At 60.3% G+C, this 44,489-nt stretch carries 32 protein-coding genes; 7 read left to right on the top strand and 25 right to left on the bottom strand.

The window, feature by feature from the left end; all coding sequences use genetic code 11:
* Nucleotides 1-390: 390 nt before the first annotated feature.
* The 4 genes from I2F59_RS06735 to I2F59_RS06720 form a co-directional block, all read right to left on the bottom strand.
* Nucleotides 391-1,212 carry an HAD family hydrolase gene (locus tag I2F59_RS06735; RefSeq protein ID WP_195503645.1) on the bottom strand — a complete coding sequence of 274 codons (822 nt, stop codon included), beginning with the start codon at nt 1,210-1,212 and terminating at the stop codon, nt 391-393.
* A gap of 459 nt (nt 1,213-1,671) precedes the next feature.
* Entirely contained in the window at nt 1,672-2,973 is a 1,302-nt protein-coding gene (gene mobB / locus I2F59_RS10070; protein WP_271755787.1) for a molybdopterin-guanine dinucleotide biosynthesis protein B, read from the bottom strand.
* A 4-nt stretch (nt 2,974-2,977) separates the two neighbouring features.
* Nucleotides 2,978-4,033 (bottom strand): GTP 3',8-cyclase MoaA, encoded by a 1,056-nt coding sequence (gene moaA, locus I2F59_RS06725; RefSeq protein ID WP_271755788.1) that lies wholly within the window; start codon nt 4,031-4,033, stop codon nt 2,978-2,980.
* A gap of 235 nt (nt 4,034-4,268) precedes the next feature.
* Nucleotides 4,269-5,306, bottom strand: a complete 1,038-nt coding sequence (locus I2F59_RS06720) for a hypothetical protein (protein ID WP_195503644.1) — start codon at nt 5,304-5,306, stop codon at nt 4,269-4,271.
* A 342-nt stretch (nt 5,307-5,648) separates the two neighbouring features.
* Between I2F59_RS06720 and I2F59_RS06715 the strand changes: the two genes are divergently transcribed.
* Both I2F59_RS06715 and I2F59_RS06710 read left to right on the top strand, forming a co-directional pair.
* A complete protein-coding gene (locus tag I2F59_RS06715; RefSeq protein WP_195503643.1) occupies nt 5,649-6,995 on the top strand; it encodes an MATE family efflux transporter in 1,347 nt (448 codons plus the stop codon).
* 53 nt (nt 6,996-7,048) lie between these two features.
* Entirely contained in the window at nt 7,049-7,897 is an 849-nt protein-coding gene (locus I2F59_RS06710) for a MerR family transcriptional regulator (RefSeq protein ID WP_195503642.1), read from the top strand.
* 64 nt (nt 7,898-7,961) lie between these two features.
* Here the strand turns inward: I2F59_RS06710 and ligA are convergent, their stop codons facing one another.
* The 16 genes from ligA to I2F59_RS06630 form a co-directional block, all read right to left on the bottom strand.
* Nucleotides 7,962-10,190 carry an NAD-dependent DNA ligase LigA gene (ligA, locus tag I2F59_RS06705; protein WP_195503641.1) on the bottom strand — a complete coding sequence of 743 codons (2,229 nt, stop codon included), beginning with the start codon at nt 10,188-10,190 and terminating at the stop codon, nt 7,962-7,964.
* Nucleotides 10,191-10,438: 248 nt separating this feature from the next.
* On the bottom strand, nt 10,439-11,899 hold the full coding sequence (locus tag I2F59_RS06700; protein WP_195503640.1) for a S1C family serine protease: 1,461 nt from the start codon (nt 11,897-11,899) through the stop codon (nt 10,439-10,441).
* Between the two features lie 205 nt (nt 11,900-12,104).
* Complete coding sequence (locus I2F59_RS06695; protein ID WP_195503639.1) at nt 12,105-12,767, bottom strand: response regulator transcription factor; 663 nt, start codon at nt 12,765-12,767, stop codon at nt 12,105-12,107.
* A 50-nt stretch (nt 12,768-12,817) separates the two neighbouring features.
* Nucleotides 12,818-14,155 carry a glutamine synthetase family protein gene (locus I2F59_RS06690; RefSeq protein WP_055286015.1) on the bottom strand — a complete coding sequence of 446 codons (1,338 nt, stop codon included), beginning with the start codon at nt 14,153-14,155 and terminating at the stop codon, nt 12,818-12,820.
* 134 nt (nt 14,156-14,289) lie between these two features.
* Nucleotides 14,290-15,312 carry a LacI family DNA-binding transcriptional regulator gene (locus I2F59_RS06685; RefSeq protein ID WP_195503638.1) on the bottom strand — a complete coding sequence of 341 codons (1,023 nt, stop codon included), beginning with the start codon at nt 15,310-15,312 and terminating at the stop codon, nt 14,290-14,292.
* A gap of 124 nt (nt 15,313-15,436) precedes the next feature.
* On the bottom strand, nt 15,437-16,168 hold the full coding sequence (locus I2F59_RS06680) for a GntR family transcriptional regulator (protein WP_195503637.1): 732 nt from the start codon (nt 16,166-16,168) through the stop codon (nt 15,437-15,439).
* A gap of 501 nt (nt 16,169-16,669) precedes the next feature.
* Entirely contained in the window at nt 16,670-17,923 is a 1,254-nt protein-coding gene (locus I2F59_RS06675; RefSeq protein ID WP_195503636.1) for an ATP-binding protein, read from the bottom strand.
* A gap of 664 nt (nt 17,924-18,587) precedes the next feature.
* Nucleotides 18,588-20,537, bottom strand: a complete 1,950-nt coding sequence (locus tag I2F59_RS06670; RefSeq protein ID WP_195503635.1) for an NAD(P)/FAD-dependent oxidoreductase — start codon at nt 20,535-20,537, stop codon at nt 18,588-18,590.
* 102 nt (nt 20,538-20,639) lie between these two features.
* Complete coding sequence (locus tag I2F59_RS06665) at nt 20,640-20,840, bottom strand: hypothetical protein (RefSeq protein WP_117634210.1); 201 nt, start codon at nt 20,838-20,840, stop codon at nt 20,640-20,642.
* Between the two features lie 202 nt (nt 20,841-21,042).
* Nucleotides 21,043-23,370: a ferrous iron transporter B gene (gene feoB, locus I2F59_RS06660; protein WP_195503634.1), complete on the bottom strand. Its 2,328-nt coding sequence runs from the start codon at nt 23,368-23,370 to the stop codon at nt 21,043-21,045.
* Nucleotides 23,371-23,493: 123 nt separating this feature from the next.
* Nucleotides 23,494-23,715, bottom strand: coding sequence for a FeoA family protein (locus I2F59_RS06655; protein WP_006234774.1), 222 nt, complete (start codon nt 23,713-23,715; stop codon nt 23,494-23,496).
* Between the two features lie 39 nt (nt 23,716-23,754).
* Nucleotides 23,755-23,997, bottom strand: coding sequence for a FeoA family protein (locus I2F59_RS06650; protein ID WP_040358815.1), 243 nt, complete (start codon nt 23,995-23,997; stop codon nt 23,755-23,757).
* Between the two features lie 188 nt (nt 23,998-24,185).
* Nucleotides 24,186-24,434, bottom strand: coding sequence for an HPr family phosphocarrier protein (locus tag I2F59_RS06645; RefSeq protein ID WP_022094361.1), 249 nt, complete (start codon nt 24,432-24,434; stop codon nt 24,186-24,188).
* Nucleotides 24,435-24,855: 421 nt separating this feature from the next.
* A complete protein-coding gene (locus I2F59_RS06640) occupies nt 24,856-26,319 on the bottom strand; it encodes an amino acid permease (protein ID WP_195503633.1) in 1,464 nt (487 codons plus the stop codon).
* A 153-nt stretch (nt 26,320-26,472) separates the two neighbouring features.
* Nucleotides 26,473-26,928, bottom strand: coding sequence for a hypothetical protein (locus I2F59_RS06635; RefSeq protein ID WP_161145099.1), 456 nt, complete (start codon nt 26,926-26,928; stop codon nt 26,473-26,475).
* A 3-nt stretch (nt 26,929-26,931) separates the two neighbouring features.
* Nucleotides 26,932-29,940 (bottom strand): glycoside hydrolase family 2 TIM barrel-domain containing protein, encoded by a 3,009-nt coding sequence (locus I2F59_RS06630; protein WP_195503632.1) that lies wholly within the window; start codon nt 29,938-29,940, stop codon nt 26,932-26,934.
* A 376-nt stretch (nt 29,941-30,316) separates the two neighbouring features.
* Between I2F59_RS06630 and I2F59_RS06625 the strand changes: the two genes are divergently transcribed.
* The gene (locus I2F59_RS06625) at nt 30,317-31,333 is read left to right on the top strand and encodes a LacI family DNA-binding transcriptional regulator (RefSeq protein WP_195503631.1); all 1,017 of its coding nucleotides are present in this window, start codon (nt 30,317-30,319) and stop codon (nt 31,331-31,333) included.
* Between the two features lie 242 nt (nt 31,334-31,575).
* On the opposite strand, the gene aspS is transcribed toward I2F59_RS06625, so the two are convergent.
* Nucleotides 31,576-33,363, bottom strand: coding sequence for an aspartate--tRNA ligase (aspS, locus tag I2F59_RS06620; protein ID WP_195503630.1), 1,788 nt, complete (start codon nt 33,361-33,363; stop codon nt 31,576-31,578).
* 256 nt (nt 33,364-33,619) lie between these two features.
* Here aspS and serB point away from each other — a divergent pair, with 256 nt between their 5' ends.
* The 4 genes from serB to I2F59_RS06600 all read left to right on the top strand — a co-directional run bounded on the left by serB (nt 33,620) and on the right by I2F59_RS06600 (nt 36,622).
* Nucleotides 33,620-34,255 (top strand): phosphoserine phosphatase SerB, encoded by a 636-nt coding sequence (serB, locus tag I2F59_RS06615; RefSeq protein WP_117563673.1) that lies wholly within the window; start codon nt 33,620-33,622, stop codon nt 34,253-34,255.
* Between the two features lie 114 nt (nt 34,256-34,369).
* On the top strand, nt 34,370-35,152 hold the full coding sequence (gene larB / locus I2F59_RS06610) for a nickel pincer cofactor biosynthesis protein LarB (protein ID WP_195503629.1): 783 nt from the start codon (nt 34,370-34,372) through the stop codon (nt 35,150-35,152).
* Between the two features lie 10 nt (nt 35,153-35,162).
* On the top strand, nt 35,163-36,080 hold the full coding sequence (gene larC / locus I2F59_RS06605; RefSeq protein ID WP_195503628.1) for a nickel pincer cofactor biosynthesis protein LarC: 918 nt from the start codon (nt 35,163-35,165) through the stop codon (nt 36,078-36,080).
* Between the two features lie 2 nt (nt 36,081-36,082).
* Nucleotides 36,083-36,622: a TetR/AcrR family transcriptional regulator gene (locus I2F59_RS06600; RefSeq protein WP_195503627.1), complete on the top strand. Its 540-nt coding sequence runs from the start codon at nt 36,083-36,085 to the stop codon at nt 36,620-36,622.
* 321 nt (nt 36,623-36,943) lie between these two features.
* On the opposite strand, the gene larD is transcribed toward I2F59_RS06600, so the two are convergent.
* The 4 genes from larD to hisS all read right to left on the bottom strand — a co-directional run bounded on the left by larD (nt 36,944) and on the right by hisS (nt 44,379).
* Nucleotides 36,944-37,675, bottom strand: a complete 732-nt coding sequence (larD, locus tag I2F59_RS06595; protein WP_117790214.1) for a D/L-lactic acid transporter LarD — start codon at nt 37,673-37,675, stop codon at nt 36,944-36,946.
* A gap of 49 nt (nt 37,676-37,724) precedes the next feature.
* Entirely contained in the window at nt 37,725-39,002 is a 1,278-nt protein-coding gene (larA, locus tag I2F59_RS06590) for a nickel-dependent lactate racemase (protein ID WP_195503626.1), read from the bottom strand.
* Nucleotides 39,003-39,993: 991 nt separating this feature from the next.
* Complete coding sequence (locus I2F59_RS06585) at nt 39,994-42,807, bottom strand: phosphoenolpyruvate carboxylase (protein WP_411161346.1); 2,814 nt, start codon at nt 42,805-42,807, stop codon at nt 39,994-39,996.
* Nucleotides 42,808-43,065: 258 nt separating this feature from the next.
* Nucleotides 43,066-44,379, bottom strand: a complete 1,314-nt coding sequence (gene hisS / locus I2F59_RS06580; protein ID WP_195503624.1) for a histidine--tRNA ligase — start codon at nt 44,377-44,379, stop codon at nt 43,066-43,068.
* Nucleotides 44,380-44,489 lie beyond the last annotated feature (110 nt).

Raw genomic sequence — 44,489 nt, 5'->3', positions numbered from 1 at the left:
AAGTCATAGATGCGGGCGTGTTGGCTAAAATGGGTCGGCCGGGATTGGTCAATCTCGGCCGACTATATTTGGCTAAAATAATCCGACGCTAACATTCTTGACATTTATTCAAATTATGCAGTGTTATTCGATTTTTCAGTTTTGGAAAACTGCAGTTAGAATCGTTGGCAAAGATAGGTAAATGACACTTTGCTGTTATTTGTACAACATTTTGTTTTAACCCACTCAATCTGTGAACGGTCGATATTTGACTGTGAGTGGTCGTTTGTTCCCCGCGTCGATTCGCCTCGGAACAAATAAGCGTCCCGGCAATCGGTTGCCGGGACGCCTGATCGAACCACCACAAAGGTGCCTGTCCCCTTCGTGGTGGTTTTTGTCCAGCGCGCAGTACTACAGCAGGTGCTCCTGGATAAAGATCGCGACACCGTCTTCGTCGTTGCTCGCGGTTACAAAGTCGGCCGCGGCACGGGTGGCGTCGCTGCCGTTTGCCATGGCCACGCCCACGCCGGCGTCAGCCACCATGCAGGTGTCGTTGTCCGCATCGCCAAACACGCAGATGTCCTGGAGCTCCATGTCGTTGAGCTCCGCCACGCGCACAAGGCCGCGCGTCTTGGACACGCGCGGATCCATGAACTCGTAGAGCCGCTGCGTGGTTTGCAGAGCCGCCGCCTTAACAGTGTCATCGGAAAACGTCGACGCCCGCTCGATGACCTGCGGCATCACCTCGGGCGCCATGGTAAACATCACCTTGGTCTGCGGCTCGCGCAAAAACTCGGCAAAGTCGACCACCTTGTAGGGCACGCCGTCGACGCGCGACAGGTGCTCGACGCACGCATTGCTCTCGGGCACATAGAGCACGCCATCCCGAGGGCAAACGGGCGTTGCCGGCAGGTCTGCCATGTGCTCGCAGATGCGCGCGATGGTCTTGCCCGGCAGCGGATAGCTCAGCTCGTTGATGTCGTGCGCACGGTCGATGACCTCGGCGCCACCGCAGCCCACGAGCACGTCCACCAGGCCTTCGATGCCCCAGAGCTCGTACATGGCCTCGGTCGCATGGGCGTCACGCCCGGTGCACAGGCCAAAGAGCACGCCGCGCTCGCGCAGGGCGCGGATCGCCGCCACGGTGCGCGGGGACACCGTGTGCCGGCTCGTGAGCAACGTGCCGTCGATATCGCAGAACACGACTTTGATGTGGCTGAAGGTAGTGTCCATGGGGGCCTTTCTGGGTTGTGCGGCGGTGTGGGGTGTGGTCGTGAACGGCGTACATGGTATACCAAGGCACGGGCGCAGCCCGTCAAAGCAAAAACCACCACAAAGGTGCCTGGCCCCTTTGTGGTGGCCAAACCCGCGGGGTGGCCTGGCCCGGGGCGCAAACCATCACAACATTCGACGTTATTCGGCAAAATCGCGATTTTCGCTGAATGTTGTGATGGGTTTACTGCAAAGCAAAAACCACCACAAAGGTGCCTGGCCCCTTTGTGGTGGAAGTGACGTTTGCCCAGATAAAACCTGCCAATACAAACCTGTCCCTTTTTAGCAGGTTATGGCAGCGCAGCGAGCCGGTTCCAAGTGCCCCAGGTCGCCCCGAAAGAGGAGCGACGCGTACTTTGGTACGCGAGCGACGGCTTGAGGGGCGAGATGGGGTGCTTGGGGCCGGCGCAGCGTCGAGCCTTAAAGATGGTCTTGGATGAGATCGCAGATGGCTCGGGCGTCGTTGATGTTGATGGCTCGGGTCGCAAAGCCGGCGTCGAAGGCCTGACGCGCCAGGGCCTCGTTGCAGGCAAGGGCCAGCGTGTGGCCATCGACCAGGTCGAGCGAGCTCTTGCCGCGCAGACGGTCGACACCCGATCGCGCGACGACGATGTTGTCGAAACCCTCGGTCTTGTAGCCCTCGATGATCACCACGTCGACATCGTTGTAGCGCGACAGCAGCTCGCGCGCGGGCATCTCGTCCTCCTCGCGCGTGTCGGCGTACTCCGCCCAGCGCGTGGCGCAGATGAGGCCCACGTGCTTGGATCCGGCCTGGTGATGGCGCCAGGTATCCTTAGCGGGTACATCGATATCAAAGCCGTGATGCCCATGATGCTTGAGCGAACCCACGCGCAGGCCGCGGCGGGTGAGCTCGGCGATAACCTTCTCGACAAGTGTGGTCTTGCCCGAGTTTTGGTAGCCGATAAACGCGATCGCGGGGACGGCCGGGGCCGGAGCTGCGGGTGCAACGGCGACGGGTGCGCTTGCGTGTGCGTCGCCGTCAGCGGCCACGGCCTCAACAGCAGCGGCCTGACGCTCTGCACGATCCCACACGCCCGAGCGGCCGCCCTCCTTGTGCAGCAGGCGCACGTCAACGATCTCCATGCCGCGATCGACCGCCTTGCACATGTCGTAGATCGTTAGGCACGCGGCGCTCGCGCCGGTCAGGGCCTCCATCTCGATACCCGTCTTGCCCGTCACGCCCGCCGTAACCAGCACGTGAAAGCCAACCTGCCCGTCCGCGCGCGCCGGCGCCCAGCCCTCGGGCACGTCCTCGGCCGGCGTCCCCGCCGGAGCGATGGGCGCAATGTCGCACTTGCTCTTGGTAATGAGCAGCGGATGGCACATAGGGATGATGTCGCTCGTGCGTTTGATGGCCATAATGCCCGCCACGCGCGCACAGGCAAGCACGTCGCCCTTTTTGGCGCGGTCCTGCAGCACCATGGTCTGCGTCTCGGGGTGCATGAGGATGGTGCCCTCGGCGATGGCAATGCGATGGGTCTCGGCCTTGTCGGACACGTCGACCATGCGTACCTCGCCCTTGGCGTCCACGTGCGTCAGCTCGTCACGACGGGCGTCGCGGGCGGGCTCGGTGGCAGCGCTGGCAGTCGGCTGCGCGGACGCGTCGGCGTTACCAGCATTCGCCGCAGCCGTGACTTTGTGGGCAGACATCGCGGCCCTGCGAGCGGCCTTGGTGGCATCGGCGTACCTGCTCTTGGCCATATGATCATCCTCCGATTTGGGACATAAATCGTTGCGTGCCCTCAATTATCGCGTGTTCCTGCGGTTTGTGGGCCACGGCATCGCGCCAAATCGAAAGTACCTGCATATCATCACCACGGCGCAGCGCCTCACGCACCGAATACTCGGCATCGCTGAACAGGCACGGGCGCACGTTGCCATCGGCCGTCAGGCGCAGACGGTTGCAATTCGCGCAAAAATGATTGGACATGGCGCTGATGAAGCCGACCGTTCCCGCCGCACCCGGAAAGTGCCAATAGCGCGCAGGGCCCGCGCCGGCAGGAGCGTCGTTGATGTCGAGCGGCTCGAGCTCACCCAGTCCCGCCGCGGTGGCCCCGGCATTGATGCGCGCCCGCAGCTCGTCGCTCGGAACGGTGTCACTCGCGTCCCACAGCTCGGGATTGAGCGCGGGCGCATGCGGGTCCACAGCGCAATGCGAGCTCGTGCGCTCGTCGCCGATGGGCATGTATTCGATAAAGCGCAGGTGAATGGGACGGTCGAGCGTGAGCTGCGCAAGGGCCTCCACATCCTGGTTGAGCCGGCGCACCACAACGCAGTTGACCTTAACGGGCTCAAAGCCCCAAACCAGTGCCGCGTCGATGCCAGCCATGGTCTGCTCGAGTCGACCCAGGCGCGTGATCTTTCCAAAGAGCGTAGGGTCGAGCGTGTCGAGCGAAATATTGACGCGGTTAAGCCCGGCATCCTTGAGCTGCGGCGCCAGCTTGGGCAGCAGGGCGCCGTTGGTGGTGAGCGAGATGTCCTCGATCTGCGGGATCGCGCGGATGTCACGAATAAGCGGGATGATACGGCGGCTGACCAGCGGCTCGCCACCCGTCAGGCGCACGCGGCGAATGCCCTCCCCCGCCACCAAGCGCACGAAGCGGGCGATTTCCTCGGCGCTGAGTAGCTCGTCGTGTACACGGGGCGCCACGCCATCGGCCGGCATGCAATAGATGCAGCGGAAATTGCACTTGTCGGTAACGGCAATGCGCAGGTAGTTGATATCGCGGCCAAAGCCGTCATGTTGCACGCGCCCGTCCACGCAGCCCTCCCCTCACGCGGCGTTTTATTCTTCAGAAAACATAATACCCCACGGGAGAATCATGCCGACACCCGTACGACAGGACAGGTCGCTTCGAGCAAGACCGGCTTCCCAAGCCCATCCTCAGCATACAAACCATCACAACATTCGATGCTTTTCCCGTTTTTGGCAAAAAACGTCGAATGTTGTGATGGTCTGCCTGCCCACGGCACCCCGTAGAAGGACCAAAGCGTCCCTAAAGGCTGCCGTCCCAGTGTCGAATCACGAATTCTCGCAGGTCATTCTGACGTTTCTGGAACACCTCGCTTCGGTCGCACTTGAGACCCATAGCGAGCGCGATGGCGTTCATCGCCCGGTGCAATTGCAGCTGATGGGCAAACTGAGTCCCGGTGAGGACGATCATCTTAAAGCCCAGTGCGCTCAGCACGGTCATGCGCTCCGCATCCGACGCGCTGCGCTGTTTATCAAGATGGTCCGAGCCGTTGTATTCAATCCCCGTACCGCTCGCAGGCGCATATACGTCGATCTCGAAATACCCGGCCTTTGCGAGATACTTGAACTCGTTGGGAACATCGACCCGATGGTTGAGCTCGATCTTGGCGTATCCCAGCCCTCCCTGGGAACGTTTTGCTACGACCATGATTGCGGCGGCCGTCTCCATTGGCGACCGCGCGCCATCGTGCACGCGCCTGAGCACGGCAGCCGCGCGTATGGCCCCCTGACGAGATCGGTTCTCATTGCAATAAGCAATCAAGCCGGCAACGGTATACCTCTGCCCCATCTCGATATAATCGCCTGTCGACAGATGATTCAAATGGTATCGGGCGCAGATTTCGTAGCCATATTCCAGCTGCTCGGGCTCACTCATCCACGAACCCGCTTGGACAAAGCACATGGCCTCATCAACCACTAGAAGGCCCTCTGCCACCTCGATAAGATGGCCTGGAGGTACCGGCGCCCCAAACACGTGGCACCTAAATCCAGCCGGCGTCGAGCGCTCAAAATCGAAGTTGACGAGCGTGTCGATATGATCGAGCTCTTCTCGTGGAATACCAAGCGAAACCAGATAGTCGGTAACGATCCCAACTGCCGTTGAAGCCCTCAGCCCCTTGGCATCGAGTCCCAATTTGGGCAGGCCCGCAGCCGGCTCCGCCTCGTTAGCAAGCGAATCCTCATCGTATAGGCTGCTTGCTCGCGAGAGCGGCTCGGACGGGCGCGCCACGTTGTGGTACAGCCAGGCAGTCTTATGGGACAGGACAATCGGCAGGTCCATGAGCCCTCCAATGGAGTCGGATAACCAACCTTATTCCCCTGCCCACGGGTCCGCACACCTTCGTGTGCAAGAAAGCGATTCCACCCGGTCGAGTGGCAGAAAAACCATCACAACATTCGATGCTTTTCCCGATTTTGGCAAAAAACGTCGAATGTTGTGATGGTTTGAGGCGAGGTGAGAGGCGCTAAGCCTACACGGCGCATGCCCGTATTCAAATGGAAATGACCGCGCTCGGAGCGTGACTTTTTTCGCCCCACTGCCGACACAAACCTTGACTCTACAATCGTTGTAGGGTTTTCACTACACTGGTAGCTAAACGAACCCAGCCAGAAAGCCCCGCCCATGGAACACGACCTCACACGCGGCAATGTCCTTAAGACCATCGCGGTCTTTGCCCTGCCTTATATGCTCTCGTACTTTTTGCAGATGCTCTACGGTATGGCCGACCTGTACATGATGGGGCAGTTCAGCGGTGCCGCCGGCATCACCGCCGTGGGTAATGGCGCGCAGACGCTCTACATCATTACCGTGACGCTCGTGGGCTTGGCCATGGGAACGACGGTTATCGTCGGCCATGCCGTGGGCTCACGCCGCTTCGACCGCGCCGAGACCGCCATCGGCAACACCATCACGCTCTTTATGGGTGTCTCGGTGGTGCTGGCCGCCATCTTGCTTGCGCTGTGCCCGCAGATCGTGGCGCTCATTGGCACGCCAGCCGAGGCAGTCGAAGGCACCGCCGCCTACCTGCGTATCTGCTTTATCGGCATTCCCTTTATCGCCGCGTACAACATTCTTTCGGCCATCTTTCGCGGGCTGGGCGATTCGCGCTCGCCCATGTACGTGATTGGCGTGGCGTGCATTATTAACATTGCGCTCGACTTCCTGTTCATTGGCCACATGGGGCTCGGCCCCGTGGGTGCGGCGCTCGGCACGGTAACCGCCCAGACGGCCAGCGTTGTCCTCGCGCTCGTGTGGCTCAAGAGCCACCGCACGAACATCCACGTTAAGCGCAGCGACCTGCGCCCCCAGCCCGAGGTGCTCGGCAGCATTCTTAAGATCGGCGTGCCCGTGGCCGTACAGGACGGCTGCATCCAGGTGGCGTTTATGTTTATCACCGTCATCGCCAACCACCGAGGGCTCGTCGACGCCGCCGCCGTGGGCCTGGTCGAAAAGATGATCAGCTTTTTGTTCATTGTGCCGAGTTCCATGGGCGCCACCGTCAGCGCACTCACGGCGCAAAACGCCGGCGCAGGCAAGGGCGATCGTGCGCGTCAGGTACTCAAGGACGCCATGACCATCTCGGTGGCGTACGGTTGCCTGGTCACGGTGCTGATGTGGCTGGTGGCGCCGGCGTTTATTGGCTTTTTTGCCAAGGACGCCGCAGTCGTCGCGGCCGGTACCGGCTATATGCGCAGCTACATTTTCGACGCGATTTTTGCCGGCATCCACATTTGCTTTAGCGGCTTTTTCGCTGCATATGGCAAGAGCTATATCGGCTTTGCACACAACGTGCTGGCCGTGGCGTTCATTCGCGTGCCGGGCGCGTGGCTGCTGTCGAACGCCTATTCCGATACGTTGTTTCCCATGGGCATCGCCTCGCCGTGTGGGTCGATTTTGTCGGCAGTCATCTGTGTTGTTGCGTTTACCGTGCTCAACCGGCGCGGGGCTTTTGACAAGCTGGTAGCGTAGCGGGGCGACGCGAGCCTGGCGCCCTCCCCGACCCTATTGAAAGGAGCTGTCCTGTGACCGACTCGCCAACTGAACATACCGAGGGCCTGCTCCGAATTGGCGAGGTGGCGCGCCTGTTTAACCTGAGCGTGGGGACGCTACGTCATTACGAGCAGATGGGCTTGCTGGACCCGGCGCACATCGATCCGGCGAGTGGGTACCGCTACTACGGATCGCGGCAGCTCTCCACCCTCAATACCATCAGCCACCTGCGTGTTCTCGACTTGTCGTTGGCGCAAATCCGCGAGTTTGTGACCACGCGCGATGTGGACCTCATGCAGCGGCAGCTGGCTCAGCAGCAGGAGCTCATCGAGCGCAAGCGCCGCGAGCTCGAACGCGTGTCGCGCAAGATCGATAACCGGCTTGCCCTGCTGCACGATGCCCTGAACACCGAGCTCGACACCATTTGCACAATCGATGCGCCCGAGCTCCGCTGCGCCGTGTTGCGCGAACGCGTCAACCCTACCGACGCCTATGCGCTGGAGTGGCAGATTCGTCAGCTGCAGAAGGGGCAACACGAGACCTTTGTCTTTCTGGGCAACTTGGGCGTCGGGATCAGCGCCAAGCGTCTCGCAGCCGGCGACTTTGATGGCTACGACGAGGTCTTTCTGCTGCTCGATGACACCGATGATTACGTGGGCGATGTCGAGGTGCGGCCCGCCGCGCGGTGCCTGACCATTAGCTTCCGCGGCACACACGGGCAAGCGGGCCCGCGCTATAAGCAGCTGCTCGGCTATATGCGCGAACACAGGCTGTCCCCCGCTGGCCCCTCACGCGAGATCGCCCTCATTGACGACATCATCAGCGACGACCCCGCGACCCATGTGACGCAGATCACGGTGCCGGCTGCCCCGTCCAAATAAGATCCGCCCGGAAGGCAGTTCAATCATGCTTTCCGGGCGGATCTTCAATTTGGTTATCGATGCACTAAGCCTGGGGCACCTGACCAGTAGCCAAGATCTGCTCGAGTGCGTCCTCATCCAGCACGGGCACACCCAGCTGCTCGGCTTTGGTGAGCTTGGAGCCCGCTTTGGGGCCGGCGACTAGATAGCTCGTCTTCTTCGAAACACTGCCCGAGACCTTGGCACCAAGCACCTTGAGCGCCGCGCCTGCCTCGTCGCGGGTGCGGTTGACGAGCGTGCCGGTGAGCACGAAGGTCAGACCCGCGAGTGGCTGTGCGTCGGCGAGCTCGCCCGCCACGCCAGCGTCGGCTGCGGCTTGCGCGTGCGCGGCGCCCAAGTCGACCTCGAGCGAAAGGCCCGCCTGGCGCAGGCGCTCCAGCACGGCAAGGTTCTCGGGCACGGCCAGGAACTGCTTGACGCTCGCCGCAATCTTGGGACCGATGCCCTCGCACTCGGCGATGTCCTCTTCGCTCGCCAAGATGAGCTTGTCAATCGACAGGAATCGCTCGGCGATGACCTCGCCCACGCTCTTGCCCACGTGGCGGATGCCCAGGGCAAACAGCACGCGACCGAGCGGCTGGCTCTTGGACTTGTTGAGCTCGGCGATGATTTTCTCGGCCGTCTTGAGGCCTACCGGAATGGGGTCGCCCTTCTTGACGCCCTTTTTGCTGTTGGAGCTGGCATAGGTGCGCCCCGTGTCCAGGCCTGCGATGTCGTCGACCGTGAGCTGGTAGAAGTCCGCGACATCGTGGATCAGGCCGGCGGCAATCATCTTGTCGACGATCTCGTCGCCCAGGCCGTCGACGTCCATGCAGCCGCGACTCACCCAATGGAGCAGGCGCTCCTTGAGCTGCGCGGGGCAGTCGATGGACACGCAGCGGTAGGCAACCTCGCCATCCTCATGGACCACGGGGCTGCCGCACACGGGGCAGACCTCGGGCATGTGCCAGTCGACCGAATCGGCCGGGCGCTTGTCGAGCACCGGCCCCACGACCTCGGGGATCACGTCACCCGCCTTGTGCACGATGATGGTGTCGCCCTCGCGCACGTTTTTGCGGCGAATCTCGTCGATGTTGTGCAGCGTGGCGCGCGCGATGGTGGAGCCGGCAACCATCACCGGGTCGAACTCGGCGACCGGCGTGAGCACGCCGGTGCGGCCCACCTGGATGCGAATTTCGCGCAGGACGGTCTGCTTTTCCTCGGGCGGGAACTTAAAGGCGATGGCCCAGCGCGGTGCGCGGGCAGTAAAGCCCAGGTCAAGCTGCTGCTGAAAGCTGTCGACCTTTACGACCACGCCGTCGATGTCGTAGTCCAGGTCACCGCGGTGCTCGAGCGCCTGGGCGCAGAACTCGTGGACCTCGGCCGGCGTGGCGCAGCGTGCCACGTTGGGGTTGACGCTAAAGCCGGCGCTACGCAGCCAATCGAGGAACTCGCGCTGGCTGTGGACGTGCAGCGGGTCGGTATCGGCGATGGCATAGATAAAGGTGGCCAGGTCGCGGCGTGCCGTGATCTTGGGGTCCTTTTGGCGCAGGCTGCCGGCGGCAGCGTTGCGCGGGTTGGCGAAGGGGTCGCGACCCTCGGCATCGGCCTCGTCGTTCAGACGAACAAAGCTGCCCTTAGGCATGTAGACCTCGCCGCGCACCTCAATGGTGCGCTCGCGGTCGGCGCCCATGTGAGCGAGCGCCGGCTCGGACAGGTGCATGGGCACATCCTTGATGGTGCGGACGTTGAGCGACACGTCCTCCCCCGTGGTGCCGTCGCCGCGCGTGGCGGCGCGCACAAAGGTGCCGTTTTGATAGGTAAGCGCGACGCCCAGGCCGTCAATCTTTAGCTCGCAGGTATAGGTGACGCTGCCGGCACCAAGCGCGTCCTCGGTGCGCTGGAGCCATGCGTCGAGTTCGTCCAGATCCATAGCATCGTCCATGGAATACATGCGCGCCATGTGCGTGACCGGCGTAAACTGCTCGCTCACGTACCCGCCCACGCGCTGAGTGTAGCTGTCGGGCGTTACCAAATCGGGGTAGGTCGCCTCGATTTCCTGCAGCTCAACGAGCATTTTGTCAAAGGCGGCGTCCGTGATCTCGGGCGCATCGAGCATGTAGTAGCGATAGGCGTGGTAATCGAGCTCGTGGCGCAGCTCGGCCGCACGCGCTGCCGCCTGGGCACGGGCATCGGCCGATGCAGCGGTATCCGTGCTCGTGGGCGTTTCGGTATCGATGTCCACGCCGTCACCAAACAGGCTCGATTGCTCCATAGCGGCACTCCTTCGCTCGATTTCAAACGGATACAAGAGTACCACCGGTCGCAACGGGGCCGAATAGCGGTCTCAAACCGCACCGAATCGGCAGCCGCTAGACCGGGGTGGATCGCGCGATCCAACCATGCTCTTATCAACTCTAAATGATCCGTTTTCCTCCGTCCCCAACGGATCAATAAGAAAAGAGGAGCTGTCCCGCGTTGATGGGACAGCCCCTCTGGCTTCGGCATGTGCGAAATGGCTCGTTAGTAACCCTGGCCGTAGCCCTGACCCTGGCCCTGCTGGCCCAGCAGCTCCTCCAGGTACTGGCGCAGCTGCTCGTCGGTAATACCGCCGTTGCCGGTGTCGGTCGAACTGTCGTCCTGCTGCTGGTTCTGCAGCTCCTCATCGGAGCCCAGCTCGACGGTGACCTTCTTCTCTTCCTTGCCGCGCATGAGCGTGATCTCGACCTTCTCGCCCACCTCGTGGCTGCGCAGCGCGATGATCAGGCCATCGGCGCTCGTGATCTCGTCGTCGCCCAACTTGGTGATGACGTCGCCCTCCTGAATGCCGGCCTTGGCGGCAGGACCGTCCTCAACGACGCTCGCCACATACGCGCCGCTATCGGTGCTCAGCTTGTTGGTGCGGGCGTTGAGCGCGTTGACGCTCGAAAGCGTAGCGCCCATGTACGGATGCACCGGCGTCTTGCCGTCGATGATCTGGTCGGCAATGTTCTTGGCGTAGTTAACGGGAATAGCAAAGCCCACGCCCGAGCTGGAGCCCGAGTAGCTCTCGATGAGCGAGTTGATGCCCACCAGCTCACCGTTGTCGTTGACGAGCGCGCCGCCGGAGTTGCCCGGGTTGATGGCGGCATCGGTCTGGATCATGTTGGCATAGATGGTGTTACCGCTGGTAGAGCTCATGGCCGTGGAGCGATACAGCGCCGACACAATGCCCGTGGAGACAGACTGCTCGTTGCCGAACGGCGAGCCGATCGCCATAACCCACTCGCCCACGTTGAGCTTGGAGGAATCACCAATCTCGATCGGCGTGAGCTTGGAGGCGTCGGCGTCCTTGAGCTTGATGACGGCCAGGTCGCTCGAGGCGTCGTTGCCCACGAACTCGGCCTCATAGGTGGTGCCGTCGTCCATGGTCACCACGTACTGGTCGTAGCCGTCGACCACGTGGTTGTTGGTGAGGATGTGGCCCTCGGTATCGAGCACCACGCCCGAACCGACGCTGCCCGAGTTGTCCGACTCGTCGGCAGACTGCGAAAGCGAGCCATTCTGGCTGCCGCTCGAAGTGGCGGTGATGGAAACCACGGAGGGCAATGCCTTGGCAGAAACGGCCTCGGCCAACGTGGTGTCCTCGGAATCAATCGTAATCTTTTGCGTCGATGAGCCCGAAGCGCCCGCCGTCACGGCGTTCTTGCCGCCGCCAATGTTGAGCGTGCCGCTCATGATAAGCGCGATGACCAGCAGGGCGCCGCAGGCACAGCCGGCGAGTGCCGTAATAAAGATCGGCAGCTTTTTGGTCTTGGTCTTGACCACCGTGTGCTTGTTCACGACCTGCGCACCGCCCAGCGGCTTTCCGGTCTGCGTGTCGTAGGCCTGCACGTAGGGAATGTTGCTACCGGCAGGCGTCGACTCCACCTGCACGCGCGGCTGCTGCTGGGTCTCGCCGGCGTTGCCCGCATCCTGGGGATGCTGGGAATCGTTCTCGCTCATAGCTGCGATCCTTTCGTCAAATAACCAAAGGCCCGCCAAACATGTGGCGGGCCATCATTGTTCACGTTGAGTTGTACCCCAATATGCGGGCGAACGTGTATGAGAACGCAATCTTTTAGGAAGGCTTAAGTTTTGTTGCAGGCCCGAAAGGACCCGGCCCACGGCGAAACCACCACAAAGGCGTCTGCCCCTTTGTGGTGGAAATCTAGTCCTTAAACAGATAGCCCACGCCGCGGACGGTGGTGATATGTGCCGCGATCTGCGGGCCCACCTTGGAGCGGATGCGTCGGATGTGCACGTCGACGGTGCGCGTGCCGCCGCAGTACTCAAAGCCCCACACGCGGTGCAGCAGCACTTCGCGGCTGTAGGCACGGTTGGGGTGCGTCGCCAAAAAGCTCAGCAGCGAGTACTCCATCAGCGTCAGGTCGATGGGCTCATTATCGAGCGTCACCTGGTAGGTTGCGAGGTTGATCTCGAGGTTGTCGATGTTGAGCACATCGTCAGCAGTAATGGTCTCCTCCTCGCCCATCAGGCGCTGCGCGCGAGCCTTGAGCTCGTTGGGCGTCGCCGTGGGGCACACAAAATCGGCATGTGCGTGATTCGGCAGGCGCAGGGTACCGAGCGCCTCGTCGTCAACGATCACCAACATGGGGACGCCGCCGCGATCGTCAAGCCACTTGGCAATCTGATCGATGCGGTCGCTGCGGATGCCATCGGAATCGAGAATCAGCAGGTCAAAGTCGTGCGCCGCAGTCGGCGAATCGGGGGTGGCCAGGCTCACCTCGACACCCAGGGTGGTCGTCAAGCTGCGAGCAAACTCGTGGAAGCGCGTCGTGCGCGCCATGAACAGGGCACTCTTTTCGGACATATCGGCCTCCAAAGAAATGAGCTCAATCGTACTGGAACAAGCCAGTGCGATTAGGAGTTCGCCAGGTAGTGCTTGATCTCCCACTCGGTGATCGTAGACTCAAACTTATGCCACTCGTCGCGCTTCTTTTTGAGGAAGAAGCTGTGGATGTGCTCGCCGAGGGCATCCTTCATAAACTGCGAGTCCTCAAACACGTCGAGCGCCTCTTTAAGCGAGCGCGGCAGCGGCGTGTAGCCGGCCTCGACCATCTGACGGTCGGTAAGCTTGAGTGTCTCGGCTGTGGCCTCGGGCGGGAGCTCCAGCTTGCGCTCGATGCCGTCCAGACCAGCCGCCAGCGTGACGGCGTTGACCAGGTACGGATTGGCCATGGGATCGGGACTGCGCAGCTCGATGCGCGTGGACAGCTGCTTGCCGGGCTTGTAGACCGGGATGCGGACCATGCTCGCGCGGTTGCGCAGGCCCCACGTGGCGTACTGCGGCACGGAGTCGCCACCCGTGGTGATGCGCTTGTACGAGTTGACCGTGGGGTTGGTGATGGCGCTGATCTCGCGCGCGTGCGCCAGGATGCCGGCCATGTAGTGCTTGGCGATATCGGAGAGGTGGTACTTCTCGTCGTCCTCGCCCCAAAAGACGTTGTTGCCGTCGTGGTCGAATAGCGACTGGCACAGGAACATAGCGCTGCCGTCCTCGCCCGCCAACGGCTTGGGCATAAAGGAGGCGTGGCAACCGCTCTCGTAAGCCTGCTGCTTAATGATGAGCTTGGCCGTGGTGATGGCGTCGGACATGCTCAGGGCCTCGGCGTGGCGCAGGCTCATGCCATGCTGCGAGCGGCCGGCGGCGTGGAAGGTGTACTCCACGGGCACGGACATCTTCTCGAGCGTGAGGACCGTGTTGCGGCGCAGGTCGCGAGCGGCATCGCTCACCGAAAGATCGAAGTAGCCCACGTTGTCGAGCGGCTCGGGCGTGTGCTCGTCGGGAAAATAGTAATACTCCAGCTCGGCACCCACGTTGAGCAGGTAGCCAGCCTTCTCGGCCTTGCGGAACATGCGGCGCAGGGCGTCGCGCGGGTCGCCGGCGAAGGGCTTGCGGTCGGGGGTGCACACATCGCAGAACACGCGGGCGACGCCGTTGTGGCTCGGGCGCCACGGCAAAATCTGGAAGGTCGAAGCATCGGGAAACGCCAGCATGTCAGCTTCCTCGGGCGTGGCAAAGCCCTCGATGGCGGAGCCGTCAAAGCCAATACCCTCCTCAAAAGCGACCTCGAGGTCCTCGGGGCTAATGGCAAAGTTCTTGAGGCGGCCGAGAATGTCGACAAACCACAGACGCACAAAGCGGATGTCACGCTGCTCTACGGAGCGGAGTACGTAATCGATGTTCTGCTGGTTCATGTCGCTCCCCTTTCTTTCGGGCGGGTTTCGACTGGTCTATATCGCAGATACTATCGCAGAAAAATGTTTCCGCAGGGTTAAAGCGTATCAAGCGCTCAAAAAACGTGCGCGAACAGGCAGTTGCAAACGAGTAGCTAGCGCGAGGTCGAAGCGCGGTGTTCGATGTGACCGGGAACCTCGATGCGTTTGGGGGCGAGCTTTGCGGCATCGCCCACCGTGGTGGTGACGACGTCAATGCGCTCGGACAGGCGCTCGACTACGCGCTCGGCGATGGTGAGGGTGTCCTGCGCGGCCGTGGTCACACCGCCAAAGAGCACATGGTTCCAAGGGTAGTCGTCAAACGTCGCGATCTTGAGCCCCGCCGGCAGCGAGGGACCAAGCTGCGCCAGCGCCTCGGTCAGACGCAGGAAGACCAGACCGTTGACGGCAATGAGGCCGAGCTTTTTGCCGGCATAGTCACGCATGGTCTCGTCCAAGCGACCAACGCCCGTGGCACCGCCATCGGCCAGGGTGACAACCTCGCCGGCAAGGCCGCGTCGCGACAGCTCGTCGGTAAAGGCCTCGGCGCGCTCGCGACGCACGGGGCTATCGTCGCTTGCCTCGGTGAGCAGGCACAGGCGCTCGCTGCCCGCAGCGGCCAAGGCGTCCACCAACCCGGCGACCAGCTCACGGTTGTTAGATGTCACCAGATCGACACCGCCGTCGGCAACATCGCGGTCGAGCAGCACAACGGGCAGACGTCCCGCTGCCGCGGCGATCGCCTCGTCATTACCTCCGCAGGTGTTGACGACCAGGCCGTCCACGCCGGCATCGATAAGTCTGGTGAGCGACTCCGCTTCCTTGGCGGGGTCGTTGCCACTAATGGCCGTCATGAGCGAGCAGCCGCGCGCGGCGGCGCTGGCGGAAAGCCCTTCGAGCATGGCGCTCGAGAACGGGTTGGCGATGTCGGCCAGAATCACGCCGATGAGGTTCGTACGCGAGGAGCGCAGATTGCGTGCGGCGGCACGCGGGCGATAGCCGGTACGCTCGATGACCTCGGCAATGCGGGCACGGGTCTCCTCGGTCATTTGCCCGGGGCGGTTGTTGAGATAGCGCGAGACCGTGGCCGGGCTCACGCCCGCCTCGGCGGCAATGTCCTTGATTCTCATCTGCGCCATAGCGCACCCCGTTTCCCAATTGTCGGCGGTCTGAGCCATTTTAGGCATTTTTTTAAAATCTCGATTGCAAAACGCTGTAGGTGAGCGGCATCGTTTTTGCGTCTCGAGCAGATGCAGTGATGGGCTAGATAGACGAGTCTTTGGACAGCTCAAAATAGTCGGGATGCAATGCGATAACCGGGCCCTGCTCCTCGGGCATCAGGTGCAAGTGCGTCTCGGCCAGATAGCTCGCCGCGTCGGTATCGCCCCTCTTAATGGCCTCGAGAATCCGACGATGTTGTCGACGAATCGGCTCCCAATCTAGGTCCTGCGACACCATACGCAACCAGTTATATCGCTCAAAATGCGTGTTGACGCTCTTCATCCAACCCCACAGCATGTGGCGGCCGGCAATCTCAAAACACGTCTCATGGAACAGGTTGTCCAGATCAAAAAAGCGACGCGTCTCGCTATGGTCGAGCGACTCGGACTCGGCAAGAATCTGCTCGAGCCGATGTTTTTGCTCGGGCGTGACGGCCGAACAGCATTTAATAAGCACGCTTCTTTCGAGTTTCTCGCGCAAGAAACAGGCGTTCTCGGCGCGCTCCATGCTGATCTTAGAGACGTAGGTGCCGCTTTTTGGACGCGTTTCCACCAGCTCCTGCTCACGCAGGCGCACAAAGGACTCGCGAATGGGCGTGCGCCCGATTCCCGTCTCCTTTTCCAGACCAATCGCTGAAAGGCGCGTACCGGGCTTGAGCTCGGCATAGATAATCTTGGAGCGCAGTGCGTTGTATGCCTGATCTTGCAAGCTCTGATAATGCTGGTGTTGTTCCATAAAGCCCTCGGATGAAGCCCACGGTTTGTCGAATTTCACCACGTAATACTATCGCATCGACACGCCCCAGCTCCCAATCAGTCTTTTTGGGACGGGGCTCTTTTAGCTACCCTGGCCCGCAAATCGGCCCCCTTGCCACAAAAGTGGCCCATCTACTACGTTAACACGGATAGCCTCGGCCATACCGAAAACCGTGAAAACAAAACCGCAGGTAGACAGCTTGTCGATTTTCGAAAAAGCCGACTATGGTTGACCCCTGCGGCTTAAACGTAGTAGATAGGCCTTTTTCGTGGCGCAGCACTACTGCACCCCAAATTGGCACCCCGAGCCTGTTATAAGTTGCTGTGAAATACGGACGGTTGATAATCAAGGGTTGATAATCAAGGCGCGCTATACGGCTTGCTATATCTCACTATACTTTGCTGTACGTCGCTATACTTTGCTATAACTTGACAATAATCGGCCCGTTACCATCCGGGATATAACGGGCCCCAAGCCAACGCTGGCTTGGGGCCCGTCTTGTACCATGGCTCTTTTGGACTATGAGCACTCGTATTTCGTGGCCCGCCCGGTTCCCTGCCTTACGATTATATTCCGTTCAAGCAGAGATTCGAGTGCCGCCAACGTCCGCATGCGGCTCAGCCCCGTCTGTTTTTCAATTTCGCTTCGCGACATAATTCGCCCACCCGACAAGGCCTTGAGAACCTGGACCTCTTCCTCGGACCCTTCAAAGGCATCGGTAACGGGCAATGTGACGGCCACCATGCCGCCGCGAACATCAAAAATTGGTTGATTGATCGAATCGCGATAGGCACGTCTAATGCGCGCAATTCCCGTACCAAATTTCTCGATGTAATCCAGCTTTAAGAAGGCCTCTGCAATGATGGGGTTTCTGAGCACGGATATCTGCCCATACAGATATTGTTCCGTCGTCAAACCGGCAGGCAGCGATCCGGGCGAAGTCACAACGACGCGATCGTCGTACAGGGCAATTTGAACATTCGCTCGAACGTCCCACGTCCGATGCACCAAAGCGTTTGCGACAGCCTCGCGAAACGCCTCGAGAGGAATTCGATCGGTTTGGACGCGCTCCATCCCTTCGATACGCTCAAAACGGTAGTAGCGTGCAAACATAGCCACCGCCCTGTCCACCTGCTCAATTGCGGATACATTTGTCGCCGTCTCACGGTCCAAGATCACATCCTCGGTATCGCCAAAACGGACGCAGTCGATGCCCGTAAAATCATTCCTATCCGCCAAAATCGCCGCAGCGTTGGTATAGCCATCTTTGCCGAGCAAGCGAAGTGTGCGCATAATATCCGGCGTTAGCTCGGAAATGCCGAGATGTTCAACACACTTATGCTCGAGCGTGTGAAAACTCAAGTCCTGGCGAGCCGATGTGAGCGCGTCGAACGTTACGTTGCTGCCTTCGAGCGTCAGCCTGCCATACTCAAACCGGTCGACCTCCACCGTTGCCGAATCGTTTCGCCTGTAGGCCTTTCCCTTGCTTCGATAGGGTTTGTCCTGGCCCTCATAAACCGTAAGGATTACGGTCCCGTGTTTCTCATCGGGCTCGAGCGTGTAACGGGGAGCGGGGTCCAAGCTGTCATTAATCATGTTCTCGATGCGGAGACACTCTGCGACCGGATCTGCAAGGCCGACAGCCACGCCCTCGTCATCAACGCCAAACTCAATCTTGCCCGTCCCGTAATTTGCATAGGCGCTCACCGTTTTAAGAAACGTCGGCGTAACGCTTTCCTTGTATTCGACTGTAGGGCTTTCTCTAACAACCATATGAACAACCCCCTCGTTTCGTACCATTCATAACCGTATTATAAGACGAAAACTGTTTGCGTACTGATTTATCCAAGACGCAAATGGTTTTCGTCTTTATTTGCGTACGGAATTAAGACGCATAATTTCGCTTTCGTATGGCTCAATACCGGACACAGACTGTTTTCGTCTGTCAATACGTCTGCAATCCAAACGAAAAGAGCCCCGAGCTCGTATGAACTCGGGGCTCTTTGTGCCGCACATCTATGAAAGGAGAAATTCGATGCGTACGGGCGCTATTCCATGAAGCCACCCTGGGATGGCGGCAACCTCGTCGTTACCTGTCCGATGGGCGTGCTCAAGGCATCCGTTCCCCTCTTTATCGACGTAACGGGCAAATAAGCTCGTCGAGGAGACCATCCGCACGCACCACGGTGTGGCCGACGCCATCGAGGCGCGCAACCCCACCGCAGCGCACGACGCGATGTATCTGCACCTGGTCTACAACCGCAACATGATTGCGGAAGACGCACAGACAAAAGGCCTTTAAGGCTCGACCATGATCTTTCTTTGATAAAACGCAAAAGCGGCGGCCGCTTGCGCTTTATCAAATGGTGCAATGGGGCCAGGTTTACATGCACCAAGTTGGTACAAAGCAACCTGTCCCCCACGCACAAAGGGTTGACTAGAGCTCGCAGGCAACCTTGTAGCCATCGCCGATGGCGTCGCGGATGTTGCCGCACTTGTTGGCGTCGCCCAGCACGTGGGTGGTAACGCCGGCTGCAGCCAGGTCGTCGGCCAGCTTGGTGTTGGGACGGTAGCCCATCGCCAGCACCAGCGTATCGGCATCGGCGATGGTGTGGACCTCGCCATCCTTCTCGTAGCTGATGGTGTCCTCGGTAATCTCGGTCACCTTGGCCTCGGTCAGCACGTGAACGCCCTTGGAGAGCATGCGCGTGATGAGCACCGCGCGTCCGGCGCCGCCCTCGTTGGCGGCGAGCGTCTTGGTCATCTCGATAACAGTGACATCGCGGTTGGCCGGCGACAGGTCGTTGACCAACGGGGCCAGGTAATCGGCCGTCTCGCAGCCGACGGTGCCGCCGCCCACGATGACGATCTTCTTGCCCGGGAAGGCCTTGCCGCCCAGCAGGTCGTCAGCCGTCATAACCTGCTTAAAGCCCTGCATAAAGGCCGGAGCGATGGGCTCGGCGCCATAAGCTAGGACGACCTCGTAGCCGGCGTAGTCACGCTGAATGTCCTCGGCCGAAAGCTCGGTACCAAAGACGCACTTCACGCCCGCCTCAGCAAGACGGCGATACTGGTACTTGATCACGCGGGTGAGTTCCTGCTTGGCCGGCGGAACGGCCGCGATACGCATCTCGCCGCCCGGTTCGTCCTGCTTATCCACGAGCACCACGTTGTGGCCGCGCTTGGCGGCAATGAACGCCGCCTCCATGCCCGCAGGACCAGCGCCCACAACCAGTACGTTCTTGGCCTCGGCGGCAGGCTCGTAACCGGCCTCGTCGCGCTCAACATCGGGGTTGACGGTGCAGGAGATGCGCTTGCCGAACATAATGCCGTTCAGGCAGCGCAGGCAGCCAATGCAGGGACGGATGTCGTCGGCGTTGCCGGCAGCGGCCTTATTGCAGAACTCGGCATCGCACAGATTGGCGCGGCCCATCATGCAGATGTCGGCAGCGCCGTCCTCGATCAGCTCCTCGGCAATCCATGCCTCGTTAATGCGGCCAACGGTGGCGACGGGAATGTTCACGTGCTTCTTAATCTCACGCGAGCAAGCGGCGTGCGAGGCCTGCTGCGTGCCGGCGGCGGGAATCGCAGAGCCGCGCTTGATGGTGGTGCCGCCCGACACATGAATCATGTCGACGCCGGCCTTCTCCAGACGACGCGAGACATAAATCATGTCGTTGAGGGTCAGGCCGCCATCGGTGTACTCATCGCCCGAGATGCGGACGTCGATGATAAAGTCCTTGCCGCAGCGCTCGCGAATCTCGGCAATGACCTCGAGCAAGAAGCGCATACGGGCGTCGAGCGAGCCACCATACTCGTCGGTACGCTTGTTGTAGAGCGGAGTCAAAAAGCCGCCGAGCATGCCGTGGGCGTGTGCCGCATGGACTTCAACGCCATCGACGCCAGCCTTCTGCATACGCACGGCAGCGTCGCCAAACTGATGCGTGAGCTCGTGAATCTCGTCGACCGTGATAGGGCGCGGTGCCTCGCGGGCGTAAGACGGGCCCACAAAGGACGGAGCGATCAGGCGAGGCGTGCCCGGAATGTTAAAGGCCATGTAGGCGGGGTGGAAGAGCTGCGGCATGATCTTGCAGCCGTACTCGTGGACGGCCGCGGCGAGCTTTTCCCAGCCGGGGATAAACGTGTCGTCGTAGCAGCACATGTCACCCGGCAGGTAGGTATAGGTGGGCTCGACCGTCACGACCTCGGTGATGATCAGGCCCACGCCGCCCTTGGCGCGGGCACGGTAATGATCGACCAAGTCGTCGGTCACATAGCCATGATCGGCCAGGTTGGTGGACACCGGCGGCATAAAGACGCGGTTCTTGACCTCGGTTGTACCGACCTTGATCGGACTAAAGAGCATCGGGTAGGCAGAGGACTCCATACAGGCTTCCTTTCGTTTGAGCCGCTCGGCGGCAGTTGCTAACGTACCTATCGTATCAGCAACTGCCGTATCCGTAGTCAAACATGCCCAAACGCCGGTCGGCTAATGAATACCGCGGCCCAAGTCTTCGGCGATTTTGTCCACGCCCTTAAGTGCGGCGCACGTCTTTTTGTTGGAACAATGCCCCGTGCAAACGCCACCCTGAGCGCAGTCGGCGCAGGTGCCCTTGCGGTAGATGCGCACGCACACGGCGACAAACGCAATACCGATAACGGCCAGTACAACAATATCGATAGGTGCCATAGCAAGCCTCCTCTAGTTAACCACCACTTACTTTACCCCATTCTCCACCTACCAAAAAGGGACAGGTTTATTTTGGTCGGTTTTATCTGCGGAAACGCCACATCTTAACTTCTGGGGCAAAGTAATCTGTCTCCCATGCACAAAAAGCCCGGGGTCGCTGGGACACCCGGGCTCGTGGAAAGGGGTTAATCCTTATTCGGACTTAGGCGGAAACTGCGGCAGAAGCAGTGTTGGTCTCGTCCTCGTCGGTCCATGCATGTTTGGGCATGGGACGGAAGATCTGGAAGAGCATCGCAACCAGCAGCACGATGGCCACAATCGTCCAGATACCAAACTGTCCCAGCACAAACAGGTTGTAGAACTGGTTGATGAACAGGCCGATAACCCAAGCGAAGGCGCACTCGTAGCCGATGGCAATCGCGGTCCACTTGCCGGAATCCATCTGGTTGCGGATGGTGCCCATGGCGGCAAAGCACGGGGCGCACAGCAGGTTGAACGCTCCAAAGGCAACGCAAGCACCCATGGTCGGGAACATGCCGGCAAACGCGGTCCACAGGCTCGGGTCGGTCTCGCCCGCGTCGGCGACGGACAGCAGCGAGCCGGCGGTGGCGACAACGTTCTCCTTAGCGACAAGGCCAGAGACAGTCAGCGCGGTGGCCTGCCAGGTGCTAAAGCCGAGCGGGGCGAAAATCCAAGCGACCAGGTTGCCGAGCATGGCAAGCACGGAGTAGTCCATGAACTCCTCGGGGATGCCGTCCATCGCAGGCAGGAAGCCAAAGGAGCCGTTGTAGCTGCCAAAGTTGGACAGGAACCAAACCACGACAGTGGAGGCAAAGATGACCGTGCCGGCCTTCTTGATAAAGGCCCAGCAGCGCTCCCACACGTGCAGCGCCCAAGAGCGGATCGCCGGGAAGTGGTAGGCAGGAAGCTCCATAACGAACGGCGTCGGGCGGCCGGCGAAGAGCTTGGTCTTCTTGAGCATGAGGCCCGAGGCGATGACGGCAAAGACGCCCAGGAAGTAGAAGAGCGGGCTGATCCACGCGGCGGTGGTGGAAGAATCGCCGATGATGGAACCCATGAGCAGGGCGATGATCGGCAGCTTGGCGCCGCAGGGAATGAACGTGGTGGTCATGACCGTCATGCGGCGGTCCTTCTCGTTCTCGATGGTCTTGGTAGCCATGACGCCGGGGACGCCGCAGCCCGAGGACACGAGCATGGGAATAAAGGACTTACCGGACAGGCCAAAGCGGCGGAACACGCGGTCCATGATGAAGGCGACACGGGCCATGTAGCCACAGTCCTCCAGGAAGGACAGCATGACGAACAGCAGGAACATCTGAGGCACAAAGCCAAAGATGGCACCCAGACCGCCGACGATACCGTCGCAGACCAGCGAATCGACCAGGCCACCGTCCTCGGTGCCGCCTGCCACAAGGGCGTCGTGCACCACGGTGGTGATGCCGGGGACATAGGGGCCGTACTGCGCCGGGTCGACCGAGTCGGCATTGTCGCCCGCAGCCTCGACAGCTGCGTCGTAGGCGTCGCGACCCTGACCGAGCACGTACCAACCGTCGGTACCGAAGAGCTGGTCGTTGGTGAAGTCGGTCACCGTGCCGCCCAAGGTAGAAACGGCGATGTAGTACACACAGAACATGATGACCACAAAGATCGGCAGGCCCAGGATACGGTTGGTAACCACGCGGTCGATCTTCTCGGAGGTGCTCATCTTGGCCGGAGCCTTAGTGAGGCACTCGTCGATAATGTGCGCGATGACGCCGTAACGCTCGCCGGTGATGATGGACTCGGCATCGTCGTCGCAATCCTGCTCGCACTGGGCGACCAGCTCCCCCACGCGAGCGGCCTTCTCCTTGGTGAGGTTGATGAGTTTGCAGGCGTCTGCATCACGCTCGAACAGCTTGACGGCGTAATAGCGGCGCTTGTTGGCGGGAACGCTCGCCGGAAGGTTGTTCTCGATGTGGTCTAGAACGTCCTCGATAGAAGAATCGAACTTGTGCTCCGGCACCTGGCCCTTGGAAGCAGCGGACTTCTTAACCTGCTCGAACAGCTCCTTGATGCCCTTGTTCTTAAGAGCGGAGATCATCATAACCGGGCAGCCGAGCTTCTTGGAGAGCTTGTCCGTGTCGATCTTGTCACCGTTCTTCTCGACCAAGTCGGCCATGTTGAGGGCAACGACCACGGGCAGGCCGGTCTCGATAACCTGAAGCGCCAGGTACAGGTTGCGCTCGAGGTTGGTGGCGTCGACCACCTGGACGACGACATCGGGCTCTCCGCTCATGAGGTAATCGCGCGAGCATTGCTCCTCGGGGCTGTAGGGGGAAAGCGAGTAGATGCCAGGGAGGTCCGTGATGGTAACGTTCTTGTCGCTTAGGAGCTTGGCCTCCTTTTTCTCAACCGTGACGCCGGGCCAGTTGCCAACGTAGCCGTTGGCGCCGGTGATCAGGTTGAAAAGCGTGGTCTTGCCGCAGTTGGGGTTACCCGCCAACGCGACATGGATCTGAGAATCCGCCATTCAATCCTTCTTCCTTGTGTGCCTGCGCTGCTTTCTCCGCGCAGGCTGGATAATGTACTTCAAAGATGCTGCATTAAGTTAGAAAAACCTAACTTTATCTGCAGAAATATGCGCCCCGAGTCCTTACTGGACCTCGACGACGGCGGCCTCCTCCTTGCGGATGGAAAGCTCGTAGCCGCGCACGTTGATCTCGACCGGATCACCGAGCGGTGCAACCTTCACGACCTTGAACGAAGTGCCCTTGATGAGCCCCAGGTCCATAAGGTGGCGGCGAAGCGCACCCTCACCGTGAAGCTTGACGATGGTGGAGCTCTCGCCCACCTTAACGTCACCCAACGTCTTCATCCTCTTGTCCCCCTTTCGGTTTTTATGAAATGCTGCAGACTAACCGACGGTCATGATGTGCATGGCAACCTTGGAATCGATACCAAAGCGTGCGCCCAGCACGGTGACGATAATATTGGCGCCACTCGAGCTCACCACGTGGATTTCGCTGCCCTCGACAAAGCCGAGGTCCTTGAGGTGGTGCTTCATGTCCTCATTGCCCTTTACACGAGACACGCGCACGGTTTCGCCCGCTTTTACCATCGAAAGCGGCATGGCCGGCATCTGCGGTCCGCAAGACATGAGTGGCTCCTAACGTCAGTTCGTCCTCAACATCGACGCGATAAAAGTTAACCACGCCTATGTTCGCTTTAGTAAACTAGCACGTGGTTAACTTTTTGGAAAGGGTCCCTATTCAGATTTCGAAAAAGTTTCCTATATGAAACAAAAAGGCGCGGCAAAGAGCTGTCCTTTGCCGCGCCCTGTCATGCTTAGAGCGAGAGGTTTCTGATCGACGTAACGCAGGAAGCCTCGTCTACGCCCGAAACGCGAAAGATGATGTCCTCGCCGCACTCGCCGTAGAGAGCCATGAGGCCCATGACATCGCGACCGTCGGTATGGCGGTCGCCGATGCTGACCGACACGTCGCTACGGTGCTTGGCAATGATGTCATAGAGCAGCGCAACCGGGCGGGCGTGTAGTCCCAACGGATCTTTAATCGTCTTTGTAAACTCGACCATGTCCCCTCCCACGACATCACACATTCGGCCGGCAAACCCAGCCACGTGGTAGTTATTGTAGCGTTAGATGCTTATCGAGGGCCCCTCCGGATACCCCGTGGTCAAAAAGTAGCAAATATGAGTACTGTCACAAATTTAGTAGCAGCAAATTCGAGAGCAAATTGCCTAGCTTGAGCGATTCGAAGAGGTTGAAAGCCGTCAAACGCCCTTTAAAGGGAGTTAGATAAATCGATTTTGAGCCCATTTTCGCTCAGAGCAGGCCGAAAAATATGGCACTTCTTTTGCAACAGTACTCATATTTGGCATTTTTTGACCACGGGGGCCAAAACCATGCCCCAAAACACAAAAGGAGGGGCCTCGTAAGGCCCCTCCTTAGGAAAGGGAATCGATTTATTCCACAGCCGTAGATTAATCCTAGCCGCTACTCCATCATATCGAGGACGGAAGGGCGAAGCTCGTTCTCGGCGGCCTCGGGATCGGTCTCGCGCAGGCGGTTGATGTAGCGGTTGTACCACATCACGGCAAGGCCCAAGAAGACAACCACGCCGCCAACGTTGTAGACCAGCGTCAGCCACAGCGGCTGATCGAGCGGAATGGTGCCGCAGATAAGCACGAAGCAGAAGACCACAAGCAGGAATGCGGCAACGACCAGGCCAAAGCTGCGCGAACCCATGCGGAAGCCACGGGGAGCGGCGTCAAAGTTCTTGCGCAGCATAAAGTAGGCAAGCAAAATCAGCAGCGGTGGGAGCAGAGCGGTGGCAGCCGTCATGTTGGTGACGATCATGAGCAGGTCGTCGAGGTTACCGGAGCCCAGGGCCGGGATGATCAGGATGGGGACGACGATGGCGAACTGCAGCCAGGCAGCGCGGGCAGGAATGCCGTGCTCGTTGAGCTCGACGATCTTGCTACCAAAGACGCCCTTGGGGATCTCGGTGAAGAAGACCTTGATGGGAGCGGAGGTCCACATCATGAGGGAGCCCAGCGTGGCGGCGAGAAGGATCAAGCCGATGGCGCGCGTGGACACTTCCATGGGAATGCCAAAGTGGGCAAAGACAGCGCCGAATACGTCGAAGATACCGGTGGAGATGGCAACGCCGCCCTCGGGGATGAACAGGTTAACCAGCAGCGAAGCGCCTGCATACAGAAGGCCGATGGTCAGGCCGGCGATAACGACGGTGCGCACGAAGGCCTTGACGCCACCCTTAAGGTCGTTAAGGAACACGCCGACAGACTCAGCGCCGCCAACGCCCTGGATGATCCAGGCAAGCGTACCGAAGAAGCCCCACGCAGTTGCGAAGTTGCTCATGTCGGGAGCCATGTTAGCGGGAGTAGGAGCCGTAGCGAACTCAACGCCGCCAAAGGCAGCAGCCAGGGACAGCAGGATGAACACGGCGGTCAGGCCGAGAGCCGCGGTCGAACCGAAGGAGGAAATGGAGCCGATCCACTTAGCGCCCTTGGTCGAAACCCACGTGGCGATAGCAAAGACGACGATCTCGATAATGGTGATCCACAGCTGCGAAAGCTCGGCGTTGGCACCAAAGAACACGTAGCTCGCGTAGATGATGACGTTGGGCAGGACGGACGCAAAGAAGAACAGGCTAACAAACCAGTAGCTAAATGCCGTCAGGAACGCCCAGCGACCACCCATCGAGGTCTTAACCCATGTGTACACGCCAGACTCGGAGTCCTTGTTGAGGCCGACGAACTCGGCGGTAACCAGGGTATAGGGGACAAAGTACAAAAGCGTGGCGAAGAAGAACGACGGCGCAGCTGCCAAGCCGATGGCCGCGTTGTTGTTGATGATGTTCTTGATACCGAACACGGCGGCGACCGTCATGCCCAGCAGAGCGAACGAACCAATCGTTCCTCGTTTTTCAGAGCTCATAAGCCCTCCCAATCATCTGTTAAATGTCATCTAAAACCGTCCGAGCTGCAAGTGCAAACACGGACGGCGCACCTGCTAAGGGGAATGGGGAAAAGGGAGTCAACAAAGCCATCCCCCTTAACGGCGCGAAGCAAACGTCCAGGCGGACGAATACTACTTGTTGGGGAAGGAATAACCTTCGACTGTCACGTGCAGTACCACGACGCGGGGATCCGCGGCATCGGCCACGACACGGTAGGCCTCGTCAATTTCGACGACGGCAACGCCGCCGGCGGGAATCGTCACGGTCTCCCCCGTACCCTCAAAGCGCTCGCGATCATCGATATCGCTGTAGGCGCGCGTACAGGTAAGATCGGCCTTGGAAGCCACCTCAACGGTCAGATTGCCGTCGAGCGGGGCGAGCACGGCATGGTAGCGACGGTGACCGACCAGATCGGCGGTAGCCGCCTCGTGGGCGTTCACCCACCAATACACCAGCGAGTCGCCGATAGAGTACGCCACATCGTGCTGCAGTTCAGAAACGCCGTCGAGTGCCTGACCGGTACGCATCCACTTCTTGACGGACTTCATCTGGGCGTCGAAATCGGCACGCGAGTTAAAGATATGCATGACTTATGCCTCCTTAATGGGTGCCAGCGCCTGAGCCAGATCGGCAGACGTCAGCGGTCGCAGGGACACCTCAAAGCTGAAGCTCTCAAAACGGGTGCGATAGGAATCGAGCACCTCGGAACCCCAAGAGTTCGAGCCAAGGCCGAGCAGCTGGTCGTTGATGTTGACCGTAACCGAGTCGCCCGGGACAAGATCGTAGACATGCTTGGCATTATCGATAGTCTCGCAGCTATAGGGCCATGCGGAGAACGAGAACGGATTGGAAGCGGCGTCGCTCGGACGCGTCACGACCAGACCGTCACCGTGGCTGGAGCGCAGGGCGACCCAGCGAGTACCCTCGCGGTTGGCGCAGTCCTGGGGCATAACGTAGGGCGTGAACATGTCGTCGACCGTAGTGCGGTAATGACCGACCGGGTTGGCGCGCAGCGAGTCCGGATAGTTCTCGCCCGGGCCGTGGCCATACCACTCGACGGCACGATCACAACCGGGAACCTCGAAGGAGATGCCGATGCGCGGGATAATGTCCGAATAGTCGCCGTAGGGATCGCCGGAAACCTTGAGGTCGACGCGGCCACTCGGAAGCACGGTATAGACGAGCTCGACGCGCATGCCGAACGCGCGGACGGGAGGAGCGATACGCTGGCTCACGGTAACGACGACCGCATTGCCGTCCTGCTTCCAAGAAACATTGCGGGTAGACGTCTGCATCACATCGATGAAGTTATCCTTCCACAGGGAGTCGTACTCCTGAGCGTGGTTATCGACGAGCGGATGCCAAAAACCAACCTGGGGACCGGAGGTCATGACGTCGCGACCGGATGCCTTCCACTCGCTCACGGTACCGTTGACCTTGCTGAAGGTCAGCTCGCCGTTGAGGGAGCGAATACGAATCTCCTGCTCGGTCTCCTCGACCGTAAGCTCAGGACGAGTGGGGGCGGCAATTGCCGGCGCCGGATGGTTTGCGATGGCAAACTGGCTTGCACCCAGTTGGAACATCGGCTCGCACCAGGCGTGAGCCGCCATGGTGTAGGCGTGCACGGTCAGCAGGGTCTCGCCCACTGCGGCCTCGCGAATCACCAGCGGAAGCTGGACGGACTCGCCGGGGGCAACCGCACCGGGCATGAGCGTCTTGCGGCAGACCACGTCGCCGTCCACCAGGGTCTCCGCCGACAGGCAGACATCCTCGAGGGTGGTAAACCAACGCTTGTTGGTGACGGTCAGCTCGCCCGCCTCGGCATCGTAGGCCATGCGAACCGGGCAGATGACCTGGCCGTACTCGGTAAGGCCCGGGCTCGGCTGCTGCCAGGGGAACACCATGCCGTCGATGCAGAAGTTGCTGTTGTTGGGGTAATCGCCGTTGTCGCCGCCATACATGTCGTAGGCAACGCCGTCCTCGGTCACAGCAGCCAAACCGTGGTCGCACCATTCCCAAATAAACTGGCCTTGGATGCAATCCCAGCGATCGAAGACCTCCTGGTACTCGGACAGGCCTCCGGGACCATTACCCATGGAGTGGCCGTACTCGCAGTTGATGCGCGGCTTGGGGAACGGATGCTCGCCAAAGTCGTTCATCTGCGACACGCGGGAGTACATGGTGGAAATGACGTCGACGGTATCGGCGTTGCGATCCTCCTCGTAGTGGACCGGACGACCGTCGAGCTCGTGAGCTTTGGCGTACATCGCGCGAATGTTGCAGCCATAGCCGCTCTCGTTGCCCATCGACCACATGATGATGCACGCGTGGTTGCGTTCCTGCATCACCAGGCGCTCAACACGGTCAACGTAAGCCGGCTCCCAGGCAGGGTCGTCGGTGACCAGGGCGATATTGCCGATATTCTCGAAGCCGTGGCTCTCCATATCGGTCTCGGCGACCAGCATGATGCCGTACTCGTCGCACAGCTCGTAGAAGCGCGGATCGTTGGCGTAGTGGGACGTGCGCACCGCGTTGATGTTGTGCTGCTTCATGAGCTCCAGGTCGCGGCGCATGCGCTCGAGACCCACGGCGCGGCCCTTGTGATCGTCGTGGTCGTGGCGGTTGACGCCATGCATCTTAAAGTAGGTGCCGTTAAGGTAGATATGATTGCCCTCGACCGTCACCTCGGCAAGGCCTTGGCGATGCGGAACGTACTCGCTGATCTCGTCGCCGTCGTAGACCTCAAGCGTAAGGTCATAGAGGAAGGGGTCCTCGGGGTTCCAGAAGTGGGCATCGGCAACGCTGCACTCGGCATGGCCGTCGACGCACTCGCCCGTAGCGACCACATTCTGGCCATCGCTGAGCGTATACACGACGCGACTTGCGCCCTCGGCAACCGTATCGAGCGTGATCAGAGCGGCATCGCCCTCGCGGTGCGTGCGGAACCTAAAGTCGACCAGATGCGCGGCGGGACGCTGCATGAGGTACACATCGCGGAAGATGCCCGATGCCCACCACATGTCCTGGTCCTCGATGTAGCTACCATCGCTGTACTGCAGAACCTTGACCGCAAACAGGTTGTCGCCCTCGACGAGCGCGTCGGTCACGTCAAACTCGGCGGACAGGCGCGAACCCTTGGTCATGCCGATAAACTTGCCGTTGACATACAGCTCGCCGTAGCTCTCGATACCGTCGAAGCGAATAATCTCGCGAGCGCCGGCAGGCACGGCGGGAAGTTTGACGATGCGCTGGTAGACGCCCGTAGGGTCGTCGGAGGGAACGAACGGCTGATCCACCGGGAACGGAAAACCCTCGTCGGTGTAGGCAAGGTTGCCATAGCCGTCTACCTGCCACAGGTGCGGAACCTCCACGTGATCCCACTCGGGCTCGTACGTGCAAAGTGCTTCGTTTGAGACGGCCGCGGGGCCCTCAAAAAGGCGGAACTGCCACGAGCCGGACAGCTGGACAAATCCGCGCGACAGCTCGCGGCTGTACGTAGCGGCGAGATCGGCGGTCTCATAACCCATAAAGTACGCATGGGGTGCCAGGCGGTTCCTGTGGGTGAGCGCTTGGTTTTCCCAATCGTTAATGGCGTCCATGGTGATGCTCCTTCGTCATCGTAGTGCTTCTTTGTGCAACCGGTTGTCCTTATCTTACGGGCGGTACAAAAATCTGTGCAACCGGTTGTCCGCCGAACGGTCGATTTTGTCGGATTAACGGTGCAACCGGTTGTACAACCATGCTACTTATGTCACCCTAAGCTTAGGTGCACAGCACGGGGCATCGTTCTTGAACTCACAGGCAACTGTCGCGCCTGCCTATGTCTCGCCCATACATGCCGTGCTCAGTCGCAGTTTGATTGCAAAACGACACCGGCCACCGGATACCATGGACGCCGTTCACGCGCGCTATAGTAATCTGTATCCGCATTAGCCTTTATCGATAGCCCACCGACCCAATTGCACAGGAGACGCCATGACCCAACCAGCACGCACCGCACCCACGCTTGCCGAGGTTGCTGAAGCTGCCGGTGTTTCGCGCTCCACGGCATCGCGTGCCCTCAACGACTCCCCCCGCATTAGCGAGGAAACTAAAAAGCGCGTCCGCGCAGCGGCGAAAAAGGTTAACTTCGTTCCCAACGCACGCGGCCGGGCGCTCGCCGTCGGACGCACGGAAATTATCGCCGTACTAGTTACCGAGCCTTTGAGCGAGCTGTTTAGCGATCCCACCTACAGTGAGTTTTTAAGCGGCATTACCGAGGAACTTTCGGAGTCGTCTTACTTGCCCGTGATCTTGCAGGCATCTTCCTCGCATGAGCGCAACCGCGCACGCGAGCATTTTGAGCGCCGCTCGTTTGACGCCGTCATCGACGTCTCGCCCTACAAGGGCAGTGAGCTGCTCGAGGTGCTGCGCGAGCTGGGCGTACCCACTGTGTTATGCGGCCAGCTCGAGGGCCATCCCTATCGCGACGTGTTCTCGACGGTCTACTCCGACGACGAAGAGGGCGGACGCTTTGCGGCGCTCGCTATGAAAGATCGCGGACGCAAGGACATCGTTGCCGTGCTGGGGCCGCAGGATAACCCCGCCGTCATCGACCGCCTTCGCGGCTACCGTGCAATTTTGGGCGAAAGCCTTCCGGATGAAAATGTCATCTATACCGGATGGAGCAGCGGAGACGGCTACCAAGCCACGCGGCGGTTGCTCGCGCGCGAAATACATGCCGACGGCGTGCTATGCGGATCGGACCGTATCGCAACCGGCGTTATCGCCGCATTCAACGAAGCAGGAATTAGCGTACCCAAAGACATTTCGGTCGTGGGCTTCGATGACCACGAGGTCGCAGCTCGCAGCGTCCCCGCGTTGACGACCATTCGTCAGCCGCTTCGCGAGGAAGGCCGCATGGCCGCAGGCATTGCGCTCGATATGATCAATGGCGCCGTGCCCACCACCACCGTCATGCACATGCAGCTCGTTCAGAGAGACTCACTGTAGGAAACTGGGCCGGGCTTTCCGCTAGGCTGCTTTAGCAGAAAGCCCGGCCCATTCCGAACGCCGATTCTGGGATGTACTTTCCGCCAGAAGCTCAACCGGAAAGTGCGACCCGTTATTTGGCTGGATTCTGGGTCGCAGTTTCCGCGACGTCCGGTCACCCTATGTCCTCGCAACGCCCGCGCATAAAAAACGAGGGAAGGCACGCGTCCTTCCCTCGTTACAGGCAATATGTAGCCGCTTGCCTACATCAGGCGCAGGCTGACGTCCTTGAGCTGGGCGCCGGAAACGGCACTCGGAGCGCCCGACATAAGGTCGGAGCCACTGGCCGTCTTGGGGAACGCCATGACGTCGCGGATGGAGTCGGAACCGGCGAGCAGCATGCACACGCGGTCCAGACCCAGAGCGAAACCGCCCATCGGGGGCGCACCAAACTTGAGGGCCTCCATGAGGAAGCCAAACTGAGACTCGGCGCGCTCCTCGGAAAAGCCCAGGAGCTTGAGCATGGACATCTGCATCTCGGCGTTGTGGATACGCATGCCGCCGCCGCCGGCCTCAAAGCCGTCCATGACAAAGTCATAGGTGCACGAACCGGCTGCCAGCGGATCGGCCTCGATCTTAGCGATGTCGGTCTCAGTCGGCAGGGTGAACGGCTGGTGCTCGGCAGCGTAAGCCTTGCGGTCCTCATCCCAGTGGAACAGCGGGAAGTTGACGACCCACAGGAAGTCGTGACCCTCGCGCTTGATCTCGAGCGCATTGGCCATGTGCGAACGCATGCCGCCCAGGATCTCGTCGGAGAGCAGACGCGGGCCGGCGGCGAACATCACAAGGTCGCCGGGCTCGACGTCCATGCGCTCGCGCAGAGCCGCCATCTCCTCGTCCGAGAAGAACTTGACGATGGGGCTGTTGATGGAGCCGTCCTCGCGGAAGGCGATCCAGGCCAGGCCCTTGGCGCCAAACGTGGAGGCCACGCCGGCGAGCTTATCGATCTTGGCACGTGCCCAGGCACCGGCGCCCTTGGCGTTAATGGCCTTGACGACAGAACCCTCCTCGTTTGCGGCAGTCGCAAAGACCTTGAACTTGGAGTTGGCAAAGATGTCGGTCAGGTCGACCAGATGCATGCCATAGCGGGTATCGGGCTTGTCGGAGCCATAGGTGTCCATGGCCTCCCAGTAGTTCATGCGACGCAGCGGCGTGGGCATCTCGACACCCATGCGGCCGAAGGCATCGGCCAGGACCTCTTCGAGCGCGCTCATAACGTCGTTCTGGTCCACGAAGGACATCTCGATATCGACCTGAGTGAACTCGGGCTGACGGTCGGCGCGCAGATCCTCGTCGCGGAAGCACTTGGCAACCTGGTAGTAGCGCTCAACGCCACCGACCATGAGCAGCTGCTTCAGGAGCTGCGGGGACTGCGGCAGGGCGTAGAAGTTACCCGGCTGGATACGGCTGGGAACGATGAAGTCTCGAGCGCCCTCGGGCGTGGACTTAAACAGGGAGGGCGTCTCGACCTCCATGAACTCACGGTTGTGCAGCGCCTCGCGAATGGCAAAGGTGAAGTCGGAGCGCAGCTTGAGGTTGGCCATCATCTCGGGACGACGGAGGTCCAGATAGCGATAGCGCAGACGGGTGTCCTCGCTGGTCTCGATGCCGTCCTCGATCTGGAACGGCGGGGTGACGGACGTGTTGAGCACCTCGGCGTGGTCGGTCAGGACCTCGATCTCGCCGGTCGCGAGCTTGGTGTTGGTGGTCTCCTCGCCACGGGCGCGCACGACGCCGTGAATCTTGATGGGCCACTCGGGACGCATGGTCTCGGCAATCTTAAAGGCATCGCCGTCGGAGTGCTCGGGGTCGAAGGTGAGCTGCGTGATGCCCTCGCGGTCGCGAAGGTCGCAGAAGATAAGGCCGCCGTGGTCGCGGCGACGGCTCACCCAACCGGTGAGGGTGACCTCTTCGCCCACGTTCTCGAAGCGAAGCTCGCCGCAGGTACGGGTGTGCATGGAATGCTCATCGATGGGACGGGTCTGGCTCATACCAGTGATCCTCCTTTATGGATCTGTGCCGCCCCGTGTCGTTCCGGGCGGCGTCGTACAGATTTGCCCAGCCTGCGTAAACCGCGCAGCCAGACATGGCGTTCTATCTTATCGCACCCGCGTCGATGTGCCGCGAAAAAGTAGCTCTTGCCCAAAGACTTGACGGAGACGAAACAATTGACGCGGCCTGACCGTCACCAAGGCGCGCCGCGTGCGACAATGTGCCCCAATACAACTGCACTCGGAAAGGCCCGTCATGACCGCACGCCTCATCGTTATGGATATCGACTCCACGCTCATCAACCAGGAGGTCATCGACCTGTTGGGCGAGGAGGCCGGCGTGGGCGAGCAGGTAGCGCAGATCACCGAGCGCGCCATGCGCGGCGAGCTCGACTTTAAGCAGGCGCTCGAGGAACGCGTGGGGCTGCTTGCCGGCTTGGATGAGAGCGTATTCGAGCGCACCTTTGAGCGCGTGACGTTTACCCCCGGCGCGCTGGAGCTTGTGCGCTCGGCACACAGCAAGGGCTGGAAGGTCGGCGTGGTAAGCGGCGGCTTTCACGAAGTCGCCGACAAGATCGTGGCCGCCGCGGGCATCGACTTTTGCCTCGCTAACCGCCTGGAGGTCGTGGACGGCAAGCTCACCGGTAAGCTGGCGGCAGACATCGTGACCAAGGAGTCCAAGCTCATCCAGCTGCTGGATTGGGCGGTTGAGTGCGGTGTCGACATGGCCCACACCGTCGCGATCGGCGACGGCGCCAACGACATCCCCATGATTCAGGCCGCGGGCACGGGCATCGCGTTTTGCGCCAAGCCCAAGACGCGCGAGGCCGCCCCGTTTGCCATCGACGAGCGCAACCTGATGCTCGCCATGGACATCATCCTGCGTGACTAGCCGATCCGTCTAACAATTGAATCAGTCTGTCCTATAGTTTCCGAACAATTTTGTCTTAGTGTTCGGAAACATACCCTTTGAGTGCTAGACTTTGCGCCGTCGAAGGGAACATATATGGATAAGCGAGATCTTGAGCAGCTGCTGAGCGATGTTGCCGGCGGATCAGTCGCCCCTGCCGACGCGCTTACGCGCATCCAGACGGCGCCAACCGCCGATCTGGGTTTTGCGCAGCTCGATCTTTCGCGCGGGGTGCGCCAGGGAGCCGGCGAGGTTGTCTACGGCGCCGGTAAAACCGCCGAGCAGATTGCCGCCATTATCGAAGCGCTGCACGATGCCGGCCAGGAGCGCATCCTGGTCACGCGCCTGGACGCCGAAAAGGCAGACCGCACCTCGGAGCTCCTCGACAACGGCATCGACCTGGGATATGTCCCGGACGCACAGCTCGCCCTCGTGGGAGGCAAGCCCTCCCCTACCGGCAACGGACGCATCGTCGTCGCCTGCGCCGGCACGAGCGACCTGCCCGTCGCCGAGGAAGCCGCATTGACGGCCGAGTTCTATGGCAACGAGGTCGACCGCCTCTACGACGTGGGTGTCGCCGGCCTGCACCGTCTGCTCGCGCATGCCGAGGAGCTTGCCCAGGCACAGGTGGTCATCGCCATTGCCGGCATGGAGGGCGCACTGGCGAGCGTTGTCGGCGGCCTGGTGAGCTGTCCGGTCATCGCCGTTCCCACCAGCGTGGGTTACGGCGCGAGCTTTGGTGGCGTAGCCGCGCTACTCGCCATGCTCAACTCCTGCGCCAGTGGCGTTTCGGTCGTCAATATCGACAACGGCTTTGGTGCCGCCTACCAGGCAAGTCTTATCAATCATCTGAGCGCCGGCACATCCCGCGCCCGTTAAGGAGCATTCCATGTCCAACCATCAGCACACGCTTATCATCGACGGCACCTCGGGCATCAGCGGCGATATGACCGTCGCGGCCCTGCTCGACCTGGGCGCCAGCGAGGAACACCTGCGCGAACAGCTCGCCACGCTTCCGGTCGGCGGCTTTGAGATTGCCGTTACACGTGTAAACAAGCATGGCATCGACGCCTGCGACTTTGACGTTCAGCTGGCAGAGGAGCTCGAGAACCACGACCACGACATGGCCTGGCTCTACGGCAACGAAGCAGCTGCCGAGCACACACATGAGCATGAGCACCACCATCATGATCATGACGAGCACGAACACAAGCACTGCCACGAGCATGACCATGAGGGCCACGAGCATGACCATGAGGATCAGCATCACGCCCACCACCATCACCACCGTTCTTTGACGGACGTCAACGCCATCATCGATGGCTCGCAGCTCAGCGATGGCGCCAAGCGTCGCGCGCTCGCCATCTTTGCCGCGCTTGCCGCCGCCGAGGCCAAGGCCCACGGCAAAACGCCCGAGACCGTCATGTTCCACGAGGTAGGCGCCATCGATTCCATCGTTGACATCTGCTCGGTCGCCATCTGCCTCGATGACCTGGGTATTGAGGACATCGTGGTCGAGTCGCTCTCCGAGGGTCACGGCGCCATCCACTGTGCCCACGGCCTCATGCCCATTCCCGTCCCCGCTGTCGTCAACCTGTGCCAGGCGGGCAATATCGCCCTCACGCCCGCACCGGTCGCCGGCGAGCTCGTGACGCCCACGGGCGCCGCCATCGTCACCGCGCTGCGCACGTCCGACCAACTGCCCTCACGCTACCGCATCGAAGCCGTCGGCTACGGCGCCGGCAAACGCCCCTACGAAGGTTGCTCCGGTACGCTCCGCTGCCTGCTCGTTCACGCGGACGCATAGCCATGGATGCCCGCAAGGCAAAAAGCCGCGCTGCCATCGTTACGGCGTTCTCCGAGCTCCTTCGCGAGGAGGACTACGGCAAGATTACCGTCGGCGACATCATCGCGCGCGCTCACGTAGGCCGCGCAACATTCTACGGTCTCTTTAAGAGCAAAGACGACCTACTCGCCGCGCTCGTAAGCGATATCTGCACCCACGCCCTTGACGATGACGGTACGCCCCTCGATGACCCACTCGTACAGGTCGAGCATATCCTCAACAGCCTCTGGGAACGCCGTCAGGGCGTACGAGCCCTCGTAGCCGGTGCCGGCTCACGCGTCTTCGCCGACTGCTTACGCAAGACCATCATGTCACGAGCAGCCGAAACCGTGCCCGTCGACCCCTCAGGCCCCGCCGGCACCATGGACCGAAGCTTCCTACTACACCACATAGCCTCAAGCTTTGTAGGAATGGTCCAATGGTGGGCCTGGCACAACTTCCAAGCAGAAAAATCCGACGTAGCCAAAGACTACCTCTCAGCCATAAAACCCCTCTTCAACTAAGTAAACCCCTCATCCCAAAGTTCCGCCCTCATCTCAAAGCCCCGCCCCAACCCAAAGCACAATCCATCCCAAAGTATCGACAACAGCTCAACGCCCCCACCAGCAACAAGCCCCTCCCATCCAAATTCAGAAATATATGTTGGGTTGCTTGTTCCAACGCGACCAAGATCCCGCAGCTGGCCGCATGGGGTAACTTCCCAGCGCATTCCGCAGGACGCAAAAAGGCTCGCCGCACGAAGTGCGCAGCGAGCCTTTTTGCATGTCCGAGGACGCGCTGGGAAGTTACCCCATGCGGCCAGCGGACAACTATGTAGCCTCAGACTAGAACATACCCAAGAAACCGTGCACAAACAGCGCAGCCAGAGCGGCGCCGACAAACGGAGCGATGCCAGGAACGAGCAGGCCGTACTTCCAGTTGTTGTCAGCCTTGTTCTTGATCGGCAGCACCTGATAGGCCATGCGAGGACCAAGGTCACGGGCTTGGTTCATGGCGAAGCCGGTGATGCCGCCCATGCCCATGCCAACGGCCCAAACGATCAGGCCGACGCAGATAGCGAGCATCAGGACGTTCTCGCCAGCACGGTTAGCAGCAGCAAGGATGGCGCTGATGAACACAAAAGTGCAGATAGCCTCGCAGAAGAAATTACGGGCATAGTTCGTACCCTCGGTGGTGGGGTTGGTCGAGAAGATATTGCGCTGGGCAATGGGATCGACGACACCATCGGAAGCCTTGAACTCATCGGCATACATAAGCCAAGCGATTACGGCGCCCACAAAGCCGCCGAGCATATCGGCAATCATGAAGGGGATGCAGCTGCTCCACGGCACCAGGCCTACGATGCACTGAGCAAGCACCATGGCGGGGTTCATGCACACGGCGCCGCCAAAGACAAACAGGCAGACCGAGATGCCAAAAGACCAGGTGGTGATGGCAAACATGTGACCGGAGCCCTGATACTTGGTGCCCTTGAGCACGGTATCGCAGTGCACGCCCACGCCAAAGATGATCATGAGGGCCGTTGCGCCGAATTCGCAGAGGAGTTTGGTAAGCATAAAACCTTATCTTTCTTGTCGGTTAAAAACGATTCGTTTAGGCCACGCACTAGTGCTGCGCGACGACAACGCCCAGGCCATCGGGAATGACGGCCACCTTGGCATCGGCATCCTTCATCTCAAAGGCGAGCTTGAGCGCCTCATCGAGGGTGTTGACCGGCGTCATGTGCATATCCTTGATCATCTGGTGATCGCACAGATCGGTAACCATGATCACAGGGTGATGCGCCAGGATGCGGGCAAAGATCTGGCTCGTCCACTGGTCGGGCAGGGTCTCGTCCTTAGGACGGTCGATGCAGGCGCGCTCAAACTCTGCCGGATCATTGTCGGCGATGTTGTGATAGAAGCCCTCGCCACCGTGACCGTCGGCACAGCCGGCGACGTCGATGATCACACCGCCCTCGGGAAGCGTAGCCTCGGCAGAGCACATGCCCTTCACGGCCTGGTAGATGTTCTGGTCGAGCGGGTAGCCGCCATTGGTGGTGATGGCAATCTCACACTCGACGGGCTCAACGCCGGCAAGGCTCTTCACGAACTCGCAGCCAGCCTCGTGCGCCTTGTGAATGTCGCCGGCAAAGGAGCCAATGACCTCGTGCTTGCCGTTGAGCACCACGTTAAGCACAAAGGCAAGGTGAGCCATCTCGGCAGCGGCAAACATGTCCTCGCTCACGTGGTTGTGGCACAGGTTGCCGGCACGCGAATGAGAATCGTTCACAAACTGACCGTTGTGGTTGTACATGATGGTCTTGTAGCTGGCGATGCCAGGCAGGACGGACTTGCGGCTACCAGAGAAACCGGCAAAGAAGTGCGGCTCAATAAAGCCCTCGGCAAGCAGCAGGTCGCAATCGGCAGCGATCTTGTTGATGATGCACTCGCCACCAGAAGGCAGGGTGCCGATCTTTTTCATCATGCTGTCGTCAGTCGCGACGTGCATAACGATTTCCTCGTTGGCAACGATCTCCTCGCCATACTTGTTGACGAGCTCCTCGTGCGTCGACGGACGGTGCATACCCGTAGCAACCAAAATACGCACGCGAGCCTCGGGTGCAGCGGAGTGGATGTGATGCAGCAGAATAGGCATCGTCACACGCGAGGGAACGGGACGCGTATGGTCAGAGCTAATGATGACGATATCCTTTTTGCCAGCACAAAGCTCCTCGAGCGAAGGCGAGCCATAAGGGTTGGCAAGTGACTCCTCCACTAGCTCTTCCTGCGATTTCGTGGTCTTAAACTCGTTTTGATGACCTTCCATCACACCCGCGAAGTTCTTATCCTCGAGCTCCAGATGCAACGTCTTGTGGTCAAACGGCAGTTCACATTCAAACAATGACGAGCGCCCTCTTCCTTTTCAACTGACACACTAGATAAACCGTTGGAAGGATACGCCGCTCACCGAAAAACACCACCGTCCACCGACTCATTAACACAACGTTCATATTTGACCCACAACAAAACGGCCACGACCCCAAACGGGACCGCGGCCGCCTGTCAAAGACACTATAGACAGGATGATTTACGCAACGCCGAGGCAAACATCTACCCCGAGACGTTCGCACGTAAGCCATTTTGCATAAATGCGTTAATTAATTGCATAAAATGGCGCATGGATTTCTAGCCGTAACAGGGTAGTACCCTCCGGAGCGTGCATTTTTGCGAGTATTCAGCATCGCGGGATAAGATTTTGGTGTCAAAAGTCTTTCAAAAGGTAGATAGTCCTCATGACTCGTCCCATCTGGATAGAATGCGGCGAGAAACCAGCCATATATGATCGTCGCCAAAGCCCAATCGTCGTGCAAAAGCATCAACAGGAGCCGCGAACGTCACCCACAGCCTTATGCATCAATCTTTGGCTGCTGAAAACTCCGTTTTTTGCACGTCGCCCCAAGCACCACCCTCACCCAGCGGCTGATCCGCCGAAGACCGGACATCGCAGGGCCCGCCATTAGTTTACTTTTAGGCACACTCCGCAGGACGCAAGAAGCCCTCGCCGCACTCCACGCTATGCGCGAAGCGCGCCTTATTCCCTTCAGCTTTAATCCCAGAAGACCGAGGACGAAGGGGCCCGATGGGTTTCCCTCTGAATGCATTCCGCAGCACGAAGCCCTTTCCAAACGCGCGAAGCGCACCATCTTTTTCCCAGCCAGTAATCCGCCGAAGACCGGACATCGCAGGGCCCGCCATCAGTTTACTTTTAGGCACACTCCGCAGGACGCAAGAAGCCCTCGCCGCACGAAGTGCGCAGCGAGGGCTTCTTGCATGTCCGAGGACGTGCCTAAAAGTAAACTGATGGCGGACCCGGACGACTACAGGGCTATCGATTACCCCGTATTCTGCAATCCTGCCGAGACGCCGGTCACAGTCGAAAGAATCAGGCTCATGTACTCGGCCTTCTTCTCCTCGGCCATCTCGTCCTGGTTCATACGCACCTCGCGAAGGGCGCGGACCTGGGCGATGGACAGGGCGTCGACATAGGGGTTACGCACGCGGACGGCACAGCCGAGCACGCGGCGGCGCTGCAGCGGCCACTCGTCACCGACAATGGCAAGGACCCACTTACGCGTGAGCTGCATCTCGGTGAAGACCTTCTCGGACAGATCATGGCGATCGCCCAGGTGCAGATACATCTTGGCGATGCGCTGGTCGGTCTTGGCGATCGACATCTCGATGTTGTCGATAAAGGTGCGGAAGAACGGCCACTCCTGGTAGGCAGCCTTAAGCTGGTCCAGATCGCCAAACTGCTCGCAGGCGGTACCCAGGCCGTACCAAGCGGCCAGATTGATGCGCGCCTGGCTCCAGCTGAAGATCCACGGAATAGTACGCAGGTCGTCGAGCGACTTGGCACCCAAGCCGCGCTTGGCGGGACGCGAGCCGATCGGCAGCAAGCCGACCTCGGTCAGCGGAGTCACGGTCGAGAACCACGGTGTAAAGTCCTCGGTGTTCAGCAGGTCCAGATAGCGCTCGTGGCTTGCAGCGTTGAGCTTCTCGGCCATATCCCAGAACTTCTGGGTGGTCTCGGTGTTGGTCTTCTCGACGCTCGGAGCCGACTGTAAAAGCGTTGCGGCGGCAACGGACTCAACATGGCGCTGAGCCAGCGTGCGGTTGCCGTAACGGGCAAAGATGACCTCGCCCTGCTCGGTGAGCTTAAAGAAGCAGTTGACCGAACCCTTGGGCTGCGCCAGCACGGCCTTGTTGGCCGGGCCGCCGCCACGGCCCACGGCACCGCCGCGACCGTGCATGAGCACCAGGTCGATATCGTTCTTCTCGGCCCACTTGGCGATGCGCTCCTGCGCGGAATGCAGCGCGAGCATGGCCGTGGTAGGACCGGCGTCCTTGGAGGAGTCGGAATAACCCAGCATGACCTCCATGCGGCGGTTGGTCTGAGCAAGACGCTTTTGCACCACGGGCAGTGTAAGCATCTGGTCGAGCACGTCGACGCAGCCCTCGAGGTCCTCGAGCTGCTCGAACAGCGGGATCACGTCGAGCTCGGGAACGTCCTCCTCGTGCGCGAAGGACAGGTGGGCCAGCTCAAAGACGTCAGCCACGTGCTGAGCGCTCTTGGTAAACGAGATGATGTAGCGGTGCGCCATCTTCTTGCCGTAGCGCTTTTGGATGGAGCCGATAGCGCGGAAGGTATCGATGACCTCACGCGTCATGGGCTGCAGGTCGCCATGGATACCGTTCTCGTGGATATCCTTGAGGGCGCGGGCATGCACCACGGAATGCTGACGGAACTCCATCTCGACCATATGGAAGCCGAAGGACTCGACCTGCCAGATGATGGTCTGGACCGGGCCGTAGGCAGCACGGACGGCACCGCAGGCGGCTAGCGAGCGCTGGACGACGCGCAGGTCGTCCAGAAACTCATCGGCGCTGTGGTACATGGTGTCGGTGATGCGACGCACGGTGGCGTTCAGACGGTCGGCCATGACGAGCATGACGGCGCGATGCGGCTCGTGCTCGGAGATCAGCTCGGCGCGGGCCGTGTACCGAGGGCTCATCTCGACCTGATGGTTCCACAGGTTAATGAGCTCGGCCGACGGCTTGCTGTAGGTAGCCTCGAGCGTGAGGTTGCGGCCGATGTGGCGGCACTTGTCCTCGAGCTTGAGCACCATGTGCGTAAAGTACTTGGCAGCGACCTCGCGGCTCACCTTGGCGGTGACGTTGGGGTTACCGTCGCGATCGGAACCGATCCAGCTGCCGGGATGGAAGAACGCCGGGCACAGCGGCGGCACAGTACCGGCCTTGTCGCCCAGCACCCAGTCGTCAAAGCGACGATAGATAACGGGGATAACGTCGAACAGCGTGTTATCGAAGATGTCGATGATGGTATCGGCTTCCTCGACCGGCGTGGGCTTCTTGAGCGCGATGGGGCTCGTACGCACCAGGGCGTCGATCTCCTGCAGCATATGGCGCTCGTTCTCCACCAGGTCGGAGCCGCCCAGACGCGGACGCTCCTCCAGCAGGTTGGAGATACGGCGGATCTTGCCCTCGACGGCCTTACGACGGGCCTCGGTGGGATGTGCGGTAAAGACAGGGTGGAACTCAAGCTTGCCGAGCAGCTCGTTGGCACCCTCGACACCCATCTCGTTTACCAACTGGTGATAGGCGACGGTGAGTTCGTTAGCGGGATCGACCTCGGTATCGGTCGATGCGCCGGCCTCGCGCTCGCGCAGCTGCGCCACACGGTAGTTCTCCTCCGACAGGTTTGCCAGATGGAAAAAGCTCGTAAAGGCGCGGACAATGACCTGCTGCTTATCGAGCGGCAGGCTGTCGATCAAATCGACGACCTCACGAAATGCCACGGCAGTGGGCTCGTCGGCGGTGGGTACGCCCTGCTCGTCGACGGCTTCGTCGGCAGCGCAGGTACCGGGGTTGCCGGCATTGACCACAATCTCGGCTGTCAAAATCTTGTCGAACAGGTCCGCGATCTCGGGATCATACTCGCTAAGCACACGGCGCTCCAGGCGCAAGAACAGCGCCAGATTGTCGCGCAGCTCCTCGGGGATCTCGATCTCGGCGAGACGCTCCCTGGACTCGGCATTCGAGCCGATTCGGTTAACGAGGCGGTTGACCACGGCAGCGACGCGCGCCGCGGCTTCGGGTACAGACTGGTTGCTTAGGTTCTCAGCCACGTTTCCTCCCATTCCTCCTTCTATGCACGTAACATGCGGTATTCATTATAGGCGCTTGAGAAATACTTTCGACACTGATTGCGCTTTACCACACAAAAGTATTTTCTGCATTGCAAAGGTTTTTGCCCTAAATGGTCGTATTTCTCGGTGGGCGGCATACGTAAACGGGGGCATTCCGCATAAAAGCGAAACACCCCCGTAACAATCGCCCGCAATGAGCTGAACTTTTTAGTGAGTCCACAGCTCAAAAATCATGCGCTACAGGCGCTCGCGAACCGCCTCGACAACGTTAGCCAAATCGACCAGTACCTCGTCATGGCTCTCCATGTCGCGCACTTTGACCTTGCCGGCGGCAAGCTCGTCGCCACCCAGGACCAGGATGAGCTTGGCGCCCACCTTATCGGCCTGCTTAAACTGAGCCTTGAGCGAACGACCCTGATAGTCCGCCTCGGTCACGATGCCTGCGGCGCGAAGCTCCTGCGTAATGGTAAAGACGTTCTGGCGCAACTCCTTGCCGGCGTTGGCGACGTAGACACACGGGGCCTCATCGGCACCCAGATCGCTGCCAAAAGCCTGCAGGGCCAGCAGGGCGCGCTCAAAACCGACAGCGAAGCCGACGCCCGCCGTAGGCTTGCCACCCTCGAGCTCGACCAGGCCGTCGTAGCGGCCGCCGCCGCCGATGGAGCCGACGCCGGCGCCGGGGGCCTCGACCTCAAAGACGGTACGGGTGTAGTAGTCCAGGCCGCGCACCAGGGTGGGATCCTCGACATACTCGATGCCGGCGGCATCCAGATAGCGCTTGACCTGCTCGTAGTGCTCGCGGCACTCGTCGCACAGGTTGTCGCCCATCAGCGGGGCATCGGCCATGATCTCGCGGCAGTGATCGTTCTTGCAGTCGAAGGCGCGCAGCGGGTTAAGCTCGGCGCGCTCGCGGCACTCATCGCACATCTCGTCGGCGTGATCGAGAATGAACTGCTTGACCTGCTCGCGGTAAGCCGGACGGCACTGCGCATCGCCCATCGAGTTGATGAGCAGACGAAGCTTGGAAAGATCGAAACCAAGGCGCTTGTAGAACTCCATGAGCATGATGATGCACTCGGCGTCTGCCGCCGGATCGGGAGCGCCGAGCCACTCGATGCCCACCTGGTGGAACTGGCGCAGGCGGCCCTTCTGGGGACGCTCGCCGCGGAACATGGCCTCGGCATAGTAGGCCTTAAACGGCGTGGAGCCCTGAGGTACCAGGTTGTTCTCCACGACGGCGCGCACAACACCGGCCGTGCCCTCGGGGCGAAGCGCCAAGCGCTGCTTGGGCTTGAGCTTGGTATCGGTGCCCTCGGTAAAGACGCGCTCCAGGTTGGCGCCGCTGAACACGCGGAACATCTCCTTGCGCACGACGTCGGTCGATTGGCCAATGCCGTGGACAAACACGTCCACCTGCTCGATGGCGGGCGTCTCGATGGGCTTAAAGTCAAACGGCTCGAACACGCCGGCAGCGATCTGCTGCATCTTTTGCCAGGCGCGCATCTCGGCGCCGATAAGGTCGCGGGTTCCCTCCGCCTTCTGTGCCTGCATGGGCAAACACCTTTCTTTTGTATCGCGTCATAGGTAGTGGTCATTATACGGCACAAACACAAACCGCGGCGGCGCGTCTGACCGAACGAGGGTATGGGGACTCGTTCGGC

The sequence above is a fragment of the Collinsella aerofaciens genome, from assembly GCF_015556945.1.
GTDB lineage: Bacteria > Actinomycetota > Coriobacteriia > Coriobacteriales > Coriobacteriaceae > Collinsella > Collinsella aerofaciens_AO.
Note: the sequence above shows the minus strand (reverse complement) of the source record. Positions and strands in the feature narration are given on the sequence as shown.

What these genes read in the sequence shown, in the direction of transcription:
- I2F59_RS06735 (WP_195503645.1), bottom strand. Translation starts at nt 1,212, where the DNA reads ATGGACACTACCTTCAGCCACATCAAAGTCGTGTTCTGCGATATCGAC.
- mobB (WP_271755787.1), bottom strand. Translation starts at nt 2,973, where the DNA reads ATGGCCAAGAGCAGGTACGCCGATGCCACCAAGGCCGCTCGCAGGGCC.
- I2F59_RS06720 (WP_195503644.1), bottom strand. Translation starts at nt 5,306, where the DNA reads ATGGACCTGCCGATTGTCCTGTCCCATAAGACTGCCTGGCTGTACCAC.
- I2F59_RS06715 (WP_195503643.1), top strand. Translation starts at nt 5,649, where the DNA reads ATGGAACACGACCTCACACGCGGCAATGTCCTTAAGACCATCGCGGTC.
- ligA (WP_195503641.1), bottom strand. Translation starts at nt 10,190, where the DNA reads ATGGAGCAATCGAGCCTGTTTGGTGACGGCGTGGACATCGATACCGAA.
- I2F59_RS06700 (WP_195503640.1), bottom strand. Translation starts at nt 11,899, where the DNA reads ATGAGCGAGAACGATTCCCAGCATCCCCAGGATGCGGGCAACGCCGGC.
- I2F59_RS06695 (WP_195503639.1), bottom strand. Translation starts at nt 12,767, where the DNA reads ATGTCCGAAAAGAGTGCCCTGTTCATGGCGCGCACGACGCGCTTCCAC.
- I2F59_RS06690 (WP_055286015.1), bottom strand. Translation starts at nt 14,155, where the DNA reads ATGAACCAGCAGAACATCGATTACGTACTCCGCTCCGTAGAGCAGCGT.
- I2F59_RS06685 (WP_195503638.1), bottom strand. Translation starts at nt 15,312, where the DNA reads ATGGCGCAGATGAGAATCAAGGACATTGCCGCCGAGGCGGGCGTGAGC.
- I2F59_RS06675 (WP_195503636.1), bottom strand. Translation starts at nt 17,923, where the DNA reads ATGGTTGTTAGAGAAAGCCCTACAGTCGAATACAAGGAAAGCGTTACG.
- I2F59_RS06670 (WP_195503635.1), bottom strand. Translation starts at nt 20,537, where the DNA reads ATGGAGTCCTCTGCCTACCCGATGCTCTTTAGTCCGATCAAGGTCGGT.
- I2F59_RS06665 (WP_117634210.1), bottom strand. Translation starts at nt 20,840, where the DNA reads ATGGCACCTATCGATATTGTTGTACTGGCCGTTATCGGTATTGCGTTT.
- feoB (WP_195503634.1), bottom strand. Translation starts at nt 23,370, where the DNA reads ATGGCGGATTCTCAGATCCATGTCGCGTTGGCGGGTAACCCCAACTGC.
- I2F59_RS06655 (WP_006234774.1), bottom strand. Translation starts at nt 23,715, where the DNA reads ATGAAGACGTTGGGTGACGTTAAGGTGGGCGAGAGCTCCACCATCGTC.
- I2F59_RS06650 (WP_040358815.1), bottom strand. Translation starts at nt 23,997, where the DNA reads ATGTCTTGCGGACCGCAGATGCCGGCCATGCCGCTTTCGATGGTAAAA.
- I2F59_RS06645 (WP_022094361.1), bottom strand. Translation starts at nt 24,434, where the DNA reads ATGGTCGAGTTTACAAAGACGATTAAAGATCCGTTGGGACTACACGCC.
- I2F59_RS06640 (WP_195503633.1), bottom strand. Translation starts at nt 26,319, where the DNA reads ATGAGCTCTGAAAAACGAGGAACGATTGGTTCGTTCGCTCTGCTGGGC.
- I2F59_RS06635 (WP_161145099.1), bottom strand. Translation starts at nt 26,928, where the DNA reads ATGCATATCTTTAACTCGCGTGCCGATTTCGACGCCCAGATGAAGTCC.
- I2F59_RS06630 (WP_195503632.1), bottom strand. Translation starts at nt 29,940, where the DNA reads ATGGACGCCATTAACGATTGGGAAAACCAAGCGCTCACCCACAGGAAC.
- I2F59_RS06625 (WP_195503631.1), top strand. Translation starts at nt 30,317, where the DNA reads ATGACCCAACCAGCACGCACCGCACCCACGCTTGCCGAGGTTGCTGAA.
- aspS (WP_195503630.1), bottom strand. Translation starts at nt 33,363, where the DNA reads ATGAGCCAGACCCGTCCCATCGATGAGCATTCCATGCACACCCGTACC.
- serB (WP_117563673.1), top strand. Translation starts at nt 33,620, where the DNA reads ATGACCGCACGCCTCATCGTTATGGATATCGACTCCACGCTCATCAAC.
- larB (WP_195503629.1), top strand. Translation starts at nt 34,370, where the DNA reads ATGGATAAGCGAGATCTTGAGCAGCTGCTGAGCGATGTTGCCGGCGGA.
- larC (WP_195503628.1), top strand. Translation starts at nt 35,163, where the DNA reads ATGTCCAACCATCAGCACACGCTTATCATCGACGGCACCTCGGGCATC.
- I2F59_RS06600 (WP_195503627.1), top strand. Translation starts at nt 36,083, where the DNA reads ATGGATGCCCGCAAGGCAAAAAGCCGCGCTGCCATCGTTACGGCGTTC.
- larD (WP_117790214.1), bottom strand. Translation starts at nt 37,675, where the DNA reads ATGCTTACCAAACTCCTCTGCGAATTCGGCGCAACGGCCCTCATGATC.
- hisS (WP_195503624.1), bottom strand. Translation starts at nt 44,379, where the DNA reads ATGCAGGCACAGAAGGCGGAGGGAACCCGCGACCTTATCGGCGCCGAG.